At 43.0% G+C, this 54416-nt stretch carries 40 protein-coding genes, 1 pseudogene and 1 riboswitch; of the genes and pseudogenes, 21 read left to right on the top strand and 20 right to left on the bottom strand.

The genetic code is table 11. The features are described 5' to 3' along the window. The first annotated feature begins 78 nt into the window (after positions 1–78). From C7B77_RS00200 to C7B77_RS00185, 4 genes are all read left to right on the top strand, one after another. Positions 79–594 carry a DUF192 domain-containing protein gene (locus tag C7B77_RS00200; protein WP_245893954.1) on the top strand — a complete coding sequence of 172 codons (516 nt, stop codon included), beginning with the start codon at positions 79–81 and terminating at the stop codon, positions 592–594. Beyond that, entirely contained in the window at positions 594–1334 is a 741-nt protein-coding gene (locus tag C7B77_RS00195; protein ID WP_106299301.1) for a hypothetical protein, read from the top strand. Before C7B77_RS00200 ends, C7B77_RS00195 begins: the two co-directional genes overlap by 1 nt. Positions 1335–1586: 252 nt before the next feature. Continuing rightward, a complete protein-coding gene (locus C7B77_RS00190) occupies positions 1587–2318 on the top strand; it encodes a hypothetical protein (protein WP_106299300.1) in 732 nt (243 codons plus the stop codon). Further along, entirely contained in the window at positions 2315–8734 is a 6420-nt protein-coding gene (locus C7B77_RS00185; RefSeq protein ID WP_245893952.1) for a hypothetical protein, read from the top strand. The genes C7B77_RS00190 and C7B77_RS00185 overlap by 4 nt, the downstream gene beginning before the upstream one ends. A 116-nt stretch (positions 8735–8850) precedes the next feature. On the opposite strand, the gene C7B77_RS00180 is transcribed toward C7B77_RS00185, so the two are convergent. After that, on the bottom strand, positions 8851–9117 hold the full coding sequence (locus C7B77_RS00180) for a hypothetical protein (protein WP_181243653.1): 267 nt from the start codon (positions 9115–9117) through the stop codon (positions 8851–8853). Between the two features lie 753 nt (positions 9118–9870). Between C7B77_RS00180 and C7B77_RS00175 the strand changes: the two genes are divergently transcribed. Next, entirely contained in the window at positions 9871–13941 is a 4071-nt protein-coding gene (locus C7B77_RS00175) for a plasmid replication protein, CyRepA1 family (protein ID WP_181243652.1), read from the top strand. 341 nt (positions 13942–14282) lie between these two features. Continuing rightward, complete coding sequence (locus tag C7B77_RS00165) at positions 14283–14900, top strand: hypothetical protein (protein WP_106299297.1); 618 nt, start codon at positions 14283–14285, stop codon at positions 14898–14900. A gap of 72 nt (positions 14901–14972) precedes the next feature. Here C7B77_RS00165 and C7B77_RS00160 read toward each other — a convergent pair whose 3' ends face one another. After that, the gene (locus tag C7B77_RS00160) at positions 14973–16019 is read right to left on the bottom strand and encodes a tyrosine-type recombinase/integrase (protein WP_106299296.1); all 1047 of its coding nucleotides are present in this window, start codon (positions 16017–16019) and stop codon (positions 14973–14975) included. A gap of 150 nt (positions 16020–16169) precedes the next feature. Then, positions 16170–17132, bottom strand: coding sequence for a tyrosine-type recombinase/integrase (locus C7B77_RS00155; RefSeq protein ID WP_106299303.1), 963 nt, complete (start codon positions 17130–17132; stop codon positions 16170–16172). A gap of 779 nt (positions 17133–17911) precedes the next feature. Between C7B77_RS00155 and C7B77_RS00150 the strand changes: the two genes are divergently transcribed. The 3 genes from C7B77_RS00150 to C7B77_RS00140 all read left to right on the top strand — a co-directional run bounded on the left by C7B77_RS00150 (position 17912) and on the right by C7B77_RS00140 (position 20321). Beyond that, on the top strand, positions 17912–18262 hold the full coding sequence (locus C7B77_RS00150; protein ID WP_106299295.1) for a hypothetical protein: 351 nt from the start codon (positions 17912–17914) through the stop codon (positions 18260–18262). Between the two features lie 35 nt (positions 18263–18297). After that, the gene (locus C7B77_RS00145) at positions 18298–19620 is read left to right on the top strand and encodes an Nramp family divalent metal transporter (protein WP_106299294.1); all 1323 of its coding nucleotides are present in this window, start codon (positions 18298–18300) and stop codon (positions 19618–19620) included. Positions 19621–19706: 86 nt separating this feature from the next. Beyond that, positions 19707–20321 carry a class I SAM-dependent methyltransferase gene (locus tag C7B77_RS00140; RefSeq protein ID WP_106299293.1) on the top strand — a complete coding sequence of 205 codons (615 nt, stop codon included), beginning with the start codon at positions 19707–19709 and terminating at the stop codon, positions 20319–20321. On the opposite strand, the pseudogene C7B77_RS00135 reads toward C7B77_RS00140, so the two are convergent. The 8 genes and pseudogenes from C7B77_RS00135 to C7B77_RS29495 form a co-directional block, all read right to left on the bottom strand. Next, positions 20300–20602: pseudogene (locus C7B77_RS00135) on the bottom strand (SAM-dependent methyltransferase); the annotation flags it as partial. The gene C7B77_RS00140 and the pseudogene C7B77_RS00135 overlap by 22 nt on opposite strands. Before the next feature lie 710 nt (positions 20603–21312). After that, positions 21313–22701, bottom strand: coding sequence for a two-component system sensor histidine kinase RppB (gene rppB / locus C7B77_RS00125; RefSeq protein ID WP_245893950.1), 1389 nt, complete (start codon positions 22699–22701; stop codon positions 21313–21315). A 9-nt stretch (positions 22702–22710) separates the two neighbouring features. Then, the gene (gene rppA, locus C7B77_RS00120) at positions 22711–23412 is read right to left on the bottom strand and encodes a two-component system response regulator RppA (protein WP_106299291.1); all 702 of its coding nucleotides are present in this window, start codon (positions 23410–23412) and stop codon (positions 22711–22713) included. Between the two features lie 85 nt (positions 23413–23497). Next, positions 23498–23926 (bottom strand): MerR family transcriptional regulator, encoded by a 429-nt coding sequence (locus tag C7B77_RS00115; RefSeq protein ID WP_106299290.1) that lies wholly within the window; start codon positions 23924–23926, stop codon positions 23498–23500. 130 nt (positions 23927–24056) lie between these two features. Next, the gene (locus C7B77_RS29500) at positions 24057–24467 is read right to left on the bottom strand and encodes a hypothetical protein (RefSeq protein WP_181243649.1); all 411 of its coding nucleotides are present in this window, start codon (positions 24465–24467) and stop codon (positions 24057–24059) included. A gap of 100 nt (positions 24468–24567) precedes the next feature. After that, the gene (locus C7B77_RS00110) at positions 24568–25080 is read right to left on the bottom strand and encodes a hypothetical protein (protein WP_106299289.1); all 513 of its coding nucleotides are present in this window, start codon (positions 25078–25080) and stop codon (positions 24568–24570) included. A gap of 185 nt (positions 25081–25265) precedes the next feature. Beyond that, a complete protein-coding gene (locus tag C7B77_RS00105; protein ID WP_106299288.1) occupies positions 25266–26531 on the bottom strand; it encodes a carbohydrate porin in 1266 nt (421 codons plus the stop codon). Positions 26532–26652: 121 nt separating this feature from the next. Next, positions 26653–26799 carry a hypothetical protein gene (locus C7B77_RS29495; protein WP_181243648.1) on the bottom strand — a complete coding sequence of 49 codons (147 nt, stop codon included), beginning with the start codon at positions 26797–26799 and terminating at the stop codon, positions 26653–26655. Positions 26800–26830: 31 nt separating this feature from the next. Next, a riboswitch (cobalamin riboswitch) is annotated at positions 26831–26964 on the bottom strand. 349 nt (positions 26965–27313) lie between these two features. Here C7B77_RS29495 and C7B77_RS00100 point away from each other — a divergent pair. Beyond that, positions 27314–27691, top strand: coding sequence for a hypothetical protein (locus tag C7B77_RS00100; RefSeq protein ID WP_106299287.1), 378 nt, complete (start codon positions 27314–27316; stop codon positions 27689–27691). Between the two features lie 124 nt (positions 27692–27815). On the opposite strand, the gene C7B77_RS00095 is transcribed toward C7B77_RS00100, so the two are convergent. The 7 genes from C7B77_RS00095 to C7B77_RS00065 all read right to left on the bottom strand — a co-directional run bounded on the left by C7B77_RS00095 (position 27816) and on the right by C7B77_RS00065 (position 42367). Continuing rightward, positions 27816–29984, bottom strand: coding sequence for a heavy metal translocating P-type ATPase (locus C7B77_RS00095; protein WP_106299286.1), 2169 nt, complete (start codon positions 29982–29984; stop codon positions 27816–27818). Between the two features lie 176 nt (positions 29985–30160). Further along, positions 30161–33523 (bottom strand): tetratricopeptide repeat protein, encoded by a 3363-nt coding sequence (locus C7B77_RS00090; protein WP_106299285.1) that lies wholly within the window; start codon positions 33521–33523, stop codon positions 30161–30163. Positions 33524–33621: 98 nt separating this feature from the next. After that, on the bottom strand, positions 33622–36756 hold the full coding sequence (locus tag C7B77_RS00085) for an efflux RND transporter permease subunit (protein ID WP_106299284.1): 3135 nt from the start codon (positions 36754–36756) through the stop codon (positions 33622–33624). A 55-nt stretch (positions 36757–36811) separates the two neighbouring features. Beyond that, positions 36812–37138: a YnfA family protein gene (locus C7B77_RS00080; RefSeq protein WP_106299283.1), complete on the bottom strand. Its 327-nt coding sequence runs from the start codon at positions 37136–37138 to the stop codon at positions 36812–36814. Between the two features lie 94 nt (positions 37139–37232). After that, positions 37233–39185 (bottom strand): efflux RND transporter periplasmic adaptor subunit, encoded by a 1953-nt coding sequence (locus tag C7B77_RS00075; RefSeq protein ID WP_106299282.1) that lies wholly within the window; start codon positions 39183–39185, stop codon positions 37233–37235. A 56-nt stretch (positions 39186–39241) separates the two neighbouring features. Next, positions 39242–39745, bottom strand: a complete 504-nt coding sequence (locus tag C7B77_RS00070; RefSeq protein ID WP_106299281.1) for a DUF2808 domain-containing protein — start codon at positions 39743–39745, stop codon at positions 39242–39244. Between the two features lie 348 nt (positions 39746–40093). Beyond that, positions 40094–42367: an alkaline phosphatase gene (locus C7B77_RS00065; protein ID WP_106299280.1), complete on the bottom strand. Its 2274-nt coding sequence runs from the start codon at positions 42365–42367 to the stop codon at positions 40094–40096. A gap of 387 nt (positions 42368–42754) precedes the next feature. Here C7B77_RS00065 and C7B77_RS00060 point away from each other — a divergent pair, with 387 nt between their 5' ends. Next, positions 42755–43309: a hypothetical protein gene (locus C7B77_RS00060; protein WP_181243647.1), complete on the top strand. Its 555-nt coding sequence runs from the start codon at positions 42755–42757 to the stop codon at positions 43307–43309. Positions 43310–43680: 371 nt separating this feature from the next. Here the strand turns inward: C7B77_RS00060 and C7B77_RS00050 are convergent, their stop codons facing one another. After that, positions 43681–44790: an XRE family transcriptional regulator gene (locus tag C7B77_RS00050; protein ID WP_106299278.1), complete on the bottom strand. Its 1110-nt coding sequence runs from the start codon at positions 44788–44790 to the stop codon at positions 43681–43683. Between the two features lie 395 nt (positions 44791–45185). Between C7B77_RS00050 and C7B77_RS29490 the strand changes: the two genes are divergently transcribed. The 9 genes from C7B77_RS29490 (at position 45186) to C7B77_RS29485 (ending at position 52492) form a co-directional block, all read left to right on the top strand. After that, entirely contained in the window at positions 45186–45353 is a 168-nt protein-coding gene (locus C7B77_RS29490) for a hypothetical protein (protein ID WP_181243646.1), read from the top strand. Positions 45354–45448: 95 nt separating this feature from the next. Continuing rightward, positions 45449–46174 carry a C40 family peptidase gene (locus tag C7B77_RS00045; RefSeq protein WP_106299277.1) on the top strand — a complete coding sequence of 242 codons (726 nt, stop codon included), beginning with the start codon at positions 45449–45451 and terminating at the stop codon, positions 46172–46174. Positions 46175–46302: 128 nt separating this feature from the next. Then, on the top strand, positions 46303–46920 hold the full coding sequence (locus tag C7B77_RS00040) for a hypothetical protein (protein WP_106299276.1): 618 nt from the start codon (positions 46303–46305) through the stop codon (positions 46918–46920). 189 nt (positions 46921–47109) lie between these two features. Beyond that, entirely contained in the window at positions 47110–48915 is a 1806-nt protein-coding gene (locus C7B77_RS00035; protein WP_106299275.1) for a KAP family P-loop NTPase fold protein, read from the top strand. Positions 48916–48918: 3 nt separating this feature from the next. After that, entirely contained in the window at positions 48919–49668 is a 750-nt protein-coding gene (gene qatB / locus C7B77_RS00030; protein ID WP_106299274.1) for a Qat anti-phage system associated protein QatB, read from the top strand. Beyond that, entirely contained in the window at positions 49653–50981 is a 1329-nt protein-coding gene (gene qatC, locus C7B77_RS00025) for a Qat anti-phage system QueC-like protein QatC (protein WP_106299273.1), read from the top strand. Before qatB ends, qatC begins: the two co-directional genes overlap by 16 nt. Continuing rightward, complete coding sequence (gene qatD, locus C7B77_RS00020; RefSeq protein ID WP_106299272.1) at positions 50978–51712, top strand: Qat anti-phage system TatD family nuclease QatD; 735 nt, start codon at positions 50978–50980, stop codon at positions 51710–51712. Before qatC ends, qatD begins: the two co-directional genes overlap by 4 nt. 180 nt (positions 51713–51892) lie before the next feature. Then, on the top strand, positions 51893–52306 hold the full coding sequence (locus C7B77_RS00015; RefSeq protein ID WP_146138116.1) for a competence protein CoiA family protein: 414 nt from the start codon (positions 51893–51895) through the stop codon (positions 52304–52306). A gap of 24 nt (positions 52307–52330) precedes the next feature. Continuing rightward, positions 52331–52492 carry a hypothetical protein gene (locus C7B77_RS29485; RefSeq protein ID WP_181243645.1) on the top strand — a complete coding sequence of 54 codons (162 nt, stop codon included), beginning with the start codon at positions 52331–52333 and terminating at the stop codon, positions 52490–52492. Between the two features lie 163 nt (positions 52493–52655). Here the strand turns inward: C7B77_RS29485 and C7B77_RS00010 are convergent, their stop codons facing one another. Continuing rightward, on the bottom strand, positions 52656–53648 hold the full coding sequence (locus C7B77_RS00010) for a tyrosine-type recombinase/integrase (RefSeq protein WP_106299302.1): 993 nt from the start codon (positions 53646–53648) through the stop codon (positions 52656–52658). 299 nt (positions 53649–53947) lie between these two features. Here C7B77_RS00010 and C7B77_RS00005 point away from each other — a divergent pair, with 299 nt between their 5' ends. Beyond that, positions 53948–54367, top strand: a complete 420-nt coding sequence (locus C7B77_RS00005; RefSeq protein WP_146138115.1) for a hypothetical protein — start codon at positions 53948–53950, stop codon at positions 54365–54367. Positions 54368–54416: the final 49 nt, after the last annotated feature.

Below are 54416 nucleotides of genomic sequence, written 5' to 3'. Positions count from 1 at the left end.
AGTTGGGAGTTGGGAGCAGGGGAGAGGATTTTGGATTGAGCTTACATCAAAACCCTTTCCCCTTTCCCCCTAAAACCAATGCTTAATTTCAACAACAAAAGAGTCTTTCTGACTAAAGCGCAACTTCCATATTTAGTGATGCTATTAGCTCCAATTTACTTACATGGAGTTGATGTTAGTAGCTTATTTAAAGTCACTAATAACAAGCCAATAATTTTGCCAATAGCTGCACAGGCGATGATTGGCAATAAGGCAATTAAATTAGAAGTGGCAAAAACAGCTATTACTCAACAAACGGGCTTAACCCATCGCCCAGATATTCCATCAGATCGGGGAATGTTATATCAAACCACGACTCAACAACCATTGACATTTAGTGGTAAAGGAATGGAATTTGCTACAGATCTGATTTTTATCAACAAGAACCGAGTCGTGGGGCTATATGCCAACGTGACTCCCTGTACCGATAAATGTACCAACTATTCACTTCCACAAAAATATGATGCGGTGATGGAAGTTAAAGCAGGAATTGTTGAGAAATTAGGTATTAAAAATGATACAGAGATCGAGCTGACTTATGCGGGGCGAAACTGATGGCTCAAATTCATTGGATTGGCGGTAATTTACCACAGGTAGGTAAATCCTGGGCGGTTAGAGCCTTGACTGAAAGTTTGTTTCTCAAAGATTACCAAGTCATTCCGATCGTTGTCGATACCAGCCCTAACTCGTCATTAAGCGAAATCTACAATCCCGCTCTATTAGAATCTCACACTCCTAGTAAATATTTTATTACCAATAGTTTAGCTGCCGATGAAATCTTCAAATTAGCGCATACTCATAAAAGATTAGTAGTTAAGTTAGCCAGCCACTCTCAAGTAAAGTTTTTGAAATGGATAAATCTCTCAGGTATTCTTACCGATGATATCAGACATAGTTTCTGGTTTGTCAGTAACGGACATCGAGACAGTATTAAGTACTTTCAAGAACTATGTAATTACGATTGGCAGCTCAATTGGGTGCGAAATCAACACGCACGAGTTTGGGGCAATTTAGAGAAGCCGGACGACGAAACAGATACCTTTAATATCTGCGATCTGCCAGGGATAATTACCAATCCGACAGAAATCGAATTCATCGAAGCAAGTCGGGCAATTCTTCATCATTTAGCTCACCCCGAAAACAGCGAAATTCCATTATTAATGAGAGTAAGGATTCAGAGATTTCTAGCTCAAAGTCATCAGAATTTTATAGGTATGACAATTCAATCTACTAAACCACCGCCGCCTAAAATCATCTCTAGACATGTGGAAGATGAGGATGATATTCCCAATTAGAATTATAGCGAGAATCGAGGCAACTGTTATTTACAATAGTTAAACAAGCTATAGTGTAAATTATTAAATTATTTTCAAATGAAACTAAAATGAATGCTGTAGATCGGTTGACTAAATTCCAAAATCTTAAATTTGGATATTATAACTTTATTTTTGCTAAAATAAGAACGTGGATAAAACTTGCTTCGATCGTTAGCAAAGTTTAATGATTCTAGTTATCTTCATCTTAAAGTTAAGTTCCAGGATAAAAGTATGACTACGGTTCAAAATTGGCACAGCGGCATTGCTCAGATCGAGGAATCCAAAATCATTGGCTTATATTTAGGCTGGGTAGTACCAGAAGATGGGCAATGGCAACCACTGATGAGACTTGTCAAATCAGATCGCGGTTATGAAGCCACCCATACTCGTGCATATCAACGATTGGCACATAAGTATCGAGGTATGGCTGAAATGGTGTCCCTGCCCACAGTTGATGGCAAAGAAATTGCCTATACAATTCCTGACATTTTTAGCGTTAGAATGCCTCGCCTACGTCCTGATACAGAACGCAGATGCAAGTTTTTAGGCTTGGATTATCCTAACATCGATCGCCTCACCTTTATCGCTATTACTGGAGGTAATATTAATGGCGATAGCTATGATATTTGTCCGATTATCAAACCAAACAGTTACGGTGAATATCAGTTTTACTGTGTCTTACAGGAAGTAAATTCTGATGTTAAATCTAATCTGGCAGCTTATTCCAAACTTCAGTACGATCTTGCCTCGAACGGGAGAGTAGTAGTTAAAGTAGCATCAGATGAATTAGGCTTACTTCCTCCTTACTTCTCTTTATTGGGAAATGATATTACTGAAATCGAGCTTATTAATGTTAGCGACGATCCATACTTGGGCAATAAAATTCTAGTTGCAGTTGTAAGCAAAGTCGATCTTTATGCTAATCGATGTTTTGAGTTAGTTACAGGAAAAGTGATTGTATGACTAACTTCTCGGTATTAGAAATTTCAGCGGTGGCTTTTGAAAATGCTCAAGAAATTGAAGGCGGAGCCGCTGAAAAATATCGAGTAAACCTACCCGATTCTGGAACAGTTATTCTTAAATTTGATGAAGAAAGCTTGAATGGAGCTTGGGTCGAGAAAATCACCCACGAGTTAGCTAAACTAATCGATCTTCCGGCTGCTACTTATGAATTTGCTGAATTATTTGATGGGCGGAGGGCAATTATCAGTGGTGACTATTTGCAGCCTAATCATAATGAACAATCTGGTAAAAGCTTATTAAATCAATGTTTTGGGCAAGGCAATTATTCATATACGGTCGAGACTGTTCTGACCACAGCCGACCTCGATCGGATAGCTCTTCCGCTTAAATATACTCTCCCTCCACAGGTTGAAACTGCTGCCGATCTATTAGCTGGATATCTTGTTTTTGATTATTGGATCGATAACATCGACCGCCACTATGAGAATTGGGGGATTCAGATCGATACGACTACTGGGAGGAAAGAATTACTCCCGACTTACGACCACGGTTTGGGCTTGGGTTATCTACTTTTTGAGGAAGAGTATTTAGATTTAGATCCAGCCAATCACGTTCAGAATCAAAGTTCTGCTTTTTCTGGTAGTAAAGGTCGCAGCCTAAGCATGAGTGGAATGCTAGCAACAGTAGTTTCAATCAAACCAAACGCGGTGAGAGTCTGGATGGAGCGGATTACTCAAATCGACAGTCAAATAGTTACTCAACTATTCGATCGCATTCCCGATGGTTGGATCGGCGAACGAGCCAAGAATTTTGCCATCGAACTACTAGAATTTAACCGACAACAGATCGCCTCAATCTGCGAACTAGCACTCCCCGAAGTACCTGAGATTGAGAATCCTCCCAACTCACCCGAACCTCCAGCAGCTCCCGTCCGAAACCAACCCAGACCACCGACTCCCAACTCCCCAGACACCTCAAATTCGCCCGAACCAACAACTCCCGCCGATTCTCTACCAATAATTTCCACCTCCGCGAACGATAATCAATCACCAGGAAATACCAATATGTCGATCGAATTAATCAATTATGACCTCATCAACAGAAGACCACAAATCGGTTTGACTACTGGCACGATTAGATCGGAGATTAGGGAAGGCACCGCTATCGAACAATTATTGAGGAGGCAAGGATTACTTAAAGAAGGCGAACAGCCAATATTCTACGTCGCTCCCTACTCTAAATATATCAACGCTGACGACCTCACCAAGCATACTCCTGAAGGCACGGTCTTACTAGCTACAAGCTCGGCTCAACTCTATTTTGGTACTCCCGAAGTGAAGGCGGCAATTAAGACATTGATGCCCCTAGAAACTCAGATTCCAGGTTACGCCAGGGGTTTATTCGCTAAAGGACAAAGCCAATCCCTAGATCGTCCGTTGAAAGTATTGGTAGTAGACCATGAAACGGGTCAGAATAACTACGATATCCCAGAAATCGCGATTCGGAATATTGCCGCAGATGGTGCGAGCATAATCGATCGATCCGTGGGCGAACGGATGAAATTAATTGAGGATGTCGGCTTATCCCAAGTGCGCGGATACAGCCTCGATCCCCAAATCGGCTCCTACTATATCAAAGGTACAGTTACTCCCCTCAATCTCCAGAAATACTTTGCCACTCATGGGGTGGATGTAGATGTGGATCTGGTTCTCACCACATCAATGCTCAAAGGTTTAGGCGGTGGTAAATTGCCCCCTGAAATCGGCATCCATCAAGTCAATCCTCAAGACTTGTTTATCACTAGAACCGAACGATTTCGCCAAACTACCGCCAAACTCGGTTCGGTGCAGGACTTATACGCCCTGGGATTGGCAAAAGATGTGAGCATTCCCGTCCAGACAGCGATTCAAGATTTGCAACAGAAACAGATGGATCTGATCAGTCTGGCAGAAGATTACGTCCGCACCTTCAAAATCTCCCAACAGGAAGAAGTAAGAAAGGGCAAACCCGAAGTCGAACTACCAGGAAATATCGCGTTCATCGATACGATCTTAGAATCCAAGAACTGGGGACTGCTCGAATTACCTAGCGTCCGCGCGAACCTCCAGGAATACGTGGACGGACAAATTAAGAATATTAATGAAGGAGCGATCTCATCAATGCGGGGTGAGTTTCGCCCGATAGTAGTCTGTGGCGAACTCAAGCACAATCAGATTGCTGGAGCAGGATTAACTACTGGCGATAAACATGTCGCGCTGAGGTTTCCCGTTCTCAATCGCGGACAAGTACAAGCAGTAACAGTCAATAACGATATTTCCTTCTTCCTCAATCCCGAACTAGAGGGAATTATCCCCGATGCGATCTATATCGGTCGCCAAACACTGGCTGAGATCGAGCAGGATGACCCCCAAAGCTATCAACAGATTATCGAAGAGTTTGGCTCATTAGAAGCTGCAAAAGCATCTTGGCGGACGAATTTGGAGGCGATGAAGGCGGATTTCGATGGGGATCAGATCGCCCTATTTGCCGAACGAGATTATCCCAATTTTTATCAGGAAGTCGTCGATAACCTCACTCCAGAAAAGTTGATGCACTTCGTTTCTAAGGACAAGAAGCAATTAATCCAGAGTGAAGATTTACCTGGGATGGTAGTCGAACGGTTGAAAGATTATGTAGGGATTATCAATAGCGAACTAAGCAAAATCAATAAACTCTATGCGAGTTTGGACTTTATTATTACCAGTACGGATGGAGAGTTATCAACAGCAGATCGCCGATCTGCCGAAAAGCTCAAAACCGAGACGCTGCAATTAATTTACAGCTCTTTTCAAAAGTATCGAGTGGATGCACAATCCCTGGTCGAGCCAGATGTTAATTTACAACTTGAAATTCCGCCAGAACTTCAAGCCACGTTCGAGCGGTTCACACCTTTCTATAGCGTCGATTTCATCAAAGAACAGATAGACAATCCCCGCGCTCAAGCTAACTATCTCTATATGGTGAGAAAACCGATCGCACAGTTATTGGGTGCGTATCACGCTGCAACTCTTGCGGCTAAACCAATCAATGCGAAGAAGGGGATTGTTTTTCCTTCAGATCTGATTGAGGATATGGAGAAAGTCAAGTCAATGAAACTGACGGCAATCCGTGAGGGTAAGGCAGATCCAGCTTTACTGGTGGACTATCTTGAGAATTACGCAAGCGTTCGCGAACGGTTAAGTAAGATTATCGATCTCTCTCAACCATTGACGAGTAACCAGCGAACGATCGATCCCGACACTAATCTACCCCTGATTTTCACCGAAAAGATCGATGTTACTCCCAACTATCACTACAATCCCGCCCAGATCGACACTTACTTACGCGATTACCAAACCGTCGTGCTCCGCAAATGTATTGAAGTCGTAGATAGAGAAAATCAACGAGCGGTAGATTTCGTCAAATCTGGAGTCAAACCCAGCGAGGGGACAGTCTATGCCGTCACCGACAAGCTACCCCAACTCGATGCTGGCATCCAACTACTCAAACGATTCATCGTTGAGGAGAACCACCAGAATCGGCTACCAACGAGCAGTAGCATGACCTTGAACGCACTAATCGGTCAATTGCGGTCTGTTCCAGTCGAGCCAGAAATGAAGGCGATGGTCGCCAATTTCCGCGATGATTACCAGAATCTTCAATCGACGATCGCGCTTGAGAAAAAAGCCCTAGATGATTTCAAATATGGTAAACCGATCGTCCTCAATATCTACACCAACGATGGCAGTAAAGTCGTCATTGGCGACTGTAATGTCAGCGAGATTAACACTTTTCGCCAACTCGAAGGCAAGGGAGCGATCGAGGCTAGCAATGGCTTGGTGACTTTTTATCCCGATCGTTCGTCAACCTGGGAAGGGATCGACTACCAATACACACTAGGATCGATCGCCAAAACTTCGGCTATGACTGAAGGCAAACAGCCTATTGGCGATTTTGAATTTGAAGTCCTTCATAACCGCATTGACGAACTCAAAGCCGAATCCTGCGAAGTCCTAGCAGATTTCCGCGCCCAAATCGAGCAGCGAGGCTGGGATAAGCGTGAAGTATTTGCTGCTACCGCTCAAATGGTGGGAGAGAAAGCCATCTCTCAAGACTTTTTGTTGAGTGCTTTACCCCAGACGCTGAATGAATTTATATTCGATCGGGGAGCGGGGCAGATTATTATGGATACCCAATATCCAGATTACCTCACCAAACCCACCAAGTACTTTGTGATGGCGGGTAGCGATGGTACGAAACAACTCAAAGCACAGGCAGAAGTTGATGGTAAACAGCAGTGGATCGAAGCTGGTGAATTGACTGGCTATGGTATTCAACTGCTTGACAAGACTAGCTTCCAGGGCACGATCGAGCCTAACTACAACACCGTCACGTTTAAATCGCCACTGGAAGCAGGAACCCAGCGATCCGTACTGGTGGGCAAACTTACCAGCGAAGGGAAGAATTTAATCGATCGTGGGCAGGTTAAAGATCTCCACGTTGTCCGCACTCAGACACCCAGCTACAGATTAATAGTTCCATCCGAGCAGATCGATATTCAGGTTAGCAACCTCGCCCCAGAGATTATCGCAATATTGGGCGAGGGTAAATCCACCCAATTAAAACTAGATCGACTGAAAATATTCGATAACAAATTTTCTGGTACAGTCGAAATTAACGATAGAACTCACTACCTATCTGGAGTAAACTTTGATAAATTCGATAAAAAGAATCGAGATAATGTCAATACAACTATTCGCAAAGAACAGTTTGAATCGATATCAGTCGAGATGGTGAGAGAAACCGAACTGGAATCGACGATCGAGGTTTACAGCGGTGAAACAAGAATTGGGGAGATTACTCAAACCGCCGAACAAAAATTTTGGAGCAATCGGATTAACGAACTGGAGAATGCTACCGAAATCTCGATTAAGGTGCAGAGTGTCATCCCCAAACAAGTTGGATATAAAGTATCGATCGATGAGAATACTCTTTACAACAGCAATGTCTGGGCTGATGTCGAACCAGCCAGGACTTATCAACGCACAAAAAAAGATGAAGTGCAAAGTCCAAAATTAACAGCCAAGGAGTTGAAATCAGCCGAATTTAAGAGCGATAGAGTCAAGGCTGTGCTGGAAGAGGCAAGTCGAAACCTACGTCGTCAAGCTGATTCTAATTCCTTTCCGCAGTCTTTTTCAGTTAAGGTGACTGTGCCTGTTGTTGATGAGTCGGGATTAAAAGAAGTGGAGCAGTTACAGTTAGTCATACCAGACAACAAGCTTCATAAAATAGAAAAACATTTCGATCGAGATGAAATCAAATACACCAAAATAGAACGTGGCATTCCAGATACTTATGAAGAATCTCGTCGTGGTTATACAGTATTGCGGATAAACACTGAAGAACTAGATCCCAAAGTTAAAACCACGATCTCTAAACAACTGGGCAAGCCTGTCTCTCAAGCAGACTATCAAGCTAAACTCGCTGATATCCCCGTTATTCGCGAGTGGGTACCGATTAAGTTAAACAATCTCAAGCAGTGGATCGAGCAATATCCGCAGTCTACAAACATCCCAGTGTTAGATCTTAGCAAATCAAAGCCCGTTCCTTTTGCACTCAAACCCATTACTGGTGAGGTACAAACTCGATTTAAGGGTAAGGCAATGGCAATTAACAATTCAATCGTATTTGAGTTTGTGAACGATCGGCAGCGGGACACAGCAATGTATCATTTAGGTCTACCGATCGGGGCCAAACTCCCCACCGAAGATGGTAAAACTCGCTACTTTGCAATAGTTGAAGCTGCAACACTGCAAACCTATCTCAATGATAGAGCAGTCAATCATGTCCTGGTCAAAGATGGAATCAAGCGAGACAACCCGATTCTCGCATCCTACGGCACTAACAAAGATTGGACTAAACTGCCCTCTCGTTCTCAAGTAGATATTGTCATGGGCTTTGCTGCAAACAAGTACATCGGCATTCCCTTAGAAGCCAAAAGTCGCACTACTATGTACAGAGACAACTGGGCGGCTAATGCTAATACCACCACTTATAAATCGACTGATGTGGTGATGGTGACAGGGAATCGGACTGGAAAAGACACTAGTAACGAGCTACTGGCACAACATTTCCGCACTCAATACTTACCACTGCTCGATCTGGCAATCGCAGCTAAAGCGAAGATTCTTGTTGGCAATGACACGGGGATCGATCTCATGGTACGAGATCGCCTATCCGAACTTGGCTACAATCTCCACCTCAACTCGGCAGGGATATACGAAGCTGGCGCGTCTAACGACGATCGATCGCAAGTTCAAACAGAGCAATCGATCTCTGCCTTTATCTCAAAGCAGGAGCAGGAGCAGGAACAGGAGGAGATGGAGATGGCGATGTAGTTGGCGAACTGACAGTGACAATAGAAGACGATCTCGAACAGGTAATCTAACTACAAAAAATAGAGAGGGATAATATCCTTCTCTATTTTTATGCTTAACTTTGATTCAAGCAATTCTTAATTGTTCATTCTATTGTGCAGTGCTTCTTTAAGATCTGCGGTTCTAGATAGATATTGTTTAGTTTCTTCCTTCTGGTCTTTAATCCATCTCGCTTTGCGCTCTGCTTCTGTCTCTGGTTGCCACTCAGCTTCCGCTTTGAGGATTTCAGCAATTTCCTCGACTGCGCTTTTCTCATAGTTTCCAAGTATTCTTAGAGCTTTTTCTCGATCGCAATCTCCATCAAGCTTCTCTTTCAAAAACTGTTCGCGATCTGATGGAATCATAGTTCCATCTTGATAAAACCTCCAACAATTATCTGGAGACAATATGGAGCTAGAATCAACTTCAAAAATTCTTTGCCCATTAACGTCACTCACAGCTACCACCTCTACTTAATAATTCCGATCTTAGCAACAGATTCCGCAGAATATCAGTGCGATCTGGCGTAATTAAGACAGAAAAGATGTCTCAAGAGCCGCTAAAGCGGGAAAAAGTTTTTCTCACTTCTGCACTTTGATACTATTGAGGATTTGTAAGTGCCAGATCCTCAATTTTGTAGCTTTTTGCTTAACACCACTACGGAAATAGGGCAGGTATAATTGATTACTTCCGATACGATTCACGAACTCATCATTAAATACTGAAGAAATAAATCTTTTAGAATTCGCTAAAAAAACCGATCGAAGCGACGCATTCGGGCATAATAATATTCTAGTAGTATTCCCGTGCGGATCGACCCGTAGCACCAACAAACCCCCCGTCACATAAATGCAACAGAGGGTTTGTTGGGGTCAAACGACCGGATTTAAAAGTCATTGGAGAATTGTCCTGGTTAAAAGTCTAAATTTCTTTATCCTTCAACCTTCAAAAAAAGCAAAAGCGTAACTAAACTTGTTGTGGCCCACGCAAGTACCGTCATTATACCCCAAAAAATGGGAATAATGACACCCCCGCTCAGTTTGGATTGAAGGAGAAGGATAGAGAACTAAAGCACAGCCCAGCCTTTCGACTAGTGACTCCCACCCCAGGAGTCGAAAGTGAGATATTTTGCCAATCTAGTCAACCACTCCAAATTCAACGCCTATAGAGGTTTAGGCAACACTTGCCCAGTCTGCGCTAGCTTTTCAGGAAAGTGCAAATGGCAACCATACGAGCTTTCTGCCAAAAACGGTAAAATTACCCCCACCATCAAAACCCTGTGCATGACTGGGGCGGGTGGATATGGCAACCCCGACTATCATTATTTCAACGACACCCGCGACGGACAATGGGGCGTATATATCCCCCTTGTCGATTGGAACGAACATCGCAGCGAAGATCGTCAAGCGACCCCAGCAGAAAGAGAAGAATGGGTCAAAAACCAAAAACTCAAGCAGCAAGCATTACTAGAAGCTGAAAATCAGCGGCGGGCGGAATCATTACCAGCCCTAGAGCGAGACATTGCAGCGCGGGCAATTTTAGCCCAACTTTCATTAAACGAGATCGATCGCAAAGATCTCGTTAAACGTGGCTTCACCCGACAGCAGATCGAAGAAATCGGCTTCAAAAGCGTCGAGAAGTTCCAAAGACTCAAAGAACCCGTCAATCCTCGCTTTCCTGGTGTCAACATTCAAGGCAACAGGTTAAATAATGGCTATATTGGTGGGATTCTGATTCCCATCTACACCATCACAGGTGAAATCGTCGCCTTCCAAATTCGGAATCGAGAACCCTCTAAATCTCGTTATCGCTGGCTATCGAGTACCTGGGAAAAAAGCCGAGAAAATGGCCCTATACCCAACCTCCCCAACGGTGAAATTCCCCTCACCTTCTCCTACCCCCAACTACTAGGAGTCCAACCAGTATTAAAGTCAATCGGTTTAGCAGAAGGAACCGGAGCTAAACCCAACCTAGCTGCGATCGAAATGGGGCAACAGGTTATCGGTGCGGCTGGGGGACAATTCTTATCTGCTCCCGAACAGTTAAAAGATGCTCTCTTAAGGTGGAGAGCTTCAGTTATCGATCTCTACCTTGATGGTGAGGATATTCACAAACCTCAAGTCATCCGCCGTTGGCTAAATCTCTACCACCAATTGCTGGAATGGGGCTACAAACCCCGTTTAATGTGGTCGGGACAAGATATCGATGAGTTGGAGGATTTATTTCTCCTCCGCACAACTAGTCTAGACGAACTCCAGCAGTTGCTTGGTGCAACGCACGCTGAGGAAACCTCAGCGCGATTGCATCCGCTATCTGGTGGTCAGTTACCACCGCCACTTCCACCAATCGTTCCCCTAGCGCGGAAACTATATCAAAAATCTAAACACTTCACCCCCAACAAAACCCAGTGCAATCGCTTCCTTCAGTGGGAGATACCTGAGACAGGGCTAGAAAATACTCTCGTTGGCATCAAATCTGCACTAGGCACGGGTAAAACTGAAGTTCTCAAGGCTTTGGGTGCTTGGGCAAGAGAACAGGGCTTAGAATTGATTTTCATTGGGTATCGGAATAATTTACTGCGGCAAACATGCGATCGCATCCCCGATCTTTATCACGTTGGCGATGAGGATAAAGTATTTTTAGACTCCGACTATCACAAAGCCATCTGTCATCACTCAGCAGGGCTAATCGACCCCGCTCAGATGGCGAACAAGATTGTGATCTTGGATGAATGCGTCTCCGACTTGAGCGATATGCTTACCAGCAAGCTCACCGCCGGACGGCGTAAGGATGGTATGGATTCGCGTCAGGTTAGACTGGCACATATTGAGCAGCTAGTTAAGAATTGTTACGGTGTCGTCGCGCTGGATGCTTATCTCAGCGATACCGAACTGGATTTCCTGCGGCAATTGCGGCAGCTTGGTGCAACGCACGCTGAGGAAACCATCTTCGATACGTCTTCGCCTACAGCGCGATTGCATCCGCAATTCGATTTCGTCCACAAACTCGAAAATACCTACCGCAACCAAATGAACGTGCGGATGGTGAATCAAAAATCTACCGTCACCCGCGCCATTCTCGATGATGCCCTAGCTGGAGCGAACCTGTTAATTACCGCCACCACCCAAAAGCATTGTGAGAACCTCGAAAAATCCCTGATCCGCATTGGTATTCCTGAAACTAGCATCTGTCGGATCGATGGTACAACCGATCGTGATGAAAGCATCCAGCTATTCTTTCGCAATCCCAAAGTTTATCTGGAGACATACTCACCCCAAATCGTGATTCTCTCACCCACGGCTGAGAGCGGTATCAGTATCGATTTAGCTGGATATTTTAGAACTCATTACCATTTCCACCTGGGCAATTTAGGGATTCTCTCCGGCTTACAATTCCTGGGTAGATATCGAGACTTCAGCGCACCCCGCGTGATTTACTGTGAGCAACAGGGACGGATTAATGATGGTAACTCTAGCTCATTTACTAAGTGGGTGAAAGATGAATTCGATCGTCAGGTGCATGAAGACATGGATCTAGTCTTTATGCTGCTGGATCGAGGGGCAGCAGATGAGGCGATGAAAATTCTCACTAGTTATGCCAATAAGGAAGATCTCTGGCTCAAACTGGCTCACCAATACAAAGCCAATCTCAATGAGGAGATGAAATACCTGCGCGAGCTATTTGTCGAAGCAATGGTAGCAGATGGATATACCGTCACGATCGATCCTGAAGATGTCGATGGTTGTGACGATACCGACGATCTGATGGGTAGAGTTGAAGTCGAACGACGAGTAGTGCAGTCGCGGCGGATTTACGAGGCACCGGATATCGACAGACTTACATACGAAGAAATTAGAAACGATCCCAGTGCGAATGAATTAGATAGACTACTGGCGAATAAATATTACCTCACCCAACAGCAGTTACCAGGGATTACTCAGACGCTGAGTTATTCAGCCGAAATGATTCAGATGGTTAAGTACAACCATCCAGCCTTGATTAGAACGCTCGAAACTTATCATTACCTCCTCCATCCCGAACTAGCCGAAATCAACCATTTAGCTGCTTGGCTACCTGTCGCTGAGACTGGTTCTGTCTGGCTCCCAGACCAACTAAATCGTTCTTCATTGCCGTTGGTAAGGATCGGGCGAGAATTGGGCTTGCACGACCTCATGGAGGGGGAGTTCGACGGACAAGAGATTGCCGCAATTACCCAGCAGGTTGCTGATTCTAAACTTTATCAGTCCTGTTTGAAAATCAATGTCAACCCCAACCAGCCACACGATCCGGTTAAGTTATTCCGGCGCATTCTCAAGAAATTTGGACTTAAACTGGTCAAACTAAAGGATGACGAGTTCAAGTTAGATGCTGTGGCAAATTCGATTCTGGCTTTTAAAGGTGCGCCTAAGTACGAATTACTCACCCCTGAACTAATAGAGCAATTAGGGAAACTCGCGGGTCGTGAATTTCACCAAGACGACCGAGAGATTCAAGCTTTAGGTACAGCGATGGAAACACTGGGAATGAAAGATGGACGCGGACGAATGCGGCTGGTGGCTGGTAGTGCCCGTTATTTAGGACTGTCGGTCATCTCCCACCGTCACCGGACGATCGATCGTGGGAAAAAGGTCGTAACAAGAATTTACTCTTTCGGTGCGACAGAAAACCCAATTTCCCAGGCAATTAAAGATACGCCCACAGTTTATCCAGGTACTCAACCTGTGGAAGTGAAACACATCTATGAATGTGTTACGAGACGATTAGAACAGTTAGCAACCCATCAACGAGAGCGAGTAAAAGAGTGGCAAAATCCTCAAACATCGTTCCCAAGTCAGTTATTATCAGCGATCCACATCGATAATTTTGCCAGTATAGATAAGATTAACCTGCCAGAACACCTATCTGGATCGCCTGAATTCACTGTAGAAAATCTTCGTTCCGTAGCACAAACGCTGCTTCAGATCGGGCAGATGGAGGAACTGGAGTTAGAAAGTGTGCTGAATGACTATTTAACGGTGACTAATCCGACCGTCGCTAGAATTGCGCTGGACATGGTTGAGAGTAAGTATCCACAGGTATTTAAGCGATTAAACCTTTACGGATTGAATTTTCACAGCAAGCTCGCAGTGAGCGGTTTGTACTGTTGGTGTAGCCTCGCCTTTGGCGATAGTGAGTCGAACTGTCAATAAGAAATCAACCGAATACAGATTGGTGGCTTTTACATATCCGAAACTCGATCTAAAATTAAATTTTATTCGCGCCAGGTAAGCTTACCGTTCTTAGCCCCATTTTAAAATTGAAATTGCGTTTTGCTTTGTTCTTCTCGTTCCCGCGAGCCTCAAAGGTAGAGAAGAGAACGCCTCCGCGCACCAAGACACCGCAAAGGTGCCCAGAGTGAAGTCGTAAGCGCAAAGCGCATCCTCTACCTTCACATGCTTCCTCTGCTTCGGCACGAAGCATCGCAGTTTCTCCACCGTCTAAAGAAAAGATGGATGGTTTCTTTTCTCTTCTCTTCTCTTGTTTATTTGTTATGACTGTACAACCCATCAAAACAAAAATACCCAAAGCCAAAGTACTCGCCAAAGAAATCAAGCTGAAATGTGGCGAACTACCTAAAGGTAAATTCACGCCAGATAAGAAGATCGAAATCCAACTAATCGATGAGGATGGGACAATTTACACAGCCAAAGTCAGTCCTAAGAGTTACCGCCAAGCCGAAACCGAAGTCGCCGCATTTGAAATTTGGGTACTAGTCGTCTCTGGAAAATTGCAGATTGCCGAGCAGGGGTGCAATATTCTGGAAGCGGGAATTAAGGTGTTCGAGTGGAAAGAAAATGTACCTGAAGAAATAAAACAGACCAAAACAAAAGTCGCTCAGGCAAAAGTAGTTAAAAGGGAGATTTCGATTAAGTTCTCGACCGAATTTCCCAGAGCCGTACCGATGCCGAATAAGCTACTCAAAGTCGAACTAATCGACGATGATGAGATTACTTATATTGCATCGATTAAAAGGAAGCATTGGCACACCGCCGAAACCGATGCTGCCGAATTTGAAAATTGGATGGCGTTAGTTGGTGGAAAATTGAGTATTAACGAGGAAGGCTACAATATTTTGGAGCCAACGATTAGAATAGTAACTACTCAATAAACTAAGGGGTTAAGCGATTCAAATCTTCACCCCAGTTATCCGCCAGCGGTACAACCAACAGCAATAGACAAATCAATCGGGATTGAGATTAATCCCCAAATTTAAAGCCGGATTATTCAACCACCTATCGCCAACATGGGTGTAAATCGCCGTAGTCCGAGGATCGGCATGACCCAGTAAATCCTGCACCTGCCGCAGCGACGCACCACTCTGAATCGCCAAGGTAGCCGCTGTATGCCGCAGTGAGTGCGCCGATAGAGTCCGTCCCTCGCCATGCTTGATGTTGAGAGCTTTAAGATAACCATCAACAATCTTTCTCACCCCTCGCCGCGATAGCCGATAATCTTCCTCGCTCGCTTTTAAATTTCGAGGACGATAGTAAAGATTGATAAATAGCGGCGTAATGCCTGCAATACTATAACCTGCCTTCTTTCTGGCGAGTAAATAGCGGTCGAGTAAATCCACCAAGTCGGGAGTCAACGGCACGATTCGCTGTTGTTGTTTACTAGTTACGGTAATCCCTGCGCCCATTGAACCGCGCACGATATCCTTGATGTCAGCCCGATGGACTTCCATCGTCCGCGCCCCCTCTAAAGTCATAATCCCTAGCAGGAGTTGGTCGCGCAACGTCTTGAGCGATGTAGGTTTGGCTAAAGGAGCCTGGAGCAAAGCTTGTGCTTCTGCGGTAGTTAAATAAGTAATCCGTTCGGCAGGATCGCTGCGCTGTTTGGGTGGTTTAACGCCCCAAACGGGATTAATCGTCAGCAATCTGTATTCCATCGCCGCATCGTACATCCGACTGACGGCGACTAGCTTGAGGGAAATTGTAGTGGGTTTATACTTTTGAGAAACGAGATGATGGCGGTAGATCTTAATTTGATCTCTGGTGACAGTCAGGGGTTGAAGCTGGTTTGTCTCGCACCAGAGGAGATAGTAGCGGACTTCACACCAGTAAGTACGGATCGTTTCGGCACTAGCTCCGCCAGAGCCAACATCGAAGGTGAGGAAATTGGTAAACGCCGCCAGTAATTCATCGGCATCGAGAACGAATGGGGTTGCCGATGGGATATTTGAGGGTGAGGTGGTAGCAGTGGGATTTAGTTCATCCAATGGGGGCATTCGTAACTGAGGCGGCTATCTAAATTCTACTTGAATTTGGGGGGTAATTTAACGGGCCGCTAAATCACTTTAGCGGAACGTCTTGAGATTATAGTTGTTGCTGGGACTAGGTTTCAATCGGTCGCTAGCTTTTGGGGATTTTCAAGAAATTTACACCAAATCGGCTAGCGTATTGGTAGCAATCGCTTGATATTTATGGCGATTATCGTCGTAACGACTGAGGGTGTTGAGATTAGCATGACGACTCAAGGATTGAGCGGCTCGAATATTACCGTCGCTGGCATCGAGATATGCGGTGATGGCACTGTGTCGAATTCGATGGGGAGAAACTACCTTATCGATCCCTGCTGCTTCGCTAAACTCTCGCACCAAGCGATAAATAGTGCTACCGTCCAGCCGATGTCCCTTACTGCGCCGATCGAGGCTCGTAAAGAGAGGATCGGACGCTCGATCATCGCCTCTAGCTGCCAACCATTGGGAAATCGCGACTGTCGTTGCTGGCGATAGATCGATCTGGCTTTTTTGGATCTTGCCTTTGCCCAGAATCGCCAGTCTTCCAGATTCACTAAAATCCCCCACATCCAAGCTACAAACCTCATTCCGACGCAAGGCATTGGCCCAGAGCAAGTGGAGAATGGCATAATCTCTGATCCCTTTGATGGTGGTGCGATCTGGAATTTGCAGCATCTGTTTAAACCCATCTACCTCAATCCCTGTGGTGTCGCCATAACTCTCGACTTTTAAACAAGCAACGTCAGCCAAATTGAAGTTACATTGCTCGGCTTGACGGGCGTAATCGACGAAGGATTTTAGGGCTGACAGCCGGACATTGATCGTACTGGGGGCTAATTTAGCCTCAATCAGCAGTTGTCGGTACTGGAGGACTTGGTAGACAGCTTCTGGCTGATGTAAGGACAGGAATTGAGTGAGAAGGTCGTTGGATACTTCGCTGTCATAGTTACGACGACAAAAATCAGCAATCGCCTTGCTGTAGTTTCGCCTGGTATTGGCAGAAATTTTCAGCCGGAGGAAGTCAGCAAGAAGATCCGAAGAAGAACGAGTGACTTCAGGTGAGTTGGTTACGGGAATAGGTTTGGATACGGGAATTCGCAGGGAACTCATAGGCAAGACAGAGAGCGACTTTACTTGCTACTCAAACACCTATTCTAGCCTAAATTAAGCGCGCGATAATGAATTTTATCTTACCCATATTGTCTCAAGTACGCGCCTAGAGACACTTTCACGTTGTGAAAGATTCTTCAACGTGAAAGTACTCGATCGAGCGTACATGGTCTACCCCTTATCACTAAACGGGGTCAAATGAGTACCTGTACAGAAACTTACGCTAAGGCTGAAAACGTTGCTGCATAAAGGTTTAAATCGTTAGTATTTTTGTTCTGAAGAATTGGTAAGAGTCAAGATTTTAGCTGTACCAATTAACCTTTACTCTGTTTGGTACTGCAAATGAGTACGGCATAGCAAGGGTTTTAGGCTCCTCTATTTTTGATCCTTCAATTGGTACAGTTTCCTTCTTGATGGTTAAGGTGTTAAAAATAGGCTTATCGTAAGTTTCTGTACGACTGCTCATTTCACCCCTAAACCCACCCTAGAGTGAGAATTGACAAATCCGATCATCAGCGATCGATCTAAATCTCTCAGTTCCAGGCATTAGTGTTGCCGATCGGGAAGAGCGAAAACAATCTAGTACAGAAAGATTTATCCTGTCTGGTTCTAGTCAGAAAAATTCGGCGACTGGCGAACATCCGCGAAAAATCAAGTCTGCATCCAGACAGAAAACAGTAGTGGTGCCAAGCGATCGGCGTAAAACCATCGTTGCAATGAATGTCAGCAATTAGACATCGATCGAAGGCAACGACAGTAGTAAAGTCAGATTGATTCCCAAACGTAAACTAGCTGATGTTTCTCCTCCACCATTGACAGGAAATTATTTACGGTTGGTGCGAAATCCGAGCCAAGGAACTAACACTCTGGGCAATCCAATTTATACCGTTGAAGTCTATCTTCGTGGTGAAAAATATCAAACATTTAATGCTGTTTCAGGTACTGTCAATACCCAGAATAGAGATCGCAATTGTAACTGGAGCATTTGGCGATTAACAAAAGAGATAATACTTGAGCCGTTGGCTATCGCCTCTGCGTTGGCGATAGGTTGTCAAAGTCAAGGATTCTGGCGGCGCGGAGACACCAATGAGTCATTAAATTTAGAGGTGCATGTGTGTTAATCTGAAGATTATGAGAAGAATATGAAAATTAACCCATGTCACAGATCGACAAAATTCCTTCACTACCAGAAGTACATCGGACAGTAAGCGTCCCAACCAACGGCAGCTTCTGGAAAAAGATGTTGGCGTATGCGGGGCCAGGATATCTCGTTTCGGTTGGATATATGGATCCAGGTAACTGGGCAACGGATCTAGCTGGGGGTGCTAAATTTGGCTACAGCCTGTTGAGCATCATCTTGTTATCAAATTTGATGGCAATTTTGTTACAGGCACTTTGTGTCAAATTGGGGGTGGCAACTGGGCGAGATTTAGCGCAAGCATGTCGGGACAATTTTAGTAAGCCTGTTAGCTTTGGTCTGTGGGTATTGTGTGAAATTGCGATTTCAGCTTGCGACTTAGCTGAATTGGTGGGTAGTGCGATCGCATTACAATTATTGTTTAATATTCCATTAGCCGTAGGCGTGTGCATTACGGCGTTAGATGTGTTTGTGATACTATTTCTTCAAAATAAGGGATTCCGTTATATTGAAGCATTAGTAATTACCATTATCAGTGTTGTTGGGGCTTGTTTTATTGCTGAATTAATCTTTGCCAAGCCAGATTTAGGCGGTGTACTCGGCGGTTTTATTCCACAAGTAGAAGTAGTCAGAAATCCAGAGGCATTGTATATTGCGATCGGAATTTTAGGGGCGACAGTGATGCCGCATAATCTATATCTACACTCATCGATCGTCCAAACTCGCAATTGGGAAGATATCCCAGAAAAGAAGCGAGAAGCGATTAAATTTGGGACGATCGATTCAACGATTGCTTTATCTTTAGCCTTATTTATCAATTCGGCAATTTTAATTTTAGCAGCGGCGGTGTTCCATTTTTCGGGCAAGCAAGATGTCGCTGAAATTCAGGATGCTTACAAGTTATTATCGCCGATGTTGGGTGTCGCTCCGGCTAGTGCTATTTTTGCGATCGCGTTGTTAGCTTCTGGGCAAAATTCAACTTTAACGGCAACGATGGCGGGGCAAATTGTGATGGAGGGATTTCTCCACATTCGCATGAAACCTTGGCTGCGTCGCTTGTTGACTCGACTAGTGGCGATTGTACCAGCATTACTGACAATTATCTGGTTCGGCGAAGGTAGTACGACTAGTATGCTGATTCTGAGTCAGGTGATTCTGAGTTTACAGCTTTCGTTTGCAGTCATTCCACTGATTATGTTTACTAGCGATCGCCAGTTGATGGGCGAGTTTGTCAATCCTACTTGGCTCAAGGTGCTGGCTTGTACAGTGGCAACGATCATTGTCGGGTTGAATGGCTGGTTATTAATCCAGACATTCTCAGGATGGCTTAATCCAAGCTGATAAAAGATAAGAGTTAGGTGTAATTATTAATTTAATAGAATAAGCGGCTTATCTTAGCTACTATTTTAAATAAACTCTTTATTCTTATGAATATTTATTCCCGACTAATTTTCCCCACATTAATCGATCGAGTAATGTCTGGGGAGGATTTTGCCAACTATCGACGGATAGTCCTCGCCGATGCAGTAGGCTCGGTATTAGAAATTGGTTTTGGTACTGGCTTGAATTTAGCTTATTATCCGCAAGGTCGAGTAGAGAAAATTACGACTGTTGATGTCAATCCAGGCATGAATAAACTCGCACAAAAGCGGATAGCTGCTAGTTCAATCGAGGTAGATTATCGAGTGTTAAATGGCGAAAAATTACCGATGGCAGATGATACATTCGATACGGTAGTTAGTACTTGGACACTGTGCAGTATCAAACAGGTAGAAACAGCGATCGCTGAAATTCACCGCGTACTGAAACCAAGTGGTAAATTTCTATTTATCGAACACGGATTGAGCAATGAGCCAAATATCCAAACTTGGCAACATCGAATTACTCCGATTCAGAAAGTAATCGGTGATGGCTGTCATCTCGATCGCCAGATCCGCCTACTAATTGCTAAACAGTTTAATAATTTAGATGTTCGGGAATTTTATAGCCCTAACACACCTAAAATTGGCGGATATTTTTATCAAGGAATTGCAATTAAGTAATGGCAATATAAAAATTGTTGAGTCGTGTCAAATGGAGTTTTATGTAATTCCATCCTAGTTTCTAATAACTGAAATCGATCGCCAAATTCTGCTTGTAGCGATCCGGCATTATAACGCACAATTTCCAATCCACTGCACTTTTCTGGCCCATCTAAACCAAAAGTCGCAATAATTACATGACCACCAGGTTTAACTGCGTCCAAAACTTGTCGAACATAGGCTACTCGTTGTGCTGGCTGGGTGAGAAAATGAAATACCGCTCGATCGTGCCAAACATCATGGCTAAATTAGCCCAACGCGCCAAAAAGGTCAAAGTACATTTCAAACCTATACTGCATCAAACTTTCAGCAATTTATCTGAGTAAGTATCGATCGTGCAAAATCCTATCTCGTATCTGGATTTTATGCACGATGAATCTGGCAAAGGTTCTCGCACTAGAAAGCAGCACAAACTCAATAACATTAAGTGAAACTATTACACAGTGCAGAAAGTATACTTTCTGCACTCCCAAGGAATCTAAGAAAAATGAACGTCATTGAGGCGATCGATAGCTCTTGCGTTACAAAGTAAGTTAGTGACTTGTTAGCTAAAGTTACATTTTTGGCGCGTTGGGCTAATTTAGCCTTCTACCAAGTTTCAAGGGCTGTGGGATGGTTGACCGTAGTGTCGTGAATTCTTTTGTCTATCTCCCCCGAAAAAAATCGCTCTCCTCTGGTAAAGAACTTTGCAGCATGATTGGGGAAGTTATCGATCGAGATCTACCGACTCATCATCACATCCGAGCAGTAGGATAGGATCTAAATCACCAGATTGCTAACTATTTAAGGAGTAAATAAAATGTCTGTTAGCCAAATTCAGCAAATGTCAATTACAACTTCCGCTCATAGTTGTTCAATTCCCGCTACAGTCAATCAAGTTGTCCTCTCGAATGGAAATTTTCGAGTTGAGCTTACGTTAGATAATGGTCAAATTACAATCGTTGATTTGACTTTAATTAATCTTCAAATTTCTAACAAACCTAACTGTAAAAATACTCCCTTTGCCTACCTGACTCCAAACTGTTAATTGTCCGCTATGAGCATCGACGATCGATTTGACGATCGCTAGCCCCAGTCCCGTACTATGCTGAGGTGGTAACGACTTAGATTCTATTCGATAAAATCTATTAAATATCAGCTCTTTATCTGCATCAGAAATACCGATCCCATTATCCCTGACTTGGAATGAGACATCATTAAGTGTCTGAGTCAGCGAGATCGCTACTTTCCCACCTGTGGGAGTATATTTAATTGCATTATCAATTAAGTTTGCGCCCATCCGGTAGAGTTGTTCGGAATTACCATCGATCCAAATTTGCCGATCGAGATCGAGATCGCTACAAATATCGATCGATTTAGCGGTAGCGGTAATGGCAAATTCTTCAACTAAATCTAGGACGATTTCTGTCAAGCAACATGGTTCAAAAATAGGCTTGTTATCTGGTCTGTCGAGGCTAGATAGAAATAATAAATCGTTGACTAAGCTGGCAATCCGAATATTTTGTCGCTCGATCCGATCGAGCCAATTAGTTAACTCTGGAGCTAGATGTTGATATTCCGCTCGACCATTTTCAATGATTACTTGCAATGTTGCTAAGGGAGTGCGTAACTCGTGGGCAGCATCAGCAGTAAATTGTTGCATTTGCTGGTAAGACTGGGAAAGTGGGCGCATCGCTAATCCGGCAAGATACCAACTGGCAATAGCCACGATAAACCCGATCGCGATAATACCGATCGTAATAATTAAATGAATATTGTTCAGGTATTCGTTGATATCCGTCAAATCCCGTCCTACTTGTAAATAGCCCCAAACTTTATTATCGGGAGTATGAATTTCTAAAGTAAGTTGCTGATAACCTTTCCCCGCTCGATCGTGAAAATGATCCCAGCGCAAATTTTCTAAAGAGCTTAATGAGGATTTTGGAACATTTGGATAGATACCTAATGTCGCTCTAGTTTTGCCACTAGTATCGATAAAGATAGCATAATATCGATCGATATTAACTAATGTATGACGGTGCTGTTGTTGAAATTGGGTTTGACAGTTTAGGTAAATCGGACAAAGTTCGGGGATTTTAGCGTATATATCTGCTGGTATTTTGCCAGGAATAGCTAATTTATATTCGACGTTAGCATGAATATTGCTAGCCAGTGATGTTATCTCTTTTTGTACCGACTGATAACTGAGATTGGTAACGATCCGATCAAACACATAGCCGACTAATCCTAAAGTACAGCCCATCACGCTAGCATAGGTTAGAGTTAGCAGCCAGCGTTTGCGCTTGAATAATTGATTCTCCATGGGAGACGCTCCGCGAACGACATTTCTACCAGTTCCCACAATTTTTACTCAAATAGAAGTTGGCGGATTTAAGCGATAACCAATACCATGAATATTTTCAATCTCTAAGCTAGTCGGTAATTGGGCTAACTTTTTTCTCAATAGTCTAATTTGAGCGGTTAAAACATTACTAGCTCGATCTGTTTCTAAATCCCACGCTCGATCGCGCAATCGATCGGCTGGGATAATTTGGTTGGGATGAGTCATCAGATATTCAAGAATTTGATATTCTTTCCGAGTGAGAGTTACTGCTGAGATCTTGCCAGATTCACTAGATCTCAAAATATGAGTTTCTACTTCGAGACTAAAATTTCCGAGCGTAATTTGTGCTGATTGAAATTGGGCGGGGCGACGATTGAGGGCGCGGATGCGGGCGAGTAATTCGATCGTGCTAAATGGTTTGGCTAAATAGTCATCAGCCCCAGCATCTAAGCCCGTCACGCGATCGTGAATATCACTGCGAGCAGTTAACATCAGTACGGGTAATTGCTGCTGTTGTTGACGCAAGCGACGGCATAAATCGATGCCCGAAATTCCAGGTAACATCCAATCGATAATCGCCAGATCGTAAATAAGATCTGGTGAAGATAGAAATTCCCAACCAAGATTGCCATCTGTGGCTCGATCGATCTCATAGCCTTCGCGTTGCAGCAATCGTTCGATCTCGGCTCCTAAATCTAGTTCGTCTTCGATTAATAGAATGCGTACCATATGAATATCTGCATCGAACGAATAATAGGATTTGGAGGTAAAAATGAGGATGACCGATCGGAATTGCTGAATCTCCGCTCCAGAGTTAATGGCTAATACTAGTTTCTAACGATATCAATTCTTCAACTAGGGTACAGATACTTTCACTATTAGGCGGATCTTCAGAGTAAGTAGTCCATCGTTCGCGGTGACTTTTCAATCTTTGCTTGGCTGCGAGTAGCTTTTGAATCTCGGTGTCTAGATGGCTAATTTTTCGCTCGATTAAGTCTTTGACAATCGAGCAAACGGCTGTACCTCGATCGTGAGAATGAAGAATTTCCTGAATCTCAGCTAGAGAAAAATTGAGAGTCTGAGCTTTCTTGATAAATAGTACTCTCTGCACCACACTATCATTGAAGTATCGATAGCCAGTATCACTCCTGAGTGCTGGTTTCAGTAAGCCTAAGTTTTCGTAGTAACGCAGAGTACTAACATTCACTCTCGTTCGCTCTCTTAAATCGCCAATTTTCAGCATTGGTTCTACCGCAGATAGTTTGCCTATCTCTCTTGACTCTCAAGCCAACTAGAGAGTTTATGATTAGGGGGTACTCAATCATAATCGAAATATGACTACTAAAAATATTTTCAAAGCAACAGTGGCTGCCTTAGCTATTGCCGTTGTCACTGCTGGAAGTGCTTTTGCCGCTGACTGTGGTTGTGGTAAATGTGCCAAATGGCACAATTAGCCCACCTTCTAAAAAATTGCCGCCGACTCCATCTCGAACTGTCGGCACACTAATGTACGGCATCACCGCGAGTGCAGAATCACCAGGTCGTTCAAAAGTATCATTCCCATACAGATTAACTTTTAGACGGGCAACAATTGCCCCAAACCCCTCTGTTTGTAAAGTTTGATTCGACGAGCTATTTAATCGGATGCGAGATCGCGAATAGGGTTGCACTACTACTTGCAAATCCACGTTGTTGAGCAAGCCAACTTTGAGATTAGTAGCAATAAATTGAAAGTCATCTGTGGCATTACCATCTTCATCTGCGGCTCTATTCGCAAAGCTCACAATTTCAGCTTCAAAAATCACAGTTACAACTACAAAAAAATAAGATCGTGCCCCTACCAATCTTCGATCGTTTAATAGGGGCATTGACAAATATTAGTAGTTACCTTTTAAAGCTAAACCGACTGTTGAATTTTTCACCTTTAACATCAGCTTGCAGCACGACTTGATAATCTCCCGCTGCCGTTGTCGGTAGTTTTGCTACATACTGTTTTTCTTCAGCACTATAGGGAAGTGCTATCGTTTGACTGGTACCGCCTGGTAATTGCACTTGAGCGGTAAGTTTAGCATCAGTAATTTCTTTCTCTTTTTCACCATGCAACTTGACATCTAGATGAGTTGAATCTTTTTCTAAATGTGAATTGAACTCGATATGATATTTTCCTGACTGTATGACTTGACCTTTATGACTATCTTTTTTGTCCTTTGAGTGGTCGTGACCATCTCCTTCACTATGTTTTTCTCCATCTTTGGTAGCTGTAGTAGTTTCAGTTTTAGCTGCTGGAGTTGAAGCTGTGGTAGTTTCAGTTTTAGTGGCTGAATCATTGCTACAAGCACCTAAGAAGAGTAAGCTAGCACTACCCAAAGCAATTAAGCTAATGTTGAAAAATTTCATTGATTTACACTCCTTAATATTTAGTAAATGGCAGTTTTACAGGATCGCGATCGCGTTATCATATTCGATCGAACCGAGTATTTACAGACATGTCCCTCTATTCTTGCAAATATGTGTGAAATTTTAGTGAAATCTTGACTGACTTTATCAAAATGGACTTGTGGCAAAGCATCATCAAACTCAGGTTAAAAGGTATAAGTCATCCTCACTAGTCCTTGAAATACAGTATTAGTATTAGTATTAAATGGATTTGTAATAAACATCACAGCCGGAGTTACCTTCATATTGTCATTTATCGGCAAGCGATAAAAAGCTTCAAAATTAGTTTGGATTGCTGGCGAGTCGGGTGCAATAAAAGGCTGACCGACGGCAAATGCCAGTAACGATCCAGGTATCAATAGATCGTTAATGCCTACACCAGCCATCCAGGTTTGAATATTATTATTGTTATTAAACAAGTTAGCATTAGCGAACTTTGGCTCGATCGAAATTCCGTAGCGACCAAACACACCAACCTGACCGAAAGTAGCTTCCCCATTTACACCCAGTACATTTTGTTCCAGACTAAAAGTTGAGGACTTAGTATACTGCAACCTTACCGCAGCATTGTTTTTATCGTTCTCGCCAAATTTACTGGCATATTCTAATTCTAGTGATGCCTGATAAGGATCGCCAAATAGCCCACCATCGATCGAACTTGCCGCATTTGCAGCCAGATACAGACCACGCAGTTTAAAGGGACTACCATCAATATTCCAATCAAATACAGCACCTGCTGCGCCTGGGCCATCAATCGCCGCAGCTAGAATCAGTCGATTTTTGATCAGGAAATTCGTACTAAAATCTGAAGCTTCATCACCAGAATAGGTATTATTGTCGATATAGTCACTAGGTCGGAGCGTCGAACCAATCGTAATCGATAAATCCTGGCTGGGCTTGAAGTTATAAGCTAATTGCAGTAGCTTCAGCTCTGGCGGCGAACCAGAGTAAACTAATCCCCCTAGATTGATAATTGAATTAGCTCGATCTCCGGCATTACCAAAAGGTTCGGGATTTGTGGTGGCTAACCCAATATCGCTAAAAAAGTCATTCCCACCATTACCAGTTTCAAATCCGATTGTCAGTGAATTATCTTCATTAAAACTGGTATCTAGATACAGTCTGACTCTAGCAATCATTGTCGGTCGGCTATCGACGGTTGTTACCGCTTGATTGCCGTATTGTCCGGCTAAAACAACCTGACCCCGAAGTTTAGTATTTGAGGAAAACTGCCATGTTTTAGCTGCGGTAGTCTGGGTTTCTATGCCACTGATTCTTTCTGTGCTTGTGGGAAGTTCAGTTTGAGACTCTTGACACGCATCAACTGGTTTGGCGGCAGCACACTTGGCATAGAAAATGACCCCTGGAACTATCAGCCCAAGACACAAAGCTTTTAATAAGTTTTTGAACATTTAAATCAATTACACTAGCAAAATAGTCGCTGTAAATTTTGGCTAGAAATTTCATTAAATTTCTAGTAACAAGATTGATGTAAAAAAGCTAATGATATCTAAATTTAGATACCACTAGCTTTTAGTTGCGATCGAATAATCGATAATCCGATAACTGATATTTCAGATCTCGATCGGCTAAATAACTGCCACTACTGTCTATCTGTCCGGCATCTTGCCAACTGCCAGTATAAATTTGACACGCAAAAATCGTGTGTCGATCGGTCATAATATTTTTCCCCTCTGTGCCTCGCAGAATATAATTCGGGATTGAATCGGCGGGTGTTCTGACTAATCAATTACCACAGGTAATTGAAACACAGTTGCGGGACAGTGTTGGGTTTGCACCAAACTTTCCCCATTACTTTCAATTGGCGATTCTCCATAAGGAGACGCTTCGCGTTGGCAACGCCTGCGCTTTGCACTTACGCCATTGAAACCGAATCTACTCTCAGCATAATATCATAGTCGCTAAAATTATCAACATATTATTGCTAAAGTTTACACACCAGTTTACTCAGCTAGTTAATCGCTCCATAAGCCTTAAGGCAGGAATGGGCTAAGATCTGCGAACAAGACATTATAAATCTGGCTATAATCCACTTCGGAAGCTAAAAATCATCCCAATTAAAATTAAATTAAAATTTCACCTTAATTTCATCATATTTTCATTAAAATTTCACTTCATATTGTTAACTTGTAAATAAAGAGGTTGTTCGATCCATTGTAAAAGGTATATTTTTATGAAACGTTATTTGTCGATCGGTCTAACAGTTGTTTTGATTTCATTAACTGCAAACACATCTGTAGAAGCAAGAGGTAAAACTGAAGTAATTACAAAACCAGAAGTATCTACTAAACCATTAGTGCTAGCGAGCGATCGCCCCTATACAGGATATGTAACTCCTTTTGAATTGGTTCATAGTGCTTATCAAGGTAAATATCGATCGCATTCTATTCCTGGATTTGGCTCATTTATTGATGGTGCCCGAACTGGAAAAATTACGGCTAAAGATTTAGTTAAAGCCGCAATTGAGTCTAAACAATTACCACCACAAGCAATCGCCGATCGTAGTTATCTTGGATATGTCGATCTCCAATTAAAATCAATGCGCCAATAGATCTATAAATAACGGATAAGTACCTAGACAGAATTAATTGCACACTCATAATTTTCAAGCCCTTTGCTTGGAAGATGTTCGAGCAAAAATTCGTACAATTAATTATGTCTAACTACTTAGATGATTATTTCAAAACTCTAGTTGCATTAAAAATCGCGGCTAATGCCACGCCAACATCAGCAAAAACAGCTTCCCACATTGTTGCTAATCCCAGTAACCCCAATCCGATAAAAATCACTTTAATAGTTAAAGCAAATATAATATTCTGCAAGACGATCGCATGAGTCTTCTTGCCCACCTGAATTGCTTCCGCCACCTTTGAAGGAGCATCTGTCATCAACACTATATCCGCAGTTTCGATCGCCGCATCCGAACCCAATCCCCCCATTGCAATCCCGACATCGGCTCTGGCAATTACAGGCGCGTCATTAATTCCATCCCCAACAAAGGCAACTTTACCTTTTTTGTGAAATTCTCCGAGCAGTTTTTCGATCGCCGCTACCTTATCTTCTGGCAATAACTCAGCCGCAAAAGTATCGACACCCAAAGTCTTCGCTATCCGTGCTGCTACAGCTTGTGAGTCCCCCGTCAACATCATCACCCGCTCGACACCTGCGGCTTTGAGATCGCGAATTGCCTGAACCGCATCTTCTTTGATCTCATCGGCAATAATAATGTATCCAGCATAGACTCGATCGATTGCCAGATGCACGACAGTACCCTCGACATCACAGGTATCATGAGCGATATTTTTGCGGTGCATCAATCGATCGTTACCTGCTAATACTAGCTTTCCTTCAATTGTCGCCTCAATCCCGTGAGCGGCAATTTCGGTGTAATTTGAAATGCTAGATTCATTAATGGGTCGATTGTAAGCTGTGCGAATTGATTTAGCGATCGGATGATTGGAATTTGCTTCCGCCTCGGCTGCAATGCGTAACAATTCATCTTGTTTAAAGCCATTGTGCGGGACAATTTCAGTAACTTTAAATACGCCCTGAGTCAGTGTTCCCGTCTTATCAAATGCGATCGCTTTAACTCCAGCTAAAGTATCTAAAAAAGTCGCTCCCTTCACCAAAATTCCCCGTTTAGCCGCTCCACCAATCCCACCAAAATAGCCGAGCGGAATACTAATTACCAATCCACAAGGACAAGAAATTACTAACAGCACCAAAGCGCGATACACCCATTCAGCACGGGTGGCACCTGGAATTACCAGCGGTGGAATTAAGGCAATTAATAGCGATAAAATTACCACGATCGGTGTATACCGACGGGCGAACTTAGTAATAAATTTCTCGGTTTCGGCTTTCTTGGCACTCGCATTTTCTACCAAATCCAGAATTCTTGAAATTGATGATTCCCCAAATAATTTGGTGACGGTGACAGTTAACACCCCAGTTTGATTGATAGTTCCGGCTAATACCGTTTCACCTACATTTACCGTGCGCGGCACAGATTCGCCCGTTAATGCTGATGTATCGACTTGAGAATTACCATCGACGATTTCACCATCAAGAGGTACCTTTTCACCTGGCTTGACGATAATTGTATCACCTACTTGTATTCGTTCTGGTGAAACGACTTCAATCCCATTTGCTGTTTTGAGATTGGCGGCATCGGGACGAATTTCTAGCAGGGCTGAAATCGATCGCCGCGAGCGACTGACGGCTAGTTCCTGAAATAATTCACCGACTTTGAAAAATAACATTACGCCCACAGCTTCGGGTAGCTGTTTAATGGCGATCGCGCCGACTGTGGCGATCGTCATCAAGAAGTTTTCGTCAAATACTTGTCCGCGTAAAATATTTCGTCCGGCTGTAGTTAATACTGTCCAGCCACTCAATAAATAAGCTGGAATGAATACTAAGTACGTGCCAATTGATGATGGTGTTGCGTTTAATTGTTTCTCAAAGATAGAACCTATTACAAACAGCGTCATTACGACTCCAACTAATAAACCTTCACGCTTTAAATTAAACTCTCCCCCACCATGATTGTGCCCGTCATCTTCTTCATGACTGCTATTATGGTCGTGACCGCTATGGTCGTTAGCTAGTGACTTTTCTTCGACGATCGTATATCCCAAAGCTATTACTCGCTCTTTAATATCTGCCTCACTTACTCGTGCTGGATCGTAAGTGACAATTAGCCGCCCAGTTGCCACCACTACAGATATCTCAGCTACCCCTGCTAGCTGTTCTAGACTGCCTTCTATCTTCACTGCACAACTCGTGCAGTCCATGCCACCAACTTGCAGCCGTTGGGTTTTGAGTGCGGGTACTTGAGTCATAAGTTATGTCTGTATGTGCGGGAGTGCTAAACTAATACCTTAAATTGTAACGTCAAATCAGAACATCTGAAAACATGTTCATATATATAATGATTCTCGTTCTTACTACTATCATTAGACAGCTTTTATCTTCCTCGATCAAATATTCGATCGTCCAGCAAGAGTATTCATATCGATTAAAGCGATCGAGTATTCAAAAAATTAATAATATCTATTGCCCTTTGATATTCGATCTTTTGATTTTCCCGATCGAATAATTCCGTAGCTTTAATAAAATCCGGAATAGCTGCTTGATTTTGCCCTAACTTAAACTTACTAAGACCGCGATTATAGTAAGCAACCGCATATTGAGGATTAAGAGTAATGGCGAAATTGTAGTCATCGATCGCCTCTCGATCCTGTCCTAAACTATATTTGGCAAGACCGCGATTATTGTACGCATCAGTAGATTGATAATCAAGATTAATGGCAAAATTGTAATCATCAATAGCTGATTGATGCTGTCCTAAGTTATGCTTTGCCGTACCTCGACCAACATAAGCTTCAGCAGCTTTAGGATTAATCATAATGACGAAGTTGTAGTCATCAATAGCTGATTGATGCTGTCCTAAACTATTTTTAGCAGCACCCCGACGAAAATAAGCATCAATATCTTGAGGATTAATCATGATGACGCAATTGTAATCATCAATAGCTGCTTGATACTGTCCTAAGCTGTGTTGAGCAAAACCCCGATTATAGTAAGCCAGAATAGCTTGAGGATTAAAAGTAATGGCAAAATTGTAATCATCAATCGCTGCTTGATGCTGTCCTAAGTTATACTTGGCAGTACCTCGACCAACATAAGCTTCAACTGCTTGGGGATTAAGAGCAATGGCGCGATTGTAGTCATCAATTGCCTCTGGATACTGCCCTAAGTTATACTTGGCAGCACCCCGCCCAACATAGACATCAACATACTGAGGATCGATGATAATAGCACGACTGTATTCATCAATTGCGGCTGCATTCTGCCCTAAGCGATACTTTTCTATGCCCCGATCGAAGTAAGCTTTAGCATCTTGAGGATCGATCTCGATTGCGCGATCGCAATCGTAGTCATTAAAAGCTTCGATATTCTCACCCGATCGATCCTCAATAGAAACACAATTATTTATCGACGATCGCAATAAACATCGATTTCGACCATCTTCATCACCTAGTTTACCCCATATTTCTACGGCTTTATCCCAGCATTCCGCAGCTTCTAGTAGCTCGGCTGCCTCTCCATATCTTTCAATCTCAATCAGTTTATCAGCCGCAGATTCTAGCTGATTTTTATCTTTTAGACTTTTTACTTCACACTCTAAAGATCTTACTCTATTTCCAGCCCGACCCCAAACTTGTGCTGCTTCTTGCCAATCGGCTAAATTTTCCAAAATTTCGGCCGCTTCTGAATATTTTCCGATCTCTAGCAATAACTGAACTGCTTCATAATATTTGCGATCGAGCAGTAAAAACTCTACTTCAATTTCTTGTTTGAGAGTTTCATCTCCAGATTTAGTGGCACATTCTAATGCCTGCGGTAATAGTCTGGCATCTCGATAGTAGATAGCTTTCAAATACCAATCTTGAGGGGCGATCGATTGAGCTGGACTAAAAGCTTCAGCGATACTCATCGATATTAAACTCTCTGCTAATTCAGTACGTTTCCACAGATCTGATATTTTTGGTTCACAAATGTTGAGAATATGACGAGCGCGGGTAATAGCTACATATAGAAGATTGAATTCCAACCGCAATTGTGGCTTTTGTCGATCTATTAAATGTTTAGTTGAACTGGCGATCGTAGACTCTAAGCTGTTAGTATATTCAAAAAAATTAACTAAGTAAACAGTATCAAATTCTAAACCTTTAGATTCTTCAATTGTAAAAATTAATTTAGTTGTTAAATCTGTAAGAAGTTCGGCTTTTTGTTCTTCGGTTCTTACTAAAATAGCATCCCCCGATCCTAGCTCAATTTGCTTGAGGTCATTTCTGGAAGCTGCTACTAACCGAGCTAGTTCTCCACTGGTGCTAATTGGAGCTTCTGACTGGAATTGTGATTCAGAGAGTAGTTTGAATTTTAGATTCAGCAGCTCGACAGCCAAAGCTCCTAATTTACCAGTACTACGAAAGTTAAAATCTAATCTTTTTTCAGTCCATTGACGATTCTGTTGATATAGTCTGGTTGTTAAATCTTCCCATCGAAAGCCACTCGGACTAATCATTTGATTCAGATCTCCAGCACCCAAAATTTGTCCATTTTGGGCTAGTAATCTAATTAATAGCTCGATCTGAATCTCGGTTAAGTCTTGAATCTCATCACAGACAATTAATGTATAAGGTTGGTATCGAACAGTTTTAATCAGCCGTAAAGCTGTTCTTGTGAGATCGATTTCATCAGCTAATTGTTCGCAATCTATCCGGTTTTGATACCATTGTGCTAATTTATAAATTTTATGACGTTCTCCAGCACGAATCGCTCCAGACCTTTTTTTCCCTAAATTTTCATATTCTTTTTGACTTAATAAATAACATTCAGATTGCGCTTTTAAGTTCGCCCCTTTGATAATACTTCTGATTTCATCCCACACTAAAGCTGGTGGATATTGCTTACTTTCTGGCTTTTTGATATAACGCTGGTAAAAATATTGATAGCCGACAAGATGATGCTTGAATTCTTCACCAAGATCTTTCGTGATTGTTAGACACAAATCTCTAATCGTCAAGAATTCTGGTTTGAGTGGCAGACCTTCAAACGTCTCCCCCCATAGCTGCTTAAATTGTTCTTTTGACTCCTTCACTAATATTGGATTGTAACCGACATAAAGACACCTAGCAGTTGGATTCATTTGCAGAGTTCGAGCCAGTCGATACAATCCAACTGTGGTTTTGCCAGTCCCCGCACTACCAGACAGCAGCACATTACCATAGGTATCGATCGCTTTACTTTCATCTGGAGTCAGTCGCAGCCGTAAATCTGCTGCACTGGAGATCGCCATTTGCCATGCTTGCTCTGATTCAATAATTTCTGGTTCGAGAATTAACCACTTGGTATTATCTAGCAGCTCATCTGTCGATTCTGCTTGAATCTCTATTTCTGCTGCTTGCCATAAGTGGATTTCCGCCTGGTCTTCACTACTCAATTCCTGAAATTTTTGGTCTAAGTTCCCTAATACTCTAACTTCTTCTGCTTCCCACCAATTCCGATCGATAATCTGGGCATGATGGTTGACTTCATCATGCTCTCTACACACTGCTTCGATGGCGATGAATTTCTGAGTTTGACCGTTGTGATGGTTGGACTGTCTATAGGTAAACAGCAAGCGGCTATCTCGATTTATTCTGGCTTCCCAGACAATTTTGCTCGTACCTTTGAGCTTTTTTACTCTCAAACCAACGTCAAATTGTCTTTTTTCAATTTTGTTGATACATTGCCGAACTTCTTCAATAAAACTTGGATCTGTGGATTTGAGACTTTTCCACACTTTCTCTCTAACTACAGTATCTAGATTCATAGAAAATCAGCACAATGCGGGAAACTTAGTTTTTTTAGATCTTAGAATAGTCAGTCAAATGGGTTTTAAGCGTAGGTAATTGATTCATATTGATATTGCTACATGTGCATGAAAAATTGTTCTGGTTTGAGTTCTTCTTCTTTTTTCGGAAATAAATGTTTGCCAAATTTGGCATATAGAGCGGGTAATACCAATAACGTAATCGCCGTAGAAGTAAACAAACCACCAAAGACCACGATCGATAACGGCTGTAATAATTCCTGTCCCGATCCGCCTTGAAACACCATCGGTGCTAACCCCAATCCCGAAGTTAACGCCGTCATCAAGATCGCATTTAGTCGCTCCATCGAACCTTTGACAATGATGTCCTTCATGGGCATTCCTTCAGCATATTTACTATTGTAGTTATCTACTAGTAATAAACCGTTTCGAGTTGCCACCCCAAATAAGGATACAAATCCTACTAAAGACGCGATTGAAATTACACCACCCGTCAGAGCCACTGCAATGACTCCACCGACTAAAGCAATTGGCAAGTTAATCATAATCATTAGTGTTGATGGGATAGACTTAACGGAAAGATACATCAGAACGGTAATTGCCACAAAAGCGATTGCACTGAAAACTAGAATGTTTTGGGTAGCGCGTTCTTCAGCTTCAAATTGACCTGCGTATTGAATAAAATATCCCGTTGGCAATTGGACGCTGCTCTTAACTTTAGCTTCAATTTCCGTGACGATCGAGCGGATATCGCGCCCTTTGGCATTAGCAGAAACGACAATTAAACGCGATACATTTTCCCGATTGATCGTATTTGGGCCTGTCCCTTCAGTAATTTTGGCAATACTCCCTAACGGAATTTTTTGCTTGTCGGGAGTGTCGATTAAAAGATTGCCAATGGTTTCTAAATTCTGCCGTGCTTCAGGTTTTAGCCAGACAAGTAAATCGAAGGATTGTTGATTTTCTAACACTTTAGAAACAACCTTCCCATTGAGAGCAGTTTCGATCGTCTCTGATAAATCTCCCACCGTATGCCCGTACCGACTAGCGGCATCGCGATCGAATCTGATTTGAATCTGGGGTACTGGTAATTGCGGTTCGAGTTGTAAATCGACAACACCATCGACTGTTTTCATCTGCTGTTCTATTTGTTGTCCGACTTTTCGCAATTCTGCTAAATCGGCACCGAAAATTTTCACTGCGATCGAGCTTCGTACCCCCGATAAAACTTCATCCATTCGATGTTGTAAAAAACCACCGATATTTGCAGCCGCACCAGGGATGCGATCGAATGCTTGACGCATGACTTTGAGCGATGCTTCCCGATTTTGCATCCCTTCTTTACTCAGTTCGATATCGACGTGGGCGACATTCACACCTGCGGCTTCAGCGTCTCCAGAAGCACGTCCAGCACGAGTTTGGATGAATTCAAACCGCTTGTCATTTTTCAATGCTTCCTCGACCGCATGACCCGCTTGGGTACTACCTTCGAGCGAAACAGTTGGATAAGACATCAAAGTATTGACCATCGTTTGCTCTTGAAACTCTGGTAAAAATGCTCTGCCAAATGAAGGGATAATTACAATTGAGGCGACAGTTAAAACTGTAGCAATCCCCATAATTAATAAGGGATTTTTCATCGAGAAATTTAAGCACAAGCTGTAGATTCCCTTACAGAATCTCGCTAGCCAGGGTTCCCGCTGTGTCACCTTGGTAGCAGGTAGTAAAATCGCACATAAAGCCGGAGAAACGAGTAAAGATTCTAAACTAGAAACAACAACTACGGCTAAGTAAGCAATCCCCATCGGGGTGAAAATCTTTCCTTCAATCCCTGGTAATGTAAAAATTGGGGAGAAGACAATAATCCCGATGATCGTCGCGCCTAAGAGTGAATCGCGCACTTCTTGAGAACCTTCAAAAATGATTTCTAGCGGGGTGAGTGGATCGCCTTCTGCTTTATTTTCGCGCAACCGCCGATAGGTATTTTCACCATAAACGATCGCATCATCGATCGCCGTCCCAATTGCTACCGCCAAGCCGCCTAATGTCATGGTATTCAAACCAACTCCCAACCATGACAGTACCAACATCCCAAATAGCAATGTCAAGAAAAAATCTAATAAACATACTGCCAAGATTCGCCAGTTCAACAAAAATGGAATCAGGATAATTGCCGCGATAATACTGCCTTGAATCAACGAAGAACGGACATTATCAACCGAAGATTCGATATAACTATCTTGACGAAAAGTGGTCGTAACTTTGATATCTTTGGGCAAACCAACTTTAATTTCGGCGATCGCTTTTTCCACCGCACGGCTGACAGTCGGCGTATCGTAGCTGGGCTGTTTATTCACCATCACGATAATCGCTGGCTTACCGTTAAAACTGCCATCGCCCCGTTTTAATGCCGCCCCAATTTTAACCTCTGCCACATCTTGCAATCTAACGGGGGTGCCATTGCGAGCTACGATCGTCGATTTTTGGAGATCTTCGATCGATTCGATCCTACCAATCCCGCGAATTAATTTCTCGGTATCGGGGGTAATAAAAAAGCCACCTGCGGCATTGACATTTGCTTTTTGCGTCGCTTGGGTAACTTGGTCTAAAGTAATATTAAAAGCGGCTAATTTAATCGGATCGACTAATACTTGAAACTGTCGCTCATCGCCACCAAAAGTTAGAACTTGACTGACTCCTGGCACGGCTAAGAGGCGATTTGTCACTTGCCAATCGACAATCCGCCGCGCTGCCATCAGGGGATTTTGGTTCGTAGATTTCGCGTCATCTGCGACGGTAAAAGCGTACTGCACCACCAAACCGACGGGAGAAGTGGTCGGAGATATTTGGGGTGGTTCGACTCCTGGCGGTAGCTTACCTGTGACTTGTTGCAGTCGCTCGGTAATCAGTTGCCGCGCTTGATAAATATCAGTTGACGAACTAAAGATCGCCCGTACCGCCGAAATTCCCGCCGCACTCGACGAACGCACCGCAGTTACTCCAGGCGTACCATTAATTGCACTTTCGATCGGTAACGTTACTAGCGATTCTACTTCCTCTGGGGCGAGTCCAGGTGCTTCGGCTTGGATTTCTACTTGCGGCGGTGCAAAGGCTGGCAACACATCCAAGGGCATCTGCGGAATCACATAAACTGTCCACAATGAGACGATAATAGTTGCTAGTACGACCAACCACCGACGGTTAATTACCCATTGAACGATATTTCCAAGCATTTTTAGGATTAGAGAAGAGAATAAGTATCAGCGTAAAATTGACAGATATTTGAATTCAAGAACGATGGGGACTAAGCAAAATCACCATCGTGCCGATGAGAGAAATACCAACCCCAACTAAATCCCACCGATCCGGTTTAACCCCTTCAACTAACCACAACCACAGAATAGATGACAGGATATAAATACCGCCATAGGCGGCGTATACTCTGCCAGCATTGGGTGTATCTACCTGAGTTAAAGCCACAGCGAAAATAGTTAGGGATAAAACACCTGGAACGATCCAAAGTAGACCCCGATCCAATCTCAGCCATACCCAAAAAGCGTAGCAACCAGAGATTTCTGCTAATGCAGCAACCAAGAAGAAAATAATCGATCGCATTGGCAGTGAACGTAGGGTGTGTTATCCCGTCAGGGTAACGCACCATCTAGAAGATTGGTGCGTTTTGCTGTTTTGACCGAAACGCACCCTACATCTACTCCCCTTTGCTACTCTTTTCTCCCATAATTGCTGGCGACAAAGGTACGGAGTGATGATTATTGGTGTAGGGTTCTGGTTTGGTGTGTTCCGCCGCAGGTAACAAAAGATCGTCATTGTGGGTATCAGCATCAGTATCTTCTAAACCATCTGCTGGAGCCGATCGAAACCGTTTCCACAGCAGCAAAGAACTTCCAGCCACTAGAATCGCACCCCCACTGACTGGTAATAACCAGGGCGGTATGACAAAACCATTACTTTTAGCTGGAGCCGCTCCGTGATTATGTCCATCTCCCTCTTCATGCTTATCGCCATCTGCATCTGTTTTTTCACCCCCACCCCGCAACGACTGTGCGTAGAGTTGTGTCCCTCGCTGAGTCACCACCATGTCACCCGCAAATAAACCCGTCTTCACCTCTACCAGATCCCCAGTAGTGCGCCCGAATGTAACTTCTGCCGCTTGAAAAGCATTCCCATTCTGGACGTAGACAACTTTTTTACCATTGGCATCGACTACCGCCGAAGTGGGAATCGCCAGTAGCGACTCAGTTGTTTTATCGGTAATTACTTCTAGTTCGGCAAACATTCCTGGTTTGAGTAATCCGCTGGGATTACTAATTTCTGCTTGCACGGGAACGACTCGACTTTCGCCCTGTACGGATGTGCCAATTTGGGTAATTCTGCCTTCAAAACTTTGATTTGGTAGGGAGGCAACTTTGACGCGGATCTTTTGACCGTTTTTTACCACCCCTAAATCTTTCTCATAGATATTCGCCGTCGCAAAAATCCGAGCGTCATTAACAATGGTCATCAGTTTACCACCCGCATCCTGCAAGGATTGACCGATACTGACATCGCGGCTGGCAACAGTTCCAGCAATCGGTGCAGTTATCGTTACCAGCCCTTGGGCATTGGCGGTGCTGCCCAATTGTTGGAGTCGAGTTTGATAATTAGTGGTACTGAGATTGAGTTGCGATTGGGCGATGAGTACATCCGACTGGGCGCGTTTGAGTTGTGCTTGAGCTTCTAAGACATCGCGACGAGTTTGGGCGCGTTGTAATAGCGACTGCGCCTCAGCAACACTCGCTTGAGACTCGCGCAATTCGCGATATGGTAAGTCTACTTCTGCTTTTTTAACATCACTTTGAGCTTGCACGACTTGCGGTAAACTTTTGGCTTTGGCTGCTTCAGCTTTGGCGCGTTCGAGTTTACCTTTAGACTCCAACATTTGTCGTCTGGCTAAGGCACCTTTGGAGACTAATTCGTTATCTCGATCGAATTGTTCTTGTGCGATCGCAACTTCAGTATTCGCGCGGGTAATTTCGGCATTAGCGATTTGCTGCTGAAGTTTAAGATTTTCCTGCGCTACTTTCAAAACGCCGCTTTGATTAACGATCTGTTTATCTCGATCGTATTGTGCTTGAGCGGCAGTTAGTTTAGTTCGAGCTTGAGCGATTTCGGCATTACTAATTGTTTTCTGCTTGACTAAATTATCTTGAGCTAGTTGCAGATTAACCTGAGCTTTCCGTAAGGCTCCTTGAGCATCGGCTTGTTTGCCTTGGGCATCTACACGCAAGTTAGCTAACTCTGGTGAAGCAATCACCGCCAAAGGTTGACCCTTAGTAACTTTACTACCAGGCTTAACTAATAACTGCACTACTTTACTAGTGAGCGGTGCTGTCACCTCAACTTTTTGGTCGGGTAAAGTTTCGATCTGTCCGGTAGTCTTTAAGCCAATATCTAACGGCTGATTTTTAACTGCTTCGACTTTAATTCCCAATCTTTTGACCGTCTGAGCATCGACAGTTACAGCACCAGTAGCTTCACCGCCAGACTTAAACGAACTGGCACCACTATGATCGTGTCCGGCTCCAGCGATCGCGATTTTAGGACTAGATACTGTCGTTAATATAATTAAAGATAATAGTAATTTGAGTTTAGTCAATCGCATGATAATAAGGTGTGAAAGTTAGCTATATCCAGTCAACGATTTAAGTCTCGATCGCTCTAAGAAAGACGTAAACCAGTTCTGCCAATATTGGTAAATCGATCGTTAGCTACTTGCAATCTGCTACCATTATCGCCAGCAAACTTCACAGCCAGATCGTAATACCGAGCGGTGCCCCACACGCTGACATTATTCAGTTCGATATCGATTGCTGTGCCAGGTTCGACTGCTCGATCGAAGCTCAGTTCTACAGTCTGCCCAGCGATACTGACATTTACAGGTAAGCTTTTACCTGTTTTATGGTCGAAAACTACCACTTTTTGGTTGAGCGTAAATCCGGCTGGAGCGGTGGGCTTCAGGGCAGATACAGATTTTGAGTTGGTAGGAATCGCCAACCGAATTGTATGACGGGCGATGCTAGCCCGTGCGGAGGGAAAAGTATAGTTACTATAGATGTAGGGAAGAGTACCTTCGGCTGACTGACTCTGCGCTTGAGGAGTTGCGACAGCAGTTAGTAAGAGAGTACATAAAGTAGCCATCGATAATAGGCGATGAGAACTCATGTGCTTGACCTCTGTTAAACTTGGTTGCTGCCCCCATCATTGCAACGATATATGAAATTTTAGTGAAATTTAGACATATTTGGTAATTTCACCCAAACTGTGGATCGAACACGATTATCATCACATCTCAACTCAAGCTAATTGCCAAGCTAATTGACCGAAAGGCAGTGTTAAAATAGACTTCTCGTGAGAGTTCGATCGAGATGTAAAATCGTCAAGATCGAAAAAACAGCGGAGGGCGATCGATCGCCCTCCGCTGCCGCTGCTTAGTTAGAATAATTAATTAACCAAACACGAATTGACTCGCATTTCTAGTATTCAAACTAGTAGCTTGAATATCGAAATTAATTAACCAAATACGAACTGACTAGCGTTGCCAGTGTTCAAGCTAGTAGCTTGAATACCGATCAGCGTTGCTAAGGTTTGAGCACCAAAGTTAATAGTAGTATCTGCACCAACTTGAGTCAATTTCAGCGTGCTAGCACTGATACCCAAGCTAGAAGCAGCGACGATCCCGATTACGTCGGTACCGATTTGGAAGTCTACGACTTTGTTGCCAGCACCAGGAAGCTCGGCATTAGCGATCCAGAATTGGTCGGCACCAGCACCACCAGAAATGGTGTTACCGCCGCCATTACTAGCGTAGAACCTGTCAGCACCAACGCCACCGAGCGCATAGTCATTGCTACCGAGGTAGAAGTCGTCATCACCAGCACCACCAGACATCCGGTTGCCACCTTTGCTGTTGATAGCTTCAAAGATATCATTACCCGCACCACCGAAAGCGCGATCGTTCCGGCTGACATAGATGACATCCGCACCGCTACCGAGATCGACACGGTTGTTCCGCGCATTGGTGTTGAATTCTAGATCGACGGTATCGCTACCAGCACCACTGAAAACAGTGTCATAAACACCATCGATCGAACCGCTAGGAGTAGCGATTAACAGATCGTTGCCAGCAGTACCTGCAACCAACTCTTTCTGAGCGGTTTCAGTGACCGAAGCAATCAATGTTTGACCGATATCAACTTGGTCGATAAAGCCAGGGATACCTTGAACTTGTTTGCCATAAGCTTCGTAGCCAGTGCCAACCGAAGCTAATAACTGTTCGGTGCCAGCACCTTGGTAGTAGACAGGTACGGGACGATTGGAGTGACTGCCCCATTGGTATTTATCAGTCGCACTAGTACCCCAGTAGTTACCCGATCCGGCGATCGTGTCGTTTTCGGTTAAGGCACTAATTCCGTTAGCTGCATTTGCCCGAATCAAAGCAGGGAAGTCGTTATTGAGGTTGAGATAGTGATCGTGGTCGGCAGTAACAATCAGTTGATTTTCTGCCCAACCGCCGTTAGCCTCGATCCACTTAATCACCGAACCAACGGATTTGTCGAAGTCGAGAACAGTACCGATCAAGTTGTCGATATTGTTATCGTGAGCAGCCCAGTCGATGTCACCACCCTCAATAGTTAACGCAAAACCGTCAGGATCTTTACCCAAGACCGTCAAAGCAGCTTTGGTCAGATCGTCGAGTGTGGGGTTTTGATTGCGCTCTGTAGCGATAAATTGAGCATCTGTCTCGCCAGCTCGAAGTGGTCGAACCGTGTCTTGTGCCAATCCCTTGCTGGAGTTAACGCTGAACATCGCCAAACCAGTGGTGCTGTAGTCACCATTAGCAGAACTTACAGGTAAGTTACCATCTTGACCGCGCGCACCATATAGACCGAAGAGCCGATCTCCAGCATTCGGATCGATGGAGGCGGCTGCGTTAGCCAAAACTTGTGCTGCATTTGCACCACGTTCTAAGAATGTATAGTCGTAGAGGTTGGTGTTAGGTTTGGTGCTGAGTTCTTTGTAAGTAGATTCCTTGACGTAAGTATAATCCATTGCTAGCGCACCGGAACTAGATAGGGGATGACCGCCACCTAGTAGTACAGTAGGCTGATATTCACGCAGTTGCTGTTGCAGAATATTATCCAATCCTGGATAGTCTCCGTCATATTTGTTACGACGGTTGACATTGGCTGCTGCTGCGGCTGGAGTCGCGTGATCGATTGGCACGGAACTGACGATACCAACTGATTTACCCTGTTCTGCGGCGATCGAAAAAGCCGTTTCTACTGGTTTCTCATAGATATCAACGCCGATCGCGTTGTTATAACTTTTGATGCCACTGTAGAGAGTCGTAGCAGTATTTGCAGAGTCAGGAACGTTGGCTTTGATATATTCCCTGTCAGTACCAACAGTCCAAGGATTGACACCACCTTTGACGGGATCGTAACCAACTAAATTACCAGTACTACCAGTACCAGTATTGAAAGCTGGATTGAATGTAAAACCAGGGGTAATTGGGTTGACACCCGTAACATCACTAGAACCACTTACGGCTGCGTTGCCTGTGCTATATACTCCAGCCGCATTGGGGATAATCGTACCGTAGGTGGTTACGGCACCGTAGCCTGTGAGCGTCTGCATGTTCAGACCAGTACCTGCACCAGCGGTGTAGAAGTCAGCAAGAGTAGTACCAGTTTTACCTTCTTGGATCTGCTTGTAGATGGCGGCTGCACGCGCCATTTCCCAGCCCAGACCGTCGCCGATCATGATAATCGTATTCTTAGCCATGCAATTTAGCTTTCCTGTATTTATTTACTACAATTACCAAATGAAATAAATTCTTTAGTCCTCAACCGTTCAACAGTTTGACATACCTTTTTAATAGGTACACGTATATTTAATTACACTGCCTGTGAAGATTTTTATCATGACAAACAATATCATGAGTTTATCTATTATAAAAAAGCCGACTGATGAGATAAATCGAGTTCTCAAAAGCTTGACTTTAAAGCATCTCAGAAATTTGAAGTAAATTTATGTGCTACCAATATTGAAAATATTTTATGTAATTTATTGCTTGTTTTAGACTTAAAAGTTGTATTTTAAATTTGGAATTTTTACGAGTGTTTTTATACGATCTCAGTGGTGTAGAGAAGTCTTGAAAATGTTACGGATGTGGAGCAACATGGCTTGCTAGTCGAGCGCGCCAAGGGAATTTTCTCTTTTTCTCATCTCACTTTTCATGAGTATTTTACAGCAAAGTGGATTGTAGATAGTTTTGCAGTTCAGGGCGATCGATTGTTTCTAAAATTAGTTGAGAAGGTTAGCGATCGACGCTGGCGAGAAGTATTCTTTTTGGTATTGGGAATGCTCCCTAACGCTAGCTCTCATTTGCTGGCAATCAAACAAGAAATTGATGGAATGCTGGCTGGTGATGAGAAGTTGCAGGAATATTTGATTTGGCTGAATGAGAAATGTCAATCGGTCGAGTCTGAGTTGAACGATCGAACATCCTCAGAACTATTAATAATACGGTTGCTTTACTTAGATCTTCCCGTTTATTCTTCTTATAAAGACTACAGCGCACAGTCACAGTCATACTTACTAAGCCTCGATCTTTCTGAGAATGATATCTCCGCGCCATTTTCCGCAAAGATGTTTATGGCACTTCCTCTTCCTTTGCGGCTTGAATTTTGCCTTTACTTCTGTATCTACTACTTCCAAACTTAATATTTAATTTAAAGCAAATGTTTCCAAAAACTCATGATAAGATATTGTGTTAATATGTTTATCATTACAAACAGACATTAAACATTTAGAATTAGTTACGAGCGTTCGCTGACAAGAGCTTGCGTAATGTAGATTTAAGATATCGTGAAAACTCAAGCTTGGCGATCGATAGCAACTAGCTTCTTGCAGCCAAGATGGATCGGCTACAATAACTGATAAACTCGATTGTTCAATAAATTGGTGGGCATTACAATATTTTGGGTTATGACACTCTGAAACTACCAGATCGAGGACTTCAGATGAATTCAACAATAGCAGTTTCCCATCAGATTGCGATAACGATATCAGTGCATCTGCATCTAAAAGAGGAATCAATCACTAACCTCAACATCACTTTGTTTCCAAGTTTGCAATTCCTGAGACACTTCTAAAGTTTGTTTGCCCAAAATCTCAGCGGCACGAGAATTTGTCAGCAATCCATCTTTCAAGAGTGCAGTATATGTCAACCGCTCCAGACGAGTCAGTCTTTGCGGCATGGGAATCTCAGAATTAGGGAGATCCTTATCCTTACCACCACATCTCTTATTAAGAACGCCCATTTGTGTACCGCTTTGCTGTTTGGTAATAATACCAGCTTGTTCGGCTCTAATCAGAATGGTTCTTAGACTCACCCCATATCGTCGCTTGATATCGATCAGTAAAGGATCTGGTATCCAGCGATCTCGATAAGCACGCATTTCTCTGTGAATGACATTTTTTGGTAGTAAAATAGCTCCAGCTAAATGATTAGCAGCCTTCTCACGGGGATCTGAAGATTTAGTACGTTCTGGCGGCTGTCGATATTCTTTATGATGAAAAATTAAGTGAGCGAGTTCGTGTAGTGAAGTGAAAAATTGGCGTTCGGCAACATCATTGCTATTAACGACAACAAGACAGCCCCAATCCTCCTCACAGGCTGAGAACCCTGAGATTTTGGCAGGAAGGGGATAGGGTAAAACTTTTAACCCTTTGCTTTCTAGAAGCGACAGAGAATCGCCAACAGGTGCTGATTCGCCTAATCCTAGCCAGTTGCGTACTTCTTTAGAATAGTCTTCGATCGCCTCAGAGTCATAACCATCCAAGGGAAATTTGGCTGGAGATACAGGGATTTCCCCAAGCAGCTTCTCTACAGCGGCATAGTCAGCAACTTTTTGGATGAGATGTTGTTTGATCGTCGGAGTTAATGCAGAAGGTTCATCTGCTCGGAAGAGTAAGGATGAAAAAAAAGAATTCGGATCTCTAGAGTCTGTCAACTCTAAGCCTTGAAGTAGCTCGACTGCTACTCCCATAATCCTGGCAATACTGCTTAATTGAACTAAGCTAGGCTCCCTTTCTCCATTCTCCCACGCCGCGATTGTCTGACGAGTTACGCCAGCCTGTTCGCCCAATTCCTCCTGCTTAAATCCAAGCTGATCTCGGTAAGCTCGAATCTGATTTGACATTTATAGTTAAAAAATAAGATTTTAAACGAAGATAATGTTAGATTTCGTCTCGAATGGCAATCTTGGTCGATTGACGATCTCAGTTGTTCGGTGTCCTTGCTTTGAACTGGCGCACGTTTGGAGGCGTAAACTCATAACCCGCGCTAGAGAGCGTCTGTAAGGATAGAAATTTCAAGGTTTTTATAATCACCCACTCGCTTCCACATCTTTTCCAGACTGGCTACGGGTGGGTAAGACTATTATGCCCCACTTCAGGCACCCGATCGGCAATCTTGTTAACAAAATCCTACCAAAATTCACACAAGCTATTGACATGATGTTAGATCGCACTTAACATTTAAATAGTCTGTTTGAAGAAAAAACTTTAGCAGAATGTTAGATCATAGGTAAACTAAATGGCTAAAAATACAGGAAAAGGCTATCGCAAAGGTGCTGTTGACCAACGCAGTCAAACGTACAACCCAGTCACAGACACTTGGACGAAGCGCGATACCGCCACAGGGAGATTTCTTGATGGCAAGCAAGATGGCGATCCATTCAAGGGAGTTCGGAAAGAAGACTAGGCACTAAGCTTGCTCGGTTAAAACCAGGGGAGAGTAGTTGCCGCTATCGCTCTCCTCCTATTGAAGACTCAACACCAAATTAGGTAATTAAACAAATGACAAATATCAATCAAGTCTTACAAATCGCTCAAAGAGAGCTAGGCGTGAAAGAACTAGGTAATAGCAACATCGTCAAGTATGGTGAATGGTATGGACACGACCTTAATGGTCAGTCTTGGTGTGCCATGTTTGTTTCTTACTGCCTATCCGGTGCAGGATTACAGACTTACATCGAGACAGAGAAAGGATTTCACTACACTCCTAGTGGAGCAAAATGGTTCAAAGAGCAAAAACGGTGGTTTAAAGATCCATTGCCTGGAGACATCGTTTTTTTTGATTGGCAAAATGAAACCGACTCTATTCCAGGTGCCGCTAATCATGTTGCCTTTTTCGTTGCTAAAACAAAAAAAGGTCAAATTATTACGATCGATGGTAATAATCCGCCAGATGATAAATCAAATGGAGGGGAAGTTCGCTATCAAATACGACCGTTCGATTTCACTGTTATGGGATTTGGTCGTCCTGCCTACACAAACACGATCGCAGAGCCTTTACCTCTATTGAACGGAACCAATTTATCTTCTCTGACAAATAGCGAAGATATTAGAGTCTGGCAAAAAAGAATGATAGCTCGTGGCTATGACTTTGGCACTAATGGTGCAGACGGAGTATTCGGTAGGCGTTCTAAAAAAGTGTTAGAAGAGTTTCAGCAAAAGCTGGGCTTTAAAGTTAATGGGGTTCTCGATGTGCTGTCATGGCAAGCTGCTTGGACGGCAATTTAGTTGATTTCTAAATATGTTCGATCGATTGGGAGGGGTAAGACTAGTTAGAGGATCTTACTCCTAATTCAGTTAAGAAACTAATGTAATTTCTAACGTAACCAACATTATTATAGCAAGAGAAAGCGAATATGTCCACAGAGAGAAGAGAAGAAATTTTAGTTGCAATTAATACTTTAATTAAAACTAGCAGGGTCTTACCTAGAGAAGGATCGCTGAAACAAATGATGTTGCTGTTATTAGCAGAAATCTGGGATTTTCTCAAATTGTCTATAGCTTCAATAAGAGATTATTTGAAATCATTGAGGTCGAGCAGAAAAAGCAGAATGTCAAATATAGAAATCGAACAAATGTCGAGACTCAATAGAATAGTGGGGTATAGAATCTTCACAGAAGGCAATCTAGCTGTATTTGACAATAGGATCGACGAGATTAAAAGAAAATATCCACAACAGGATTTTGACACAGAAGTAAAGGAGATGAAAGATTCAACAGATGAACACTTGGAATATCAAAAAGATCGAAATGAAATACTTAGTTCGTATTTGCCAGTATTGGGCATAGCATTTATAACTCTTTTGTTTGTTTACGTGTATGGTACAGAATTCATCTACTCAAAACAAGGATCGATCGTGTTAGCAATAATTATTTCTTTTTTTACATGTAAGAATAAATTTATGCTAACTTATGATATTTCAGTCGCGAAACACGTAAAGCTTTTATTAGAACGGATTGAGAGTAATCTTTAATCTGATTGGAGTCACGAAGGAAAAACTACACTCATCCATCCCGATTGCATATCGCGTAAAAATAGTTCCAATTTCGGTGAACCAAAACCAATACGAGCGAACCTTATGGCTAGTTAGCATCGTTCGCGCCAGCGTCGGCTCTGCCGAATCGTACTCAAAAATCTATCCTTTTTCAGAGCAAGCAAATATATGTGGTCGGATAAAGAGTCAGAGATTGATTATTTGAATTTTGGAGAAGTATCTGAACTGATTGTTGATATACTCGCATCGCCAGATATGCTACCAGTATCATTAGGAATATTTGGTAATTGGGGTGCGGGTAAATCTTCTCTACTTAAACTCGTCGAACGCAACCTAACATCTACAGAAGATCGAGAAAACTCCAAGCAAGAATATATAATTGTCAATTTTGATGCTTGGCTATATCAAGGATATGATGATGCTCGTTTAGCACTACTTGAAACAATCGCAACAAAATTATGTGAAGCAACCAAAGATAATAAAACATTATTTGATAAAGCGAAAAATTTCTCAAGTCGCATTGATTTATGGCGGATAATGGGCTTAGGAGCAGAAGCCATTGCTTTAGCTCATGGCATCCCTACAGGAGGGATTCTCAATCGTGGAATTAGTTCTGTTAGTAAATTTATCAATCCTAGCACAGATGATGAAGAAACAAAGCACAAAAACTATGAGGAATTAGCTAAAGAAGGAAAAGACGTAAAAGATACAGCATCAGCGATACTCAAACCCGATCGAAAGAATACTCCTCCTCAACAGATTTCAGCTTTTAGAAAAGAATATAGTGAGATCCTTCAAGAACTCAAAAAACCATTAATAGTAATAATTGACAACTTAGATCGATGCTTGCCAGCTAATGCTATACATACATTAGAAGCAATGCGTCTATTTCTATTTCTTCCCAATACTGCATTTATCATTGCTGCTGATGAAGATATGATTAGAGGTGCAGTCGCCGATTATTTCAAGGGCACAAGCGATCGGCACCAAATAGATTATATCGATAAACTAATACAAATTCCCATCCGAGTTCCGAAAGCTGGAATTAGGGAAATTAGATCTTATCTATTTATGCTATTTGCCATTCAGAATGGAATCTCTAAGTCATCGTTAGATAGCTTACGAAATCTTCTTGAAGAATCACTCAGAAATTCATGGAAAGAGGAACCAATCTCTATCGAAAAGTTATTATCCGTAGATAATTTGAAAGATGATAAGGAGTTAGCTACTGCTTTTGAATTAGCCGATCGAATCGCTCGCATTTTAGCTACTTCGCCTAAGATTCAGGGTAATCCCCGAATTGTCAAGAGGCTGCTCAATACAATAAAAATGAGATCTAAAACTGCCCAACGGCGAGGAATGCCTCTTGATGAAAATATCATCACCAAATTAGCGATTTTTGAGCGTTGTGCTGGTGCGGATGCAACTTTGGACTTATACCAAACGATCGATAATGAAGCAGGCAAACCAAAAATTCTTAAAGAACTTGAAGAATTAGATGAATCGAAAGACAATTCATCTAAATATCCGAAAAGTTGGCAAGATCATACTGAATTTATTAAACAGTGGAGTAAACTCAAACCAGCATTACAGGGTATAGATTTACGAGCGGCAGTTTATCTATCTAGAGAAACCATGCAGATGGGTGTTTATCAGATAGGTTTATCTTCTACTGCGCGTGAGGTATTGACAGTACTCCTTAGTACTGAAAGTATTTCTTCTCAAGCGGCAAGAAAAGCAATATCTACTTTATCGATAGAGGAGCAGATTCCTGTAATGGAGGGAATTATCGAACGTCTCAGAGAAATATCAGATTGGAGTAAGAAGCCTTTAGGATTTACAGGTGCATATTTACTCGCTCAATCTTCTTCTACTGCATCGAAAATTTTATCAAGGTATATTCGTAGTCTCATGGATCATCCGCCTTGGTTAAAAGCGATGCTGAAAGATGAAGCTTGGTATCAGGACAATTAAATCATGGGAACATCTCAATCAAGTCCTGGAGCGGGTAATAAATCGCCTTTAGTGCCCCCCTGGGCAGACGATCGACCAGAACAACCACTACCAAACTCTCCGCCCCAACGGTTCACAAAATTTCGCCGAGATATTGGTAACTTTGTTGAAACAGGAAATCGATCGTCATTGAAGTCTGCATTAAAGCAGTATGCCAGTAGGGGTACTGGAGGTGCCAGTAACGCATCTAGGCGATTAGGTAATATTACAAAGGCTGGGGCTTCATTATATGGGCTTCTGACTCAAAGTAGTGAAATAAGTCAAGAACTTGGGTGGAGTCTGAGTTCGCTAGCTGGAATCTCATGTGAAGTAGCAATTGAAAAAATTACTCAATCTTTAATCGCTTCTGAGGGAGATTCTGACAAAGTTCGTGTGGCAATGAATCATGCCCTAGTAGAAGCTTTAGATGGATTGACTGAGTTCGATCCCAATGCAATCACAAGCGATATTATCATCAATACAATGATTGCTTATCTAACTGACTGTATCTTTTTACAAGTATTACAAGATGCTGGTAGAGCCTGGAGCAAAGCAGGAACGCAAATCCAAGCTATTAAAGCAGAAAATGATTTGAGAGAAGTCATCAAAGTATCGGTAGATGCTGCGATGGCTCCTCTATTTAATGAGAATCCAAAACCTCTGACAAGATCGCAAACGATCGAACTACAACGCTCCGTGATAGAAACTGTCTGGTTAGAATGGGAGAGCTATTAGTGACGCAAGTAATTGTAAATCATATCCCGCACAAACTCCCAGAATCTTCACCCAATATTATACCAGTCCAAATCTACGGACTTGATGGACGAAAACAAAGAGATATTGCAACTATTGGTAATTCTTCGATCGAGTCAATTAAGCGACTGGGTGTTAGTATTTCCCCTGTTGAATTCGATCTGATGACATTAGCACTAGCGGTTACTGCTGCTGACACTTTTGTCAAGAGAAATAGAGCTGATGATGGTTGGACGAGAGAAATCGAATTGCAAGTTTCTTTATATGAACCTAGCATTTGGTTAGAACAAAAAGAACGTCTTGAGGAAGCATTACATTTCCTCAGTGGTGACTTATGGAATCTCGAAATTTTGAGTGGAGGCTATAAACCGCCAGATCCATATCCAATTAATAGCAGACACAAAACGATCGATCTTGAGGGACGAGATTGTGTATGCCTATTTTCAGGAGGTCTTGATAGTGCAATTGGAGCGATCGATTTAATCACAGATCGAAAGTCCCCACTATTAATCAGTCACTCCTATAAAGGAGATAAATCTTATCAAAATTATATTGCTGGAAAGCTTGAGGGAGAATTTTCGAGATTTTCAGTAAATGCTAATCCTATATCAATAGGTGGACAGACAGAGCTAACAATGCGGACTAGAAGCTTGAATTTTCTGGCATTTGCTGCACTTGGGGCATCTGCTGTAGCAACAGTAAATCATCTAGAAAATACACAACTTTTCGTTCCTGAGAACGGATTGATTTCATTAAATGCACCGTTAACGTCAAGACGGATAGGTTCTTTGAGTACTCGGACAACACATCCTCATTTTCTGAGATCGATGCAGGAGATATTTGATGCAGTAGGGATAAAAGTGTTGATTCATAATCCTTATCAATTTAAGACCAAAGGTGAAATGCTTCTAGAATGTAAAAATCAAATCACTCTAGATCGAGTAGTATCGCATACTGTATCTTGCAGTAAATGGAAGCGAAAACGCCAACAGTGTGGAAAATGTGTTCCATGTATCATCAGAAGATCTGCTATCTTTGCTTTAGGCATAACTGAATCAACTGCATACGAGCATCAGAATTTATTAGCTACTATGAGCGATCGAGGGAATCGTGACGATCTATTTGCCATAATGATAGCCATCAATAAGCTATCATCTAGTAATATTAGTGCATGGATATCTGATAGTGGCCCACTCACCGTCGATCCTGTCACCAAAGATCTTTATAAGCAAGTATTTCAACGAGGAATGCGAGAAGTAGATCGGTTTTTACAGAAAGAGGGACTTCTCAGATGATTGATATGCATTGCCATCTCGATCTATATCCAAATCCTCTAGAAGTAGCTCGACAGTGTAAGCAACGAAATATTTATGTTCTGTCCGTCACGACTACACCAAAAGCGTGGATTGGAACTCAAGCACTTGCAAAAGGTTGCGATCGAATTAGAACTTCTCTAGGTCTACATCCTCAGCTAGTACACGAACGATATCATGAGATCGATCTCTTCGACGAATTATTGCCACAAGCAAAATATGTTGGAGAAATAGGATTGGATGGCAGTAAGGAGTATGCAGAACATAGAGAAATACAGATCCGCACGTTCAAACTCATTCTAGAAAGAACGGAAAGAGCTGGTGGTCGAATAATGTCAATTCACAGTCGATCTGCTGCTGATTCAGTACTTGATTGCCTCGCTCTCCATAAGGATGTGGGTATCCCTATCTTGCACTGGTTCAGCGGGACAAAAGCACAACTTAAAAAAGCCATATCTATGGGGTGTTGGTTTTCAGTCAATCCAACAATGCTTTCGACCAAGAAAGGAGCTTCTCTGATCGCAGAAATTCCACGGGAACGTATTCTAACGGAGACAGATGGGCCATTCACCAAATTAGATCGTCAAAGCCTAATGCCTTGGGATGTTGAAAAAGCTCAACTTCAACTATCATATCTATGGGAGATCGACCCCAAGCAAACTGAATTTATTCTGTTTTCCAATTTGAAATCACTAGTAGGAAATAGTGTTTGATTAAATCAAATTACTAAAGGGAATCAGTAATTTAAAATACTCTTATTTCCCGTCAATAAATCCTCCAGAATTCCAGCAGTAATGTCTCGAAATATTCTGTTCTACTCGATCGAGGAAGATACTATTTAAAGACAAATACAACTAGTTGGTAGATTGCTCCGAAGATAGGTGAAACTAGAGATGAGAATGTCGCAGTGGCTGGAATACGGCATCGACCCAGACGGCAACCTCGTATCTGTCGAGCGAGTACGCCGAGGTAAAACCGACTTAAAATGCCCATATTGTCAAGAAGGCTTGACTTCCAAAAAGGGTGAAATTAAAGCCCACCACTTCGCCCACACTAACGCAACTTGTCGGGCGGTATCAGCGGGTAGAGATGTCGAACTGCCGCTATTTGACAGGTTTAATTTACATTTAACACCCAAAGAATATTTAGCCTTACTTCAATTTGAAAAGAAAGGTGCAGATTCAAAATATAGATTTATACTCGAAGCCAAAGACACGATCGTCTACAATCCTCACAAAGGCAGTTATGGAGGTTGGGAGCTAACCAAATTAGGGAAGGTTGTTTGCCGTAAACTATCGATGAATTGATTTTTCCAAGTCCAAGAACCGTTAATGTATAGCAAACTTAGCAATCTTGAAGAGCGCGTCCGATTGGCTTACGAGCAAGAATCAGTCGATTATCCCGATTTCCTTATCGATTTAAAGATTTATCGCGACCGGATTAGATCGGCATTAGCCAACCATCGCAGATTGAATGCGAAATTGAAGCCGTAGAACGATCGCAGCAACGTCGTCAGGCAATTAAAGTTGGTATGGAACGAGCAAAACAATGGGGCGGTCATGTTGGTAGACCAAATCGATTGAGGTTGGTGTACTAAAAAAAGGGATCGGCAAGAAGTAAGCCTAGCTTGATTTGTAGAAATATAATCCCCATCCTCTAATCCATCTCTCGCTCCGAAATCGCGTCAGCCAGTGTCTTCGCAGCCTTACCCTGCAATTGCTGCCGCCCATCATCATAGCGAATCAGCGTAGCCAAGTTCTTGTGCCGACTATGAGCCTGAGCGGAACGCACATCCCCACCATTAAGATCCAGTAATGCCGTAATACTGGAGTGTCGAATCTTATGCGGACTTACTACCCGATCGATTCCCGCAGATTGAGCCAGCCCCCCGACAATCTGATACAGTCTATCTACACTCAGTCGGGTATCCCGACTAGAAACAAATAGAGCCAGACTCTTACTCTCACCCATACTCGCCAACCAATCCGAAATCGCTTCCACCGTAGCCGCAGCCAGATCGATCGGCTCCTTATCGATTTTCCCCTTCCCCTTGAGATAAAGCCTTGCCTCCAAGGCGTGAAAATCAACCCGATCGAGTCCACATACCTCAGCCCGTCGCAACGCATTGTCCCACAGCAACCGCAGCATCGCATAATCCCGCTTACCCATGCTCGTCGATCTGTCGATCTCATCGATTAACTGTTGGAATAACTCGATCGAGATCCCCCTAGTATCCTTATAGCTCTGCGCCTTCACTGATTTAATATCATCCAACCGAAAATTGCACAGTTTCCGCTTGTAAGCGTGAATGACGAAAGAGCGCAGTGCAGCTAGCCGAGCATTCACCGTCGCCGCAGCTAAACCCGCAGTCAGTAATTGTCCGCGATAATTCAACACATGACCGATTGCCTCCCGTTCGGGGAGTCGCAAGAACGACTCGATCGTCGCTACAGACACCTCGGTTTCTAACTCTCGCCCAAAGAAGTCCTTCAATGCCGCCGCATACGATCGTCTGGTAGCGGGTGAAATTTGCAGAGCGAGAAATTCTGCCCAGACACCAGAGGTAACTGAACCAGGAGCGAGTTTGTCCTCAGAGCCAGTACTGCCAGCGATCGCTGGCTTAACAACAGTAATTTTAATATCGAACATGGGCGATAATCGGTACATCCCCTCGAACAGGGAGATGAGGAGTTTTGAGATAGTGATGCCAAAACCGGAAAATTGTCCGTTTAGACCAGGTTAAGCCAGACTATCGGGTCAAAAGTGCCGTTAAGCGAAGAAATTTAGACGATATTTGGTTAAATACAGTATATCACAATACTACAGATTAATGATAAGGAACATTATCGCGCATCCGATCCACATCCGACAAAATTGGGGACTCGATCGGGTCGTGATATAATATTACAGACGCAGTGCATCGATTAACACGACCATTCGGAGGTTTTATGACCATCGCTCAAAATCATCCTCAGCCGCTACCGATCGATCTCAATAATACTGACATCCACCTTTCGCCAGAACAGTTGGAACGGTTGCGAACGAATAATCCCGATCTCCACTTAGAATTAACTGAGGACGGGAAACTGATTGCTTTCCCCTCCTCAAGTGTCGCCGAGCGAGTTGAAGCATCTGTGGTGGAAGAAGTCCCATCACCAGAGAGTAATCCAATTTCGCGATCGACATCTTCGGGAAGAGATCGGTTTCCCGAACTCACCCCAACGGAAATTGCTCGACGAGTTGCTGCTTTTGAACGTTTCCAAGAACGTCAGCGTCAGCGATGGGAAAGTTTGACTCCAGAAGAACGAGCCGAACACGACCGACAATTCGAGGCGTTGTATAAATCTCTCGAAGAATCGCGGAGATAATTCAAGTAATGATTGTGTTCCTAGATACTAATATTCTTGGATTAATTTC

The sequence above is a fragment of the Chamaesiphon polymorphus CCALA 037 genome (assembly GCF_003003845.1).
Taxonomy (GTDB): Bacteria; Cyanobacteriota; Cyanobacteriia; order Cyanobacteriales; family Chamaesiphonaceae; genus Chamaesiphon; species Chamaesiphon polymorphus.
The sequence above is the reverse complement of the archived record's forward strand: the minus strand, read 5'-3'. Positions and strand labels throughout refer to the sequence as shown.

Coding starts and splice junctions, on each gene's coding strand:
- qatC (WP_106299273.1), top strand. CDS start 49,653: ATGGGAGAGCTATTAGTGACGCAAGTAATTGTAAATCATATCCCGCAC.
- C7B77_RS00090 (WP_106299285.1), bottom strand. CDS start 33,523: ATGAATCTAGATACTGTAGTTAGAGAGAAAGTGTGGAAAAGTCTCAAA.
- C7B77_RS00140 (WP_106299293.1), top strand. CDS start 19,707: ATGAATATTTATTCCCGACTAATTTTCCCCACATTAATCGATCGAGTA.
- C7B77_RS00160 (WP_106299296.1), bottom strand. CDS start 16,019: ATGCCCCCATTGGATGAACTAAATCCCACTGCTACCACCTCACCCTCA.
- C7B77_RS00050 (WP_106299278.1), bottom strand. CDS start 44,790: ATGTCAAATCAGATTCGAGCTTACCGAGATCAGCTTGGATTTAAGCAG.
- C7B77_RS00165 (WP_106299297.1), top strand. CDS start 14,283: ATGACTGTACAACCCATCAAAACAAAAATACCCAAAGCCAAAGTACTC.
- C7B77_RS00195 (WP_106299301.1), top strand. CDS start 594: ATGGCTCAAATTCATTGGATTGGCGGTAATTTACCACAGGTAGGTAAA.
- C7B77_RS00040 (WP_106299276.1), top strand. CDS start 46,303: ATGTCCACAGAGAGAAGAGAAGAAATTTTAGTTGCAATTAATACTTTA.
- C7B77_RS00185 (WP_245893952.1), top strand. CDS start 2,315: ATGACTAACTTCTCGGTATTAGAAATTTCAGCGGTGGCTTTTGAAAAT.
- C7B77_RS00200 (WP_245893954.1), top strand. CDS start 79: ATGCTTAATTTCAACAACAAAAGAGTCTTTCTGACTAAAGCGCAACTT.
- C7B77_RS00015 (WP_146138116.1), top strand. CDS start 51,893: ATGAGAATGTCGCAGTGGCTGGAATACGGCATCGACCCAGACGGCAAC.
- C7B77_RS00005 (WP_146138115.1), top strand. CDS start 53,948: ATGACCATCGCTCAAAATCATCCTCAGCCGCTACCGATCGATCTCAAT.
- C7B77_RS00085 (WP_106299284.1), bottom strand. CDS start 36,756: ATGCTTGGAAATATCGTTCAATGGGTAATTAACCGTCGGTGGTTGGTC.
- rppA (WP_106299291.1), bottom strand. CDS start 23,412: ATGGTACGCATTCTATTAATCGAAGACGAACTAGATTTAGGAGCCGAG.
- C7B77_RS00045 (WP_106299277.1), top strand. CDS start 45,449: ATGACAAATATCAATCAAGTCTTACAAATCGCTCAAAGAGAGCTAGGC.
- C7B77_RS29495 (WP_181243648.1), bottom strand. CDS start 26,799: ATGACCGATCGACACACGATTTTTGCGTGTCAAATTTATACTGGCAGT.
- C7B77_RS00035 (WP_106299275.1), top strand. CDS start 47,110: ATGTGGTCGGATAAAGAGTCAGAGATTGATTATTTGAATTTTGGAGAA.
- C7B77_RS00010 (WP_106299302.1), bottom strand. CDS start 53,648: ATGTTCGATATTAAAATTACTGTTGTTAAGCCAGCGATCGCTGGCAGT.
- qatD (WP_106299272.1), top strand. CDS start 50,978: ATGATTGATATGCATTGCCATCTCGATCTATATCCAAATCCTCTAGAA.
- C7B77_RS00065 (WP_106299280.1), bottom strand. CDS start 42,367: ATGGCTAAGAATACGATTATCATGATCGGCGACGGTCTGGGCTGGGAA.
- qatB (WP_106299274.1), top strand. CDS start 48,919: ATGGGAACATCTCAATCAAGTCCTGGAGCGGGTAATAAATCGCCTTTA.
- C7B77_RS00115 (WP_106299290.1), bottom strand. CDS start 23,926: ATGCTGAAAATTGGCGATTTAAGAGAGCGAACGAGAGTGAATGTTAGT.
- C7B77_RS00110 (WP_106299289.1), bottom strand. CDS start 25,080: ATGAAATTTTTCAACATTAGCTTAATTGCTTTGGGTAGTGCTAGCTTA.
- C7B77_RS29490 (WP_181243646.1), top strand. CDS start 45,186: ATGGCTAAAAATACAGGAAAAGGCTATCGCAAAGGTGCTGTTGACCAA.
- C7B77_RS00105 (WP_106299288.1), bottom strand. CDS start 26,531: ATGTTCAAAAACTTATTAAAAGCTTTGTGTCTTGGGCTGATAGTTCCA.
- C7B77_RS00180 (WP_181243653.1), bottom strand. CDS start 9,117: ATGATTCCATCAGATCGCGAACAGTTTTTGAAAGAGAAGCTTGATGGA.
- C7B77_RS00095 (WP_106299286.1), bottom strand. CDS start 29,984: ATGACTCAAGTACCCGCACTCAAAACCCAACGGCTGCAAGTTGGTGGC.
- C7B77_RS00190 (WP_106299300.1), top strand. CDS start 1,587: ATGACTACGGTTCAAAATTGGCACAGCGGCATTGCTCAGATCGAGGAA.
- C7B77_RS29485 (WP_181243645.1), top strand. CDS start 52,331: ATGTATAGCAAACTTAGCAATCTTGAAGAGCGCGTCCGATTGGCTTAC.
- C7B77_RS00075 (WP_106299282.1), bottom strand. CDS start 39,185: ATGCGATTGACTAAACTCAAATTACTATTATCTTTAATTATATTAACG.
- C7B77_RS00080 (WP_106299283.1), bottom strand. CDS start 37,138: ATGCGATCGATTATTTTCTTCTTGGTTGCTGCATTAGCAGAAATCTCT.
- C7B77_RS00070 (WP_106299281.1), bottom strand. CDS start 39,745: ATGAGTTCTCATCGCCTATTATCGATGGCTACTTTATGTACTCTCTTA.
- C7B77_RS00145 (WP_106299294.1), top strand. CDS start 18,298: ATGTCACAGATCGACAAAATTCCTTCACTACCAGAAGTACATCGGACA.
- C7B77_RS00100 (WP_106299287.1), top strand. CDS start 27,314: ATGAAACGTTATTTGTCGATCGGTCTAACAGTTGTTTTGATTTCATTA.